Source organism: Sphingomonas pseudosanguinis (assembly GCF_052056765.1).
Classification (GTDB): Bacteria; Pseudomonadota; Alphaproteobacteria; order Sphingomonadales; family Sphingomonadaceae; genus Sphingomonas; species Sphingomonas pseudosanguinis.
The window spans coordinates 332501-388879 of the sequence record NZ_CP189888.1 but is presented as its reverse complement, the minus strand read 5'-3'; the positions used below and the strand labels follow the sequence as shown (position 1 = coordinate 388879).

The 56379-nt window shown below is 66.7% G+C and carries 48 protein-coding genes, 1 tRNA gene, 2 rRNA genes and 1 other RNA gene (2 of these 52 only partly in view); 29 read left to right on the top strand and 23 right to left on the bottom strand.

Features of this window, described 5'->3' with window-relative positions:
• The 4 genes from ACQHGV_RS01725 to ACQHGV_RS01710 all read right to left on the bottom strand — a co-directional run.
• On the bottom strand, positions 1–673 hold the 5' end (the start) of the coding sequence (locus ACQHGV_RS01725; RefSeq protein ID WP_440979201.1) for an acyl-CoA carboxylase subunit beta. It extends 854 nt beyond the left edge of the window; only the first 673 of its 1527 coding nucleotides appear in the window; it begins with the start codon at positions 671–673; its stop codon lies off the left edge, out of view.
• A 287-nt stretch (positions 674–960) separates the two neighbouring features.
• Positions 961–1893, bottom strand: coding sequence for a 50S ribosomal protein L11 methyltransferase (locus ACQHGV_RS01720; RefSeq protein ID WP_440979200.1), 933 nt, complete (start codon positions 1891–1893; stop codon positions 961–963).
• Entirely contained in the window at positions 1883–2578 is a 696-nt protein-coding gene (locus ACQHGV_RS01715) for an SDR family NAD(P)-dependent oxidoreductase (protein ID WP_440979199.1), read from the bottom strand. The genes ACQHGV_RS01720 and ACQHGV_RS01715 overlap by 11 nt, the downstream gene beginning before the upstream one ends.
• Positions 2579–2750: 172 nt before the next feature.
• Positions 2751–4109 (bottom strand): methyl-accepting chemotaxis protein, encoded by a 1359-nt coding sequence (locus ACQHGV_RS01710; RefSeq protein WP_240455959.1) that lies wholly within the window; start codon positions 4107–4109, stop codon positions 2751–2753.
• Between the two features lie 241 nt (positions 4110–4350).
• Between ACQHGV_RS01710 and sdhC the strand changes: the two genes are divergently transcribed.
• From sdhC to ACQHGV_RS01680, 6 genes are all read left to right on the top strand, one after another.
• Positions 4351–4761, top strand: a complete 411-nt coding sequence (gene sdhC, locus ACQHGV_RS01705) for a succinate dehydrogenase, cytochrome b556 subunit (RefSeq protein WP_440979198.1) — start codon at positions 4351–4353, stop codon at positions 4759–4761.
• Positions 4761–5144 carry a succinate dehydrogenase, hydrophobic membrane anchor protein gene (gene sdhD, locus ACQHGV_RS01700; protein ID WP_183953154.1) on the top strand — a complete coding sequence of 128 codons (384 nt, stop codon included), beginning with the start codon at positions 4761–4763 and terminating at the stop codon, positions 5142–5144. Before sdhC ends, sdhD begins: the two co-directional genes overlap by 1 nt.
• Positions 5144–6952, top strand: a complete 1809-nt coding sequence (gene sdhA / locus ACQHGV_RS01695; RefSeq protein WP_440979197.1) for a succinate dehydrogenase flavoprotein subunit — start codon at positions 5144–5146, stop codon at positions 6950–6952. The genes sdhD and sdhA overlap by 1 nt, the downstream gene beginning before the upstream one ends.
• 502 nt (positions 6953–7454) lie before the next feature.
• Positions 7455–8228 (top strand): trehalose-phosphatase, encoded by a 774-nt coding sequence (otsB, locus tag ACQHGV_RS01690; protein ID WP_440979196.1) that lies wholly within the window; start codon positions 7455–7457, stop codon positions 8226–8228.
• An 11-nt stretch (positions 8229–8239) separates the two neighbouring features.
• Positions 8240–10006, top strand: a complete 1767-nt coding sequence (locus ACQHGV_RS01685) for a glycoside hydrolase family 15 protein (RefSeq protein WP_440979195.1) — start codon at positions 8240–8242, stop codon at positions 10004–10006.
• A complete protein-coding gene (locus tag ACQHGV_RS01680; RefSeq protein ID WP_440979194.1) occupies positions 10003–11418 on the top strand; it encodes an alpha,alpha-trehalose-phosphate synthase (UDP-forming) in 1416 nt (471 codons plus the stop codon). The genes ACQHGV_RS01685 and ACQHGV_RS01680 overlap by 4 nt, the downstream gene beginning before the upstream one ends.
• A 206-nt stretch (positions 11419–11624) precedes the next feature.
• Here ACQHGV_RS01680 and ACQHGV_RS01675 read toward each other — a convergent pair whose 3' ends face one another.
• A complete protein-coding gene (locus tag ACQHGV_RS01675; protein WP_440979193.1) occupies positions 11625–12737 on the bottom strand; it encodes a mechanosensitive ion channel family protein in 1113 nt (370 codons plus the stop codon).
• 216 nt (positions 12738–12953) lie between these two features.
• Complete coding sequence (locus ACQHGV_RS01670) at positions 12954–13649, bottom strand: hypothetical protein (protein WP_440979192.1); 696 nt, start codon at positions 13647–13649, stop codon at positions 12954–12956.
• A 135-nt stretch (positions 13650–13784) separates the two neighbouring features.
• Here ACQHGV_RS01670 and ACQHGV_RS01665 point away from each other — a divergent pair, with 135 nt between their 5' ends.
• The 4 genes from ACQHGV_RS01665 to ACQHGV_RS01650 all read left to right on the top strand — a co-directional run bounded on the left by ACQHGV_RS01665 (position 13785) and on the right by ACQHGV_RS01650 (position 18926).
• Positions 13785–14453 carry a response regulator transcription factor gene (locus ACQHGV_RS01665; protein WP_440979191.1) on the top strand — a complete coding sequence of 223 codons (669 nt, stop codon included), beginning with the start codon at positions 13785–13787 and terminating at the stop codon, positions 14451–14453.
• Positions 14450–15820: a sensor histidine kinase gene (locus ACQHGV_RS01660; RefSeq protein ID WP_440979190.1), complete on the top strand. Its 1371-nt coding sequence runs from the start codon at positions 14450–14452 to the stop codon at positions 15818–15820. Before ACQHGV_RS01665 ends, ACQHGV_RS01660 begins: the two co-directional genes overlap by 4 nt.
• Positions 15821–15839: 19 nt before the next feature.
• Positions 15840–17423, top strand: a complete 1584-nt coding sequence (gene treF / locus ACQHGV_RS01655) for an alpha,alpha-trehalase TreF (RefSeq protein WP_440979189.1) — start codon at positions 15840–15842, stop codon at positions 17421–17423.
• A gap of 219 nt (positions 17424–17642) precedes the next feature.
• Positions 17643–18926 carry an Hsp70 family protein gene (locus tag ACQHGV_RS01650; protein WP_440979188.1) on the top strand — a complete coding sequence of 428 codons (1284 nt, stop codon included), beginning with the start codon at positions 17643–17645 and terminating at the stop codon, positions 18924–18926.
• A 207-nt stretch (positions 18927–19133) separates the two neighbouring features.
• Here ACQHGV_RS01650 and ACQHGV_RS01645 read toward each other — a convergent pair whose 3' ends face one another.
• Positions 19134–21530 carry a TonB-dependent receptor gene (locus ACQHGV_RS01645; RefSeq protein WP_440979187.1) on the bottom strand — a complete coding sequence of 799 codons (2397 nt, stop codon included), beginning with the start codon at positions 21528–21530 and terminating at the stop codon, positions 19134–19136.
• A gap of 612 nt (positions 21531–22142) precedes the next feature.
• Between ACQHGV_RS01645 and ACQHGV_RS01640 the strand changes: the two genes are divergently transcribed.
• The gene (locus ACQHGV_RS01640; RefSeq protein ID WP_440979186.1) at positions 22143–22370 is read left to right on the top strand and encodes a hypothetical protein; all 228 of its coding nucleotides are present in this window, start codon (positions 22143–22145) and stop codon (positions 22368–22370) included.
• Between the two features lie 267 nt (positions 22371–22637).
• A complete protein-coding gene (locus ACQHGV_RS01635; RefSeq protein ID WP_440979185.1) occupies positions 22638–22892 on the top strand; it encodes a hypothetical protein in 255 nt (84 codons plus the stop codon).
• A gap of 49 nt (positions 22893–22941) precedes the next feature.
• Here the strand turns inward: ACQHGV_RS01635 and ACQHGV_RS01630 are convergent, their stop codons facing one another.
• Positions 22942–25200 (bottom strand): NADP-dependent malic enzyme, encoded by a 2259-nt coding sequence (locus ACQHGV_RS01630; protein ID WP_440979184.1) that lies wholly within the window; start codon positions 25198–25200, stop codon positions 22942–22944.
• A 132-nt stretch (positions 25201–25332) separates the two neighbouring features.
• Here ACQHGV_RS01630 and ACQHGV_RS01625 point away from each other — a divergent pair, with 132 nt between their 5' ends.
• From ACQHGV_RS01625 to mutS, 3 genes are read left to right on the top strand one after another with little or no spacing between them, the layout of a single operon-like run.
• Complete coding sequence (locus tag ACQHGV_RS01625; RefSeq protein ID WP_183952893.1) at positions 25333–25512, top strand: antitoxin; 180 nt, start codon at positions 25333–25335, stop codon at positions 25510–25512.
• Positions 25500–25775 carry a type II toxin-antitoxin system RelE/ParE family toxin gene (locus ACQHGV_RS01620; RefSeq protein ID WP_183952894.1) on the top strand — a complete coding sequence of 92 codons (276 nt, stop codon included), beginning with the start codon at positions 25500–25502 and terminating at the stop codon, positions 25773–25775. The genes ACQHGV_RS01625 and ACQHGV_RS01620 overlap by 13 nt, the downstream gene beginning before the upstream one ends.
• A gap of 28 nt (positions 25776–25803) precedes the next feature.
• A complete protein-coding gene (gene mutS / locus ACQHGV_RS01615; protein WP_440980105.1) occupies positions 25804–28374 on the top strand; it encodes a DNA mismatch repair protein MutS in 2571 nt (856 codons plus the stop codon).
• Positions 28375–28692: 318 nt separating this feature from the next.
• Here mutS and ssrA read toward each other — a convergent pair.
• Positions 28693–29041, bottom strand: a transfer-messenger RNA (tmRNA) gene (gene ssrA / locus ACQHGV_RS01610).
• 37 nt (positions 29042–29078) lie between these two features.
• On the opposite strand from ssrA, the gene ACQHGV_RS01605 reads away from it, so the two are divergent.
• Positions 29079–29510, top strand: a complete 432-nt coding sequence (locus tag ACQHGV_RS01605) for an RrF2 family transcriptional regulator (protein ID WP_409789350.1) — start codon at positions 29079–29081, stop codon at positions 29508–29510.
• A 162-nt stretch (positions 29511–29672) separates the two neighbouring features.
• Here the strand turns inward: ACQHGV_RS01605 and mscL are convergent, their stop codons facing one another.
• Positions 29673–30125 (bottom strand): large conductance mechanosensitive channel protein MscL, encoded by a 453-nt coding sequence (mscL, locus tag ACQHGV_RS01600; protein WP_440979183.1) that lies wholly within the window; start codon positions 30123–30125, stop codon positions 29673–29675.
• 108 nt (positions 30126–30233) lie between these two features.
• On the opposite strand from mscL, the gene ACQHGV_RS01595 reads away from it, so the two are divergent.
• The 4 genes from ACQHGV_RS01595 to ACQHGV_RS01580 are packed head-to-tail and all read left to right on the top strand — an operon-like array spanning position 30234 to position 32931.
• Positions 30234–30827: a LemA family protein gene (locus tag ACQHGV_RS01595; protein ID WP_440979182.1), complete on the top strand. Its 594-nt coding sequence runs from the start codon at positions 30234–30236 to the stop codon at positions 30825–30827.
• Positions 30828–30837: 10 nt separating this feature from the next.
• On the top strand, positions 30838–31734 hold the full coding sequence (locus ACQHGV_RS01590) for a TPM domain-containing protein (protein WP_440979181.1): 897 nt from the start codon (positions 30838–30840) through the stop codon (positions 31732–31734).
• A gap of 1 nt (position 31735) precedes the next feature.
• A complete protein-coding gene (locus tag ACQHGV_RS01585) occupies positions 31736–32401 on the top strand; it encodes a TPM domain-containing protein (protein ID WP_440979180.1) in 666 nt (221 codons plus the stop codon).
• Entirely contained in the window at positions 32398–32931 is a 534-nt protein-coding gene (locus ACQHGV_RS01580; RefSeq protein ID WP_440979179.1) for an NUDIX hydrolase, read from the top strand. The genes ACQHGV_RS01585 and ACQHGV_RS01580 overlap by 4 nt, the downstream gene beginning before the upstream one ends.
• A gap of 442 nt (positions 32932–33373) precedes the next feature.
• Here ACQHGV_RS01580 and ACQHGV_RS01575 read toward each other — a convergent pair whose 3' ends face one another.
• The 3 genes from ACQHGV_RS01575 to ACQHGV_RS01565 all read right to left on the bottom strand — a co-directional run bounded on the left by ACQHGV_RS01575 (position 33374) and on the right by ACQHGV_RS01565 (position 37490).
• Positions 33374–33655 (bottom strand): ETC complex I subunit, encoded by a 282-nt coding sequence (locus tag ACQHGV_RS01575; protein WP_440979178.1) that lies wholly within the window; start codon positions 33653–33655, stop codon positions 33374–33376.
• Between the two features lie 12 nt (positions 33656–33667).
• Positions 33668–36118, bottom strand: a complete 2451-nt coding sequence (gene hrpB, locus ACQHGV_RS01570; protein ID WP_440979177.1) for an ATP-dependent helicase HrpB — start codon at positions 36116–36118, stop codon at positions 33668–33670.
• Positions 36119–36479: 361 nt separating this feature from the next.
• Positions 36480–37490: a polyprenyl synthetase family protein gene (locus ACQHGV_RS01565; protein ID WP_183952902.1), complete on the bottom strand. Its 1011-nt coding sequence runs from the start codon at positions 37488–37490 to the stop codon at positions 36480–36482.
• Between the two features lie 109 nt (positions 37491–37599).
• Here ACQHGV_RS01565 and ACQHGV_RS01560 point away from each other — a divergent pair, with 109 nt between their 5' ends.
• Both ACQHGV_RS01560 and ACQHGV_RS01555 read left to right on the top strand, forming a co-directional pair.
• On the top strand, positions 37600–37878 hold the full coding sequence (locus ACQHGV_RS01560; protein WP_183952903.1) for a chorismate mutase: 279 nt from the start codon (positions 37600–37602) through the stop codon (positions 37876–37878).
• Positions 37878–38549, top strand: a complete 672-nt coding sequence (locus tag ACQHGV_RS01555) for a thymidylate kinase (RefSeq protein WP_440979176.1) — start codon at positions 37878–37880, stop codon at positions 38547–38549. Before ACQHGV_RS01560 ends, ACQHGV_RS01555 begins: the two co-directional genes overlap by 1 nt.
• Before the next feature lie 420 nt (positions 38550–38969).
• Here the strand turns inward: ACQHGV_RS01555 and ACQHGV_RS01550 are convergent, their stop codons facing one another.
• From ACQHGV_RS01550 to ACQHGV_RS01540, 3 genes are read right to left on the bottom strand one after another with little or no spacing between them, the layout of a single operon-like run.
• Entirely contained in the window at positions 38970–39563 is a 594-nt protein-coding gene (locus ACQHGV_RS01550) for an NADPH-dependent FMN reductase (protein WP_440979175.1), read from the bottom strand.
• A 54-nt stretch (positions 39564–39617) separates the two neighbouring features.
• Positions 39618–41669 (bottom strand): putative bifunctional diguanylate cyclase/phosphodiesterase, encoded by a 2052-nt coding sequence (locus ACQHGV_RS01545; RefSeq protein ID WP_440979174.1) that lies wholly within the window; start codon positions 41667–41669, stop codon positions 39618–39620.
• A complete protein-coding gene (locus ACQHGV_RS01540) occupies positions 41666–42178 on the bottom strand; it encodes a GAF domain-containing protein (RefSeq protein ID WP_440979173.1) in 513 nt (170 codons plus the stop codon). The genes ACQHGV_RS01545 and ACQHGV_RS01540 overlap by 4 nt, the downstream gene beginning before the upstream one ends.
• 234 nt (positions 42179–42412) lie before the next feature.
• On the opposite strand from ACQHGV_RS01540, the gene ACQHGV_RS01535 reads away from it, so the two are divergent.
• From ACQHGV_RS01535 to nusG, 4 genes are all read left to right on the top strand, one after another.
• Positions 42413–44458, top strand: coding sequence for a carbon starvation CstA family protein (locus ACQHGV_RS01535; RefSeq protein WP_440979172.1), 2046 nt, complete (start codon positions 42413–42415; stop codon positions 44456–44458).
• 10 nt (positions 44459–44468) lie between these two features.
• Positions 44469–44651, top strand: a complete 183-nt coding sequence (locus ACQHGV_RS01530) for a YbdD/YjiX family protein (protein ID WP_183952909.1) — start codon at positions 44469–44471, stop codon at positions 44649–44651.
• Positions 44652–45189: 538 nt separating this feature from the next.
• Positions 45190–45387 carry a preprotein translocase subunit SecE gene (gene secE / locus ACQHGV_RS01525; protein ID WP_007407051.1) on the top strand — a complete coding sequence of 66 codons (198 nt, stop codon included), beginning with the start codon at positions 45190–45192 and terminating at the stop codon, positions 45385–45387.
• Positions 45388–45397: 10 nt separating this feature from the next.
• Positions 45398–45934, top strand: coding sequence for a transcription termination/antitermination protein NusG (gene nusG, locus ACQHGV_RS01520; RefSeq protein ID WP_007407052.1), 537 nt, complete (start codon positions 45398–45400; stop codon positions 45932–45934).
• A 402-nt stretch (positions 45935–46336) separates the two neighbouring features.
• Here nusG and ACQHGV_RS01515 read toward each other — a convergent pair whose 3' ends face one another.
• The 3 genes from ACQHGV_RS01515 to ACQHGV_RS01505 are packed head-to-tail and all read right to left on the bottom strand — an operon-like array spanning position 46337 to position 48866.
• Positions 46337–46924 carry a hypothetical protein gene (locus tag ACQHGV_RS01515; RefSeq protein ID WP_440979171.1) on the bottom strand — a complete coding sequence of 196 codons (588 nt, stop codon included), beginning with the start codon at positions 46922–46924 and terminating at the stop codon, positions 46337–46339.
• Positions 46921–48084, bottom strand: coding sequence for a M48 family metalloprotease (locus ACQHGV_RS01510; protein WP_440979170.1), 1164 nt, complete (start codon positions 48082–48084; stop codon positions 46921–46923). Before ACQHGV_RS01510 ends, ACQHGV_RS01515 begins: the two co-directional genes overlap by 4 nt.
• Before the next feature lie 11 nt (positions 48085–48095).
• On the bottom strand, positions 48096–48866 hold the full coding sequence (locus ACQHGV_RS01505) for a hypothetical protein (protein ID WP_440979169.1): 771 nt from the start codon (positions 48864–48866) through the stop codon (positions 48096–48098).
• A 242-nt stretch (positions 48867–49108) separates the two neighbouring features.
• Here ACQHGV_RS01505 and rplK point away from each other — a divergent pair, with 242 nt between their 5' ends.
• The 3 genes from rplK (at position 49109) to ACQHGV_RS01490 (ending at position 51155) form a co-directional block, all read left to right on the top strand.
• The gene (gene rplK, locus ACQHGV_RS01500; RefSeq protein WP_007407063.1) at positions 49109–49540 is read left to right on the top strand and encodes a 50S ribosomal protein L11; all 432 of its coding nucleotides are present in this window, start codon (positions 49109–49111) and stop codon (positions 49538–49540) included.
• Positions 49541–49544: 4 nt separating this feature from the next.
• Positions 49545–50237, top strand: a complete 693-nt coding sequence (gene rplA, locus ACQHGV_RS01495) for a 50S ribosomal protein L1 (RefSeq protein ID WP_056433483.1) — start codon at positions 49545–49547, stop codon at positions 50235–50237.
• A 177-nt stretch (positions 50238–50414) separates the two neighbouring features.
• Positions 50415–51155, top strand: coding sequence for a FadR/GntR family transcriptional regulator (locus ACQHGV_RS01490; RefSeq protein ID WP_183952912.1), 741 nt, complete (start codon positions 50415–50417; stop codon positions 51153–51155).
• A 238-nt stretch (positions 51156–51393) separates the two neighbouring features.
• Here ACQHGV_RS01490 and katG read toward each other — a convergent pair whose 3' ends face one another.
• From katG to ACQHGV_RS01470, 4 genes are all read right to left on the bottom strand, one after another.
• Positions 51394–53619: a catalase/peroxidase HPI gene (gene katG, locus ACQHGV_RS01485; protein ID WP_440979168.1), complete on the bottom strand. Its 2226-nt coding sequence runs from the start codon at positions 53617–53619 to the stop codon at positions 51394–51396.
• Between the two features lie 691 nt (positions 53620–54310).
• Positions 54311–54387: transfer RNA gene (locus ACQHGV_RS01480), tRNA-Met, on the bottom strand.
• Positions 54388–54502: 115 nt separating this feature from the next.
• A 5S ribosomal RNA gene (rrf, locus tag ACQHGV_RS01475) occupies positions 54503–54617 on the bottom strand.
• A 141-nt stretch (positions 54618–54758) separates the two neighbouring features.
• Positions 54759–56379 (bottom strand): 23S ribosomal RNA (locus tag ACQHGV_RS01470); it runs 1171 nt beyond the window's last position.

Sequence of the window (56379 nt, the reverse complement as noted above, 5' to 3'; positions counted from 1 at the left end):
CGGCGACGCCGGTCCTGGTGGTGTGCGTCACCGCACCGCCCAGCGCTTCCTGGGTCACGACTTCGTTGGTCACCGTCTTCACCACATCCGGGCCGGTGACGAACATATAGCTCGAATCCTTCACCATGAAGATGAAGTCGGTCATGGCGGGCGAATAGACCGCACCGCCCGCACACGGCCCCATGATGAGGCTGAGCTGCGGCACCACGCCCGACGCCAGCACGTTGCGCTGGAACACCTCGGCATAGCCGCCCAGGCTGGCCACGCCCTCCTGGATGCGCGCACCGCCGCTATCGTTCAGGCCGATGACGGGCGCACCGACCTTCATCGCCATGTCCATGATCTTGCAGATCTTCTGCGCGTGTCGTTCGGACAGCGAGCCGCCGAAGACGGTGAAGTCCTGGCTGAAGACGAACACCAGCCGCCCGTTGATCGTGCCCGAGCCGGTCACCACGCCGTCACCGGGGACGACCTGTTCGGTCATGCCGAAGTCGGTGCAGTTATGCTCGACGAACATGTCGAGCTCCTCGAAACTACCCTCGTCGAGCAGCACGTCGAGCCGCTCGCGTGCGGTCAGCTTGCCCTTGGCATGCTGCGCGGCGACACGCTTCTCGCCCCCACCGGCGCGCGCGGCGGCGCGGCGGCGTTCCAGTTCGACCATCGTCGATGCCATGACCTCTCCTTCAATCTTTGCCGGGGCTTATGCCCGAGAGGTCGGGGGGATGGCAATCGCGGGGATTTCCGCTTTCGTAAGGGGAAGGGGCAGACGCGTGCCCAGCACGCTCCCCCTCCCGCAGGCGGGAGGGGGTCGGGGGGAGGGCTAGGAGTCTCACCGAGACCACCGCCTGTGGCCCTGCCCTCCCCCAACCCAGTTTCAGGTAAACGATGCCCCGCATCGTTTAGGTCATGCCGGGAGCATGACCGACCTGAAACTCGCCTGCGGGAGGGGAGTAAAGAAGGTCAGATGTCCAACGCCCAGCCGTCGCGGCCCTTGGGATCGAACGGCGCATTCGGCACGAACCGCTCCGCCCCCGCCCGCAGCCGCAACACGCTCCAATCGCCGCGCCGGTCGACCGTCTCCAGCACGCAGCCGCACGCCTCATACGCCGCGACCACATCGGCGCGCTGCGTTTCCAGCAACCCTGCCAGCACCAAGGTCGCCTCCGGCCCCGCGATCGCGGCCAGTTCGGGCGCCATCGAGATCAGCGGCCCGGCCAGGATATTGGCGATCACCAGATCATAAGGTGCCGCCGCCATGATCGGATCGGCGAGCGCCCCGTCGGCGACGATCAGTTCGACCCCGTCGACGCCATTGATCACGGCATTCTCGGCGGTCACATCGATCGCGATCGGATCGATGTCGGTCGCGACGACCTTCGCCTCCGGCCAGAGATGCCGCGCGGCAAAGGCGAGCAGGCCGGTGCCCGTGCCCACGTCGATCGCGTTCTTGACGCTCTCCCCGGCCATCGCATCGAGCATGGCGAGACAACCGCTGGTCGTCTCGTGATGCCCGGTGCCGAACGCCCGGCCCGCCGGGATATGGAAACCGCGCAAGCCCTCCGGCACCGCCTCGTCGCCCGTGTGGACGAAGAAGCGCCCGACCGAGAGGGGCTCCAGCCCCGCCTGGCTCATCGTCACCCAGTCCTGCGCCGCCAGATGCTCGACCGTAGCGGGATGGTCGCCCGCGCTCGGCGCCAGCGCGCGGATCGCCGCGATCGTCGCGGCATCCGGCTCGGCCTCGAAATAGGCGTCGAGCCGCCAATGCTCGCGGTCGTCCTCCACCTCTTCGGTGGTCATGATGACCGCGTCGATCGCCAGATCGTCGGCGGCGTCGATCGCCTCCGCCTCGTCGCGGGTGCAGGGTAGGGTCAGCTTCCAGCTGTCAGCGGACATAGCTGGCTCCGTTCACGTCGAGGACCGCGCCGGTCATCGAAGGGGGCGCGTCGGTGCACAGGAAACGGACGGTCGCGGCGACCTCCTCGGGGCTGGCGACGCGGCCCAGCGGAATGTCGGCGAGCAGCTTCTCGCCGCCACGGCTGGCCAGATAATCGTCGGCCATGCCGGTCATGGTGAAGCCGGGGCAGACGGCGAAGGCCAGGATGCCTTGCGCAGCATAGCCCCGCGCGATCGTCTTGGTCATCGCGACCATGCCGCCCTTGGACGCGGCATAATGCCAGTGGGCAGGGCTGTCGCCCCGGTACGCCGCGCGGCTGGCGATGTTGACGATGCGGCCGCCGACCCCACGCGCCTGCCAGTGCAGAACGGCGAGGCGGCAGAGTTCGGCCGAGGCGGTCAGATTGACCTGCATCGTGCGCGCCCAGCTGTCCGACCAGTCGTCGGCGTCGAGCGGGCTGGCTTCAAAGATACCGGCATTGTTGACGAGCACGTCGATCGCGCCGCCGGCCTGTTCCAGCGCCTCGACCCAGAGCCGCGCGGGCGCGTCCGCCTGCGACAGGTCGGCGGCGATACCGCTGCGCGTGCCATGGCCCAAGACCCGCGTGTCGGGCAGTTCGCCCAAGGTCGATGCGATGGCCGCGCCGATGCCTCGGCTGCTGCCCGTTACCAATATCGTCGTCATGCCCCCGCCGTGCCGGGGGATCGCCGAAGCGTCAACCGGCACCTGGAATTCCTCCCCTGCAAGGGGAGGTGGCAGGGCGAAGCCCTGACGGAGGGGTGTCACCCTCTCGATAGCGGGACACCCCTCCGACGCGCTACGCGCGCCACCTCCCCTTGCAGGGGAGGAATTTGCGTCACGCCGCGACGCGGGCGACGAACTGGGTGGCGCTGGTCTTCAATTCGCCCAGCTGGGTGTCGAGGCTTTCGAAGCCGCGCCCAACCTGATCGATCTCCTGCGCGACATTCTCGGTATCGGCGCGGATCGCGGCGATGGTGTGCGACATCGAGTCGGCGGCGAGCGCGGTTTCGTCGACGGCCGCCGTAATCGCGGTCACCGTCTGCGCCTGCGCCTCCATGGCATAGCGGATATGCTCGGCCGAGGCCTGCAGCTCGTTGACGGTCGCCTTGATCGAGGCGTTGGTGTCGACCGTCGACTTGGTCGCGGCCTGAATCGCGGCGATCTTGGTCGCGATGTCGTCGGTGGCACGCGCGGTCTGGCTGGCGAGGCTCTTCACCTCCTGCGCGACGACGGCAAAGCCCCGGCCGGCATCGCCGGCGCGCGCGGCCTCGATCGTGGCGTTCAGCGCCAGCAGATTGGTCTGCCCGGCGATGTCGCGGATCAGGCCCAGGATCGATTCGATCGACTTGGCGTGGTCCGACAGCATCTCCGACATGCCGACCGCCTGGCCGGCCTGCGCGGCGGCGCGGTTGGCGACATCGGCGGCCTGGTCGACCTCGGCGCGGGCATCCTCGATCGCGCGGATGAGGCCTGCGGCGGTCTGCGCCGCCTCGCGCATCGCGACCGCCGACTGTTCGGCGGCGGCGGCGACCTCGCTCGACTTGCCCAGCATGCCGCGCGTCGACAGCGACGCCTCCTGTGCCTGACGACGCAGGTCGCGACCCTCGATCGTCGCATTCTCGACCACGGTCGCGATGCCGTTGCGGAAATCCCCCGCCAGCCGCTCGCGCTGCCGCTCGGCGGTCCAGCGCTCATAGCCGGCGAACAATTCGACGGTTAGTTCGGTCTCCATCCCGAACAACCGCATCAGCGTATCGATCAGCGCGGTGCGGCGCGGGTCTTCCTCCGGGATGACGTCGAGCAGCACCTTGAGCGCCGCCCGGTCGCTGGCGCAGGACATGGCCAGCACCTCCATGGGCGGCACGCCCGCGCCATAGGCGGCGGAAACCGAACGCCCGAGCGACTCGACCCAGTCGCGCCCCGCCAGATTGCAGAATCGGTTGCGCAGATAGGCGCGCCCCGCCGTCCGCTGCCGGTCGCGGTCGAGCGGCGACCATTCGGGCTGGTGCGGATTGGCCGTGCGCCAATGCTGCCAATAGGCGTCGATCACCTCGTCGGCGCGCGGATCGATCAGCGGCCAGAGCTCCGACGCCAGCCGGACAAGCGAGCCGTCGCCCCCGTCAAAGGCGCGAATCCGCGTGTCGAGGTCGATCTCGGCGGTGATGATCGTGGACGATGGCAGGTCGGACTTCAAAACGCGGCTCCCTTGGTGTCGGGCACACTGGCACGCGCCGGGCCCATGGGAACCCGACGCCTGCGACTCTGACCCGGAAAGCGTTAAGGGCGCGTTAGCCGCGTTGCGGAGGGGCCGGCGGCATGCGAAACATCCGCCCCAGGCTTGCGCAAATGCGCCTCGCGACTTGCATCCTGACGGCGTCTTCACCATAGGCGTATCCGCAAACCAGCCCGACCTTAGACTGTTCGAGGATCTGCCCTTGGCCGCCCGCAACACCGCACGCCCGCTTTCCCCGCACCTCCAGATCTGGAAATGGGGCCCCAACATGCTGGTCTCCATCCTGCACCGCGCCACCGGCACGGGCATGGCGACCGTGGGCACGGCGTTGCTCGTGTGGTTCCTGGCGGCGGTTGCCGCCGGCCCCGAAAGCTATGCGACCTTCCGCGACGTCTTCACCGTCCAGTCGGGTCGTCTCAACATCATCGGCTATATCGTCGGCATCGGCCTGACCGCCTGCCTGTTCCAGCACATGGCCAACGGCATCCGCCACCTGTTCATGGATGTGGGCGCAGGCTTCGAGCTGAAGTCGAACAAGCGTCAGGCGCAAGCCACCATCGTCTTCGCCGTCGTGATGACGGTGGCCTTCTGGCTCTATCTGGGGATCAAGTGATGCGTTCCGGAACCGCGATCGGCCGCGTACGCGGCCTGGGCTCGGCCAAGTCGGGCACCCATCACTGGCTCAACCAGCGCCTGACGGCGGGGTCGAACTTCCTGCTGGTCGTCTGGCTGCTGATCTCGATCCTGCGCCAGCCGTCCTATGACTATGCCGCGATGCGGCTGTGGCTGGCCAATCCCTGGGCCGCCATCCCGATGGTGATGCTGGTCGCGTCGATCTTCTATCACATGCGCCTGGGCCTCCAGGTCGTGATCGAGGATTATGAGCAGGACCAGAACCGGGTCGCGCTGCTCGTCGTCATGAACCTGTTCGTCTTCACGACCGCCGCCATCGCCATCTTCTCGATCCTCAAGATCGCCTTCGGAGCCGCTGCATAATGTCTGCTGCCGCCTACAAGATCATCGACCACACCTATGACGCCGTCGTCGTGGGCGCGGGCGGTTCGGGCCTGCGCGCCACCATGGGTATCGCCGAGGCCGGCCTGAAGACCGCCTGCATCACCAAGGTGTTCCCGACGCGCAGCCACACCGTCGCGGCCCAAGGCGGCATCGCCGCCTCGCTCGGCAATATGGGTCCCGACCACTGGACCTGGCATATGTACGACACCGTCAAGGGGTCGGACTGGCTGGGCGACCAGGACGCGATCGAATATCTGTGCCGCGAGGCGCCCGCCGCCGTCTACGAGCTGGAGCACGCCGGCGTGCCGTTCAGCCGTACCGAAGAGGGCAAGATCTATCAGCGCCCCTTCGGCGGCATGATGCAGAATATGGGCGAAGGCCCGCCTGCGCAGCGCACCTGCGCCGCCGCCGACCGTACCGGCCACGCCATGCTGCACGCGCTGTACCAGCAGTCGTTGAAGTATGACGCGGACTTCTTCATCGAATATTTCGCGCTCGACCTGATCATGGACGATCAGGGCAATTGCCGCGGCGTGATCGCCTTGTGCATGGAAGACGGTTCGATCCACCGGTTCCGCGCCCACAATGTCGTGCTGGCGACCGGCGGCTATGGCCGCTGCTATTTCTCGGCCACCTCGGCGCACACCTGCACGGGTGACGGCGGCGGCATGGTGCTGCGCGCCGGCCTGCCGCTCCAGGACATGGAATTCGTGCAGTTCCACCCGACCGGCATCTACGGCGCGGGTGTCCTCATCACCGAGGGTGCGCGCGGCGAAGGCGGCTATCTGACCAACTCCGAGGGCGAGCGCTTCATGGAGCGGTACGCGCCGTCGGCCAAGGACCTCGCCAGCCGCGACGTCGTGTCGCGTTCGATGGCGATGGAAATTCGCGAAGGGCGGGGCGTCGGCAAGGAGGGGGATCATATCTACCTCCATCTCGACCATATCGACCCGAAGGTCTTGGCCGAGCGCCTGCCCGGCATCACCGAGACCGGCAAGATCTTCGCCGGTGTCGACCTGACCCGCCAGCCGCTGCCCGTCACGCCGACCGTCCACTATAATATGGGCGGCATTCCGACCAACTATCACGGCGAAGTCGTCCGCCTGAAGGACGGCAACCCGGACTCGGTCGTCCCCGGCCTGTTCGCGGTCGGCGAAGCGGCCTGCGTGTCGGTGCACGGCGCGAACCGCCTCGGCTCCAACTCGCTGATCGACTTGGTCGTGTTCGGCCGTGCAACCGGCCTGCGCATCAAGGACACGCTGAAGCCCGGCACGCCGCACGCACCGCTGCCCAAGGGCTCGGAAGAGCTGGCGCTCAGCCGTCTGGATCACTTCCGCAACGCCGCTGGCAGCGCGACCACCGCGTCGGTGCGCAGCGAGATGCAGAAGACGATGCAGCGCCACTGCGCCGTGTTCCGCACCGACGAGCTGCTGACCGAAGGTCGCCAGATGATCCGCGCCACCTATGACCGGATGAAGGACATCGGCATCAAGGATCGCTCGCTGATCTGGAACACCGATCTGGTCGAGACGCTGGAGCTCGACAACCTGATCAGCCAAGCCATCGTGACGATGGAATCGGCGCTGAACCGCAAGGAAAGCCGCGGCGCGCACGTGAACGAGGACTTCCCCGATCGCGACGACGCCAACTGGATGAAGCACACCGTCGCGACCTTCGACGGCTGGGGTGGTCAGGGCGGCGGGGTCGAGATCGACTATCGCCCGGTGCACGACTACACGCTGACCGACGATATCGAGTATATCAAGCCGAAGAAGCGGGTGTACTAACGGCCCGGTTTTACGGTTCGTAATGAAGGGGCTGGCGAGCGATCGCCGGCCCTTTTTTCGTTTTGGCGGACGCGAATGCCCCCTCTTCTTCTCCCCTCCCGCAGGCGGGAGGGGCCGGGGGAGGGAAGGCCACAAGCGACGTCGCCCGTGGAAGGAGCCCTCCCCCATCCCCCTCCCGCTTGCGGGAGGGGGCGTGCCCAGCTCAGACGATCAGCGCAGACAAGAACCGCTCCCCTTCTTGCTCCCCTCCCGCAGGCGGGAGGGGCTGGGGGAAGGAAAGCCACAGGCGACGTCGCTCGTGGAGAGAGCCCTCCCCCATCCCCAGTTTCAGGTAAACGATGCCCCGCATCGTTCAGGTCATACCGGGGGCATGACCCACCTAAAACTCGCCTGCGGGAGGGGGCGAGCCCAGCCGCACGCCATGGAGCCCCTCAACCGCCCCCTTCCGTAATCATTTCGGCAGCGCAGCGGAACGCCAGCGGCGGGGATGGGTTCACTCGGCATGTCCGCATCCGCTATGCTTTCGCCCATGCTGGCCGACCTTGCCCCGCCCCCGCCCCGCCTGTCCGCGACGGACAGCCTGTTCCTCGACTTCGACGGCACGCTGGTCGACCTCGCCGACAATCCCGAAGGGGTGCACGTCAGCCGCGACCTCGCCGACCGGCTGGACGCGCTGGCCGCCCATATGCCCGGCCGCCTCGCCATCGTCAGCGGCCGCTCGATCGCGCAACTCGACGCGCTGTTCGGCCCGCAGGCCGAGCACTTCACGCTGGCGGGTAGCCACGGCGCCGAACGCCGCAGCCCCGAGGACGGCCACGACCAGCCCGAAAAGCCCGCCCATCTCGCCACCGCGACCGACGAAATGCGCGCGGTGGCCGAGGCCAACGACCTGTATTTCGAAACCAAGAGCTTCGGCGCCGGGCTCCACTACCGCCGCAACCCTGATGCGGAGCCGCTCGCCCTGCGTGAAGCCACCGCCATCGCCGAGCGCCACGGCCTGACCCTGCAACCCGGCAAGATGATGGTCGAGGTCCGCCTGCCCGGCGACAAGGGTCAGGCGATCGAGACGCTGATGCAGGCACCGGCCATGCGAGGGACGGTCCCAATCTTCTTCGGCGACGACGTGACCGATGAGGACGGCTTCGAAGCCGCCGCCCGGCTTGGCGGCGCGGGTGTGCTGATCGGCCCGATGCGCGAGACCGCCGCCCGTTACCGCCTGCCCGATGTCGCCGCCGTCCATTCATGGCTCGCCCAAGCGCTGGAGAATGCCGAATAATGCAACAGGACATGAACCTCTGGCCGATCGGCAATTGCCAGGTGTCGGCGCTGATCGACTCGACCGGGCGTTTCGTCTGGGGCTGCGTGCCGCGCGTCGATGGCGATCCGGCATTCTGCGCGCTGTTGGGCGATGGCGAGCCGGAGACGGGGTACTGGTCGATCGACCTAGAGGACCGGGTCTCGACCACCCAGGGCTATCTGCGCAACACCCCGATCCTGGTCACCACCCATATGGACGACCGGGGCAACGGCATCGAGATCACCGATTTCTGCCCGCGCTTCTCACGCGAGGGCCGCGTCTATCGCCCGACCAGCTATGTGCGGATCGTCCGGCCGATCGGCTCCCCCCGCATCCGCATCGCGCTGCGGGTCGCGACCGATTGGGGCACGCCCACCGAGCGTACCCAAGGGTCCAACCATATCCGCTATCTGATGACGCAGCAGACGCTGCGCCTCACGACGGACGCGCCGGTCGGCCATATCGCCGCCGAACAATGGTTCCGGCTGGAACGCCCGATCCACATGTTCCTCGGCCCCGATGAGAGCTTTGCGGGCGTGCTGAGCGAGGCGAGCCGCGCCATGCTGGAGCGCACCACGCACGAATGGCATCACTGGGTGCGCGGCCTGGCGACCCCGGTCGAGTGGCAGGCGGTCGTCATCCGCGCCGCGATCACGCTGAAACTGTGCCAGCATGAGGAAACGGGCGCGATCGTCGCGGCGCTGACCACGTCGCTGCCCGAACATGCCAATTCGGGGCGCAACTGGGATTATCGCTACTGCTGGATCAGGGACGCCTATTACACGGTGCAGGCGCTCAACCGGCTGGGCGCACTCGACGTGCTGGAAGGGTATCTCGAATATCTGCGCAACATTGTCGATGCGGCCAAGGGCGGGCATATCCAGCCGCTCTACGGCGTTGGAGGCGAGCCCACGCTGGTCGAACGGATCGAGACCAAGCTGCCCGGCTACCGCGCCATGGGGCCGGTACGTGTCGGCAATCAGGCCTATGAGCAGATCCAGCACGATGCCTACGGCCAGATCGTGCTGTCCGACGTGCAGGCCTTTTTCGACACCCGCCTGTTCCGCATGTCCGGCGTCGAGGATTTCCACTCGCTGGAACGCGTCGGCGAGCGCGCCTGGGCCAAGTACGACCAGCCCGATGCGGGCCTGTGGGAGCTGCGCACCAAGAGCCATGTCCACACCTACTCGGCCGCGATGTGCTGGGCGGCGTGCGACCGGCTCGCCAATGCCGCACAGGCGCTGGGTCTCGAGGAGCGCCGTGCCTTCTGGCAGGAGCGCGCCGACCTGATGCGCGAGACGATCGAGCAGGCCGCGTGGCGCCCCGAGACGCAGCGCATGTCGGCGACCTTTGGCGGCGACGACCTCGACGCCAGCATCATCCAGCTGCTCGACCTGCGCTTCCTGTCGCCCGACGATCCCCGCTTCCGCTCGACGCTGGACGCGGTGGAAAAGGGCCTGCGCCGGGGCAGCCACATGCTGCGCTATGCGACCGAGGATGACTTCGGCCTGCCGCATACCGCCTTCAATGTCTGCACTTTTTGGCTGATCGAAGCGTTGTATGTCACCGGGCGTCATGACGACGCCCGCGCGCTGTTCGAGGAGATGGTGGCGCGCTGCACCCCCGCCGGGCTGCTGTCCGAGGATATCGACCCGAATACGGGCGAGCTGTGGGGGAATTATCCGCAAACCTATTCGCTGGTCGGCCTGATCAACTGCGCCGTCCTGCTGAGTAAACCATGGAGTGCCGTGCGATGAGTCGCCTGATCGTCATCTCGAACCGGGTCCAGCCGCCCACCACCGGGCCGGGCGGAAATCAGGGCGGGCTGGCGGTCGCACTCCTCGCCGCGCTGCGCGAACAAGGCGGTATCTGGTTCGGCTGGTCGGGGGAGACCACCGAGGAATTCAGCGGCCATATCAACTTCCAGCAGGGCGGCGGCGTCACCACCGCGACCATCGACCTGGAAGAGCAGGATATCGACGAATATTATAACGGCTATGCCAACCGGACGCTGTGGCCGCTCTTCCACTATCGCATCGACCTGACCGAGTTCGAGCGCGACTTTGATTCCGGCTATGCCCGCGTCAACGAGCGCTTCGCCGATACCGTCCAGCCGCTGATCGAGCCCGACGATCTGGTCTGGGTCCATGACTATCACCTGATCCCGCTGGGCCGCGATCTGCGCAAGCGGGGGTTCAAGAACCGGATCGGCTTTTTCCTCCACATACCCTGGCCGCCCGTGCGGCTGCTGATGTCGCTGCCCAGCCATCGCAAGCTGGTGGAATCGCTCTTCGCCTATGACGTCGTCGGCTTCCATACCGAGGATTGGCTGGACAGCTTCCGCGACTATGTGACCAAGGAGCTGGGCGGGACGCTTGGTGACAATGGCGAAGTGACGTGGAACGGCCGCACCATCCAGGCGATCCGCGCGCCGATCGGTATTGAGACCAAGGAGTTCGAGGCGGCCGCCAATGGCCATGACGCCCGCTTCGCGCGCGAACGCATGTATATGTCGGCGACCGGCCGTAGCCTGATCGTCGGGGTCGACCGGCTGGATTACTCCAAGGGGCTGGCCGAGCGCTTCCTAGGCTATGAGCGTTTCCTGCAAAGCAATCCGGAGCGGCGCGCGCTGGTCTATATGCTCCAGATCGCGCCGCCCAGCCGCGAGAAGGTGAACACCTATCAGGAGATTCGCGCCAATCTCGACTCGCTGTCGGGGCGGATCAACGGCGAATATGCGGATATCGACTGGGTGCCGATCCGCTATGTAAACAAGGGGTTTCCGCGCCCGGTGCTGGCGGGCATCTATCGCGCGGCGCGGATCGGGCTGGTCACGCCGTTGCGCGACGGGATGAATCTGGTCGCCAAGGAATATGTCGCGGCGCAGGACCCCGATGACCCCGGCGTGCTGATCCTGTCGCGCTTCGCGGGTGCGGCCGAGCAGCTGAAGGACGCGGTTCTCATCAACCCCTATAGCGCGGAGGAAATGTCCGACGCGATCGTCCAGGCACTGACCATGCCGCGCGACGAGCGCATCCGGCGTTGGGAAAGCCTGATCGACAATGTCCGGCGCGAGGATGTGTTCTGGTGGTGCGAGCTGTTCCTGACGGCGCTGCGCGGGGACGGGGTGAAGGCCGAAGCCAAGGCGATCGAGGCGGCGACCCACTGATCCTCCCCGGCACGGGGAGGTGGGCCAGCCGCAGGCTGGTGGAGGGGGCGTGCCCCTAGAGCGGAATAACGTCAGTTTGACCCAAGCCGTCATTGCGAGCGTAGCGAAGCAATCCAGAGCGTCTTGCCTGGACACTGGATTGCTTCGCTACGCTCGCAATGACGAAGCCACCTCATGTCATCCTTCTCTAGGTATGCCCTACGCGGCTACCCCCCCTCCTCCACCGCTTCGCGGCGGTCCCCCTCCCCGTGCCGGGGAGGAATGGAATGCTCCAACCGCCGCCTCGGCAGCGCCTCGGGCATTTCCTGCCGGATATATTCCAGCAACCCCTCGCGAATCTCGCAGCGCAAGTCGAACGCGGTCGAGGCATCGCGCGCGGTCATCAACCCGCGCACCTCGATCGAATCGGGCTTCACGTCGGTCACCTGCATATTGAAAAACCGCCGGTCCCAGCGTGTGCTCGCCTCGACCAGTTCGCCCATCTTCGCGCGCAACCGGGGAATGTCCGCCGCCGGGTCGAGATACCAGAAGACCGATCCCAGCAACTGGCTGGTCTCGCGTGTCCAGTTCTGGAAGCTGTTCTCCAGGAACTTGGCGACCGGCACCACCAGCCGCCGCTCGTCCCAGATGCGCACCACCACGAAGGTCAGGTGGATCTGCTCGATCCGCCCCCATTCATTGTCGATGATGACCACGTCGTCGAGGCGGATCGGCTCGGTAAAGGCCATCTGCACGCCCGCGATCAGGTTCTTGAGCGCGGGCTGCGCGGCGGCACCGACGACGAGGCCGGCGATACCCGCCGAGGCCATCAGTGTGACGCCGATCGTGCGGATGCCGGGCACGCTGAGCAGCATCAGGCAGACGGTCAGAAACACGATCAGGAAGATGCCGATCCGCCCCAATATCTGCGCTCGCGTCCGCTTGCGCCGGGCACGGAGATTATCCTCGACGCTGATATCGGCACGCAGATAGACGACGCCCTGCAGCGCGCGCAGCGCCGCTACCGCCAGCCAGCCGAGCAACGCCGGCACGCAGAAGCCCAGCGCCTGCCGCCAGATCTCACGCCCGTCGCTCGACATCGGCACCAGCCGCATCGCGAAGCTGACCGCGATGGCGATCGCGACCCAGCGGAGCGGCTGGCGGATATGTTCGAGGACCAGATCGTCGCTCTGGCTGGCGGTGCGCCGCGCGGCATGGCCCGCGACGCGCATGGCGACCGCATGGACCAGCACCGCAATCAGCACCGCCGCCGCGATGATGAGGACATGTTGCAGCCACAGCCATTCGGCCGGAATGTCGAGCGATCGAAGCCAGCGCATGGGGGGCTAAAGGGTCAGCGAGGCGAATGTTCCCATTTCGGTGAGGGATTCCTGTGGCCTTCAACTTCGCTCAGGCTGAACGGGTTTCAGTACCAACCTCCGTTCAGCCTGAGCGTAGTCGAAGGCCACGCCCCACCCCCGCCCAGTACAAACCCAACCCCGCCTAACGCAAAAACGCCCCCCGACCAAAGCCGGAGGGCGTCTTCAACGAACGGATCACCGCGCCGGGCGAACCGCGCCCGTGGGGGCCGGGACCGGAGCCCCGGCAGGCGGCGGGGGCGGCGCCACGGGGGCGCTCTGCGGTGCGGCACCGTTGGCCGGCGGCGGGGGCGGGGGCATCATGCCCGAACCGCCGGCGCCACCCGGTGCGCAGCCACCCGGCGGGGGCGGGGGCGGCGCGCCCGGACCACCCGGCGCCCCGGGTCCGCCCGGACCGCCGGGGGGCGGAGGCGGCGGCGGGCCGTCACCGCGCGGACCACCAGGACCGCCCGGACCACGCGGCCCACCCGGCGGGGGCGGGGGCGGACCGACCGGGGTCACCGTCCCCTGCGGATTGACCAGATACTGGGCATGCATCACGCCGTCGTCATAGCGGCCTTGCACCATCACGTTGCTGCCGACCGCCGGCATGGCATCGCGATTGCTGGCGACCATCGCGCGGCCGGTGGCGTCCTGCACCACGAAGCGGTCGCCGAAGACTTCGGCCACCCGCCCCTTGGCGGTGACGACGCCGCCGGTCGAGGCCAGCTTGGCGATCGGCGTCGGCGTGGTCGGCGCCATGGTGACGGTCGGCCGGGTCATCGAGACGGCGGCGGCGCCACCGCCGGCGCCCAGCGCGATCAGGACGGTCGCGGCGGCGGCCAGCGGCGCCTTGCCCTGAAGGCGGAGATTCGAAACATTCCATCGAGACATGGTCTGAGGCTCCTTGGTTGATGCGCCCCTTTTAAGTGATTCGCCGCGATGCCCGCTGAACCACGCGGTTCAGATTGGGTTTAGCCTTTGGCGGGATAGCCCGGCATCGGGGGCAAAGGGGAAGACAAGCACGTCATGCGTATCCTGTTGGTCGAGGATGATCCGGATCTGGGCCCCGCCATCGCCCGTGCGCTGCGTGCCGAGCATTGCGCGGTCGACCTGTTCGACAGCGGCATCGATGCGGGCCATGCCGGCGATACCGAAATCTATGACGCTGCCGTCCTCGACCTCGGCCTGCCCGATGGCGACGGCATGACGCTGTTGAAGGCGTGGCGCGATGCCGGCCGCGCCCTGCCCGTGCTGATCCTGACCGCGCGCGACGGCTGGTCGGACAAGGTGGCGGGTTTCAAGGCGGGAGCGGACGACTATCTGACCAAGCCCTTCCGCGTCGAGGAACTGGTCATGCGACTGCGCGCGCTCGTCCGCCGCGCGGCGGGGCATGCGCAACCGCGCCTGACCTGTGGCCCCCTCTCCTTCGACAGCCAGACCGGACAGTTCGAGCTGGACGGCCTGCCACTGAAGCTCACCGCGTTCGAATGGCGGGTCCTATCCGCGCTGATGCTGCGCAAGGAGGCCGTCATTCCCCGGCTCGAACTGCTCGAACGCGTCTATGAGGGCGATGCCGATGTCGATTCCAACAGCCTGGAGGTGATCGTCGGGCGGCTGCGCAAGAAGATCGGGCCCGAGCTGATCGAGACGGTGCGCGGGTTGGGCTATCGTCTGACCGGCGGGGATGCGGGATGAGGCCGCGTTCGATCCGGGGGCGGATGATCCTGATCGCGGCGCTGGCGATCCTGGCGTCGCTGCTGATCGCCGGCTGGGCGCTGGCCGGCGCGCTGGAGGGCTTCGTCACGCGCGGTCTGGACCAGCGGCTCGATTCGCAGATCACGCTGCTGGCGAGCGCGGTCGATGACCGCGGCACGGTGGATCGCGCCCGCATCGCGCGGGTGCGCGGCATGCTGGAGGGCGAACCCGGCTGGCGCTGGCGGATCAGCGGCCCCGATGGCACGCTGGGCTCGGCTGACTTTCCGCCGCTGGCGATGCTGCATCCCCCGGGACCGCCCCCCGCCGGCGAGGCCGGCCCCGCCGCGCCGCCGCCCGGTCCGCTGCCGCCAGACGCCGCCCCCGACCGGCCCAGCCCCGCCGAGGGGCGGACCGAACAGGGCGTCCGCGTCCATGCCCGCCAAGTCCGCCTGCCCAGCCCGCGCGGCCCCGTGACGATCAGCGCCGCCGCGCCGCGCGCGGTGGTCGCGCGTCCGATCCGCGCCGCGCTGCTGCCCCTGCTCGCCATGCTGGCCGGCCTCGGCATCCTGCTCGCGGTCGCCAGCCTGATCCAGCTGCGGCTGGCGCTGCGCCCCTTGCGCCGGTTGCGCGACGATGTCGCGGCGATCCGGGCGGGCGAGCGCGCGCGGGTCGGCGAGGACCAACCCGCCGAGTTGCAGCCGCTCGCCACCGAGCTCAACGCACTGGCCGCCGACAGCGAGCGCGCGCTCGCCACCGCGCGGACCTCGGCGGCGAATCTGGCCCATGCGCTCAAGACGCCGGTCGCGACCTTGGCGCTCGATCTGGCGGGCGATCCGGCGCGCGCGGCGCAGGTCGCGCGGATCGATGAGACCATCCGCCATCATCTCGCCCGCGCACGGGTTCAGGCAAGCGCCACCCGCGCGACGACAATGCTCGCGCCCGCCCTGGACGATCTGGCGACCGCCATCGGCCGCCTCCACGCCGATCGTGGCCTGACGCTCTCGGTACAGGTGCCCGGCGACCTGGCGGTGGCGCTGGATGCGCAGGATCTGGACGAGGTGGCGGGCAATCTGGTCGACAATGCGGCGCGCCATGCCCGGTCGGCGGTGACCGTCACCGCCGTAGCGGAAGGCCGCCAGATCCGGCTGACCGTCATCGACGACGGCCCCGGCATCCCCGAGGCCGATCGCCTCCGTGCGACGCAGGCCGGCGCACGGCTGGACGAGCGGGGCGATGGGCATGGCTTCGGCCTCGCCATCGCGCGCGAATTGGCCGAACTACACGGCGGACGGCTAATCCTCGACGAAGCCCCGGGCGGCGGGCTGTCCGCCACGGTGCTGCTGCCCCGCGCCGCCGGAACCGATTGAACAGGAGAGACGCGATCCCATGACGCCCCCGCCCCATCGCCACCGGTTCCGCCATCTGGCGCTGCTGCCCGCGCTCGCCTTGCTATTGCAGGCGCAGACGACGCCACCCTCGCCCGCCGACATTTACGGGCCGCTCTTCGCCGCGGTGCAGGAAGCGCGCGTCTTTCCCGACGGCAAGACCTTCGCCGATGCGGTCCCGCGCGAGGACCCGCAGGCGATCCTCGCCGCCTATCGCCGCGAGGGACCGCGCGACAAGGCCGCGCTTGCCGCCTTTGTCCGCCGGCATTTCGCGGTCCGGGGCGAGGATACACAGGCCAAGCCGCCCTTGCGCGCGCGCATCCGCGAACTGTGGCCGGTGCTGGGCCGCGCGCCCTTCGCCGCGACGCCGGGATCGTCGGCGCTGGGGCTGGACAGCGGCTATGTCGTGCCCGGCGACCGGTTCCAGGAGATGTATTACTGGGACAGCTATTTCACCATGCTGGGGCTGAAGGCCGATGGGCAGGCGCCGCTGGTCGAGGCGATGATCGCCAATTTCGTCGATCTGATCGAACGCTATGGCCATATCCCCAACGGCACGCGCAGCTATTATCTCAGCCGGTCGCAGCCGCCCTTCTTCGCGCTGATGCTGGACCTGTCGGACGATCGCGACCCCGCCCTCGCCAAGCGGCGGCTGGCGGCGCTGATCCGCGAGCATCATTATTGGATGGCGGGGGCGACGTGCCTCGATGCCGGCGGCGCGTGCCAGCATGTCGTGCGCATGCCCGACGGCAGCCTGCTCAACCGTTATTGGGATGCGCGCGACACGCCCCGCGACGAAAGCTGGCGCGAGGATCGTGAGACGGCGGCCAAGGCCGCGCCCCGGGCGGCCACCATCGTCCAGCGCGACCTGCGCGCGGCGGCGGAATCGGGTTGGGACTTCAGCTCGCGCTGGCTGGCCGATCCGATGCGGCTGGAGACGATCCACACCACCGACATCGTGCCGATCGATCTCAACAGCCTGTTGTGGATCACCGAAAACCGCATCGCCACCCGCGCCCGCGCGCTGGGCGATACCGCCACCGCCGACCGGTTTGAGGGGCTGGCCGCCCGGCGCAAGGCGGCGATCGACCGCTATCTGTGGGTGGCGGGCGAACGGCGCTTCGGCGATTGGGACCGGATGACGCGCCGCGCGACGCCGTCGCGAAGCGCCGCCGAACTGTTCCCGCTCTTCGCCGGCCATGCCAGCCGCGAACAGGCGCGTGCCGTCGCGGCGACCACCCGCGTGACCCTGCTCGGCGAGGGCGGCCTGCGCACCACCGGCATCCGCAGCGGCCAGCAATGGGATTCGCCCAATGGCTGGGCGCCGCTGCAATGGATCGCGGTCGAGGGACTGGGTCGCTACGGCGAACAGGCGCTGACCAGGGACATCGCCCGCCGCTGGGTCGCCACCGTCGCGCGCACCTATGCCGAGACGGGCAAGCTGCTGGAGAAATATGACGTCGAGGAACGCAAGCCCGGCGGCGGCGGCGAGTATCCGACGCAGGACGGCTTTGGCTGGACCAACGGCGTGACGGCGGCGATGCTCGAGCGCTGGCCGGATTTGACGCCTGAGAAGGCTCGCTAGTCTTCTGCTCCCCCTCCCGTAAACGGGAGGGGGTCGGGGGGAGGGCCGGGAGTCTCATAGGGACCATCGCCTGTGGCCCTGCCCTCCCCCGACCCCTCCCGCCTGCGGGAGGGGAGAAGAAAAGGGAGGCGCCCGCCAGCCCCTCCCGTTTACGGGAGGGGAGTAAGAAGGTCAGAAAACCCCCTCCCCCGCCCCGCCACATCGTGTAGCGGACGCCGCATGATCGACACCCCGCACGCCATCCTTGGCATCGACTTCGGCACCACCAACTCGGTGATCGCCCGCGCCGAGGGGGGAGAGTCGCATCTCGTCTCCCTCAAGGCTCCGAAGGGCGAGGACCCGGTCTTCCGTTCGGCGCTGTGCTTCTGGGAGGATGACGGGATCGAGGTCGAGGCGGGTCCCTGGGCGATCGCCGAATATCTCGACTTTCCCGGCGGCAGCCGCTTCATCCAGTCGTTCAAATCGGTCGCCGCCTCGCCGGTGTTCGAGCATGCGACCGTCTTCGACAAACGCTATCGCTTTGAGGAGCTGGGCCGCGCCTTTCTCGATCGGATGGCGGCGCGCAGCGGCGGGACGCTGGATGGCCGCGCGGCGCGGATCGTCGTCGGGCGCCCGGTCGAATATGCCGGCCATCGGCCCGACGAGGCACTGGCCCGCCAACGCTATGACGCGATGTTCGCGCGGCTGGGGGCGGAGATCCATTATGTCTATGAACCGCTCGGCGCGGCGTTCAGCTATGCCTCGCGCATTACCGAGCCCGCGACCGTACTGGTCGCCGATTTCGGCGGCGGCACCAGCGACTTTTCGGTGGTCCGCATCGCCGCGCCCGGCGCGCCCCGCCGCTGCGAGCCGCTCGGCCATGCCGGCGTCGGCATCGCGGGCGACCGGTTCGACCAGCGGCTGATCGATCACCTCGTCCTGCCGCTGCTGGGCGCGGGCGGGAAATATCGCTCGTTCGACAAGGCGCTGGAGATACCGCGCGGCTATTTCGCCGATTTCGGCGACTGGTCGCGGCTCGCCCTGATGCGCAACCGCAAAACGCTGGCCGAACTGGAAAAGCTGCGCCGTGCCGCGCTCGACCCGGACGCCATCGCGCGGATGATCGCGATCATCGAGGAGGAGCAGGGATACCGGCTCTATGACGCGGTCGGGCGGGTGAAGCGCGACCTGTCGGCCATGGAAGAAGCGAAGTTCCGGTTCGAGGGCGGCGGCCTGTCGATCGAGGCGGATGTGGCGCGCCGGGACTTCGAACGCTGGATCGCCCCCGATCTGGCGCGGATCGAACAGGCGGTCGACCGCGCACTGACCGCCGCCGAAACTGAGGCGGACGCGATCGACCGGGTGTTCCTGACCGGCGGCACCTCGCTGATGCCCGCGATCCGGCGGATGTTCGAAGCGCGGTTCGGGGGTGAGAAGATCGCGACCGGGGGTGAACTGACCTCGATCGCGCATGGCCTGGCGCTGATTGGGGAACAGGCGGATATTGGCGCCTGGGCGGTGTAATCCGTCCCTTATGTAAGCCCCTCCCGCAAGCGAGTTTCAGGTCGGTCATGCCCCCGGCATGACCTAAGCGATGCGGGGCATCGTTTACCTGAAACTGGGTTTGGGGAGGGCAAGGCCGCGAGCGGTGGTCTCGGTGAGACTTCCTTCCCTCCCCCATCCCCTCCCGCCTGCGGGAGGGGAGCGGCTAGAGGTTAGCGTAGGACGCTATCAGAACCCCTTCTTCAGCGTCACGAACCACTGGCGCGGTGCGCCCGCGAGCAGCGTCTGCGCGGTGCCATTGGGATCGCTCGCGGTGAACCCGCCGCTGCCGATGGTCGAGATATAGCGCTTGTCGGTCAGGTTGGTCACGCTGCCCTCGATCGCAAAGCCACCCCAGGCTTCGGGGAAGCGATAGCCGATGCTCGCATCGACGAGCACGCGCCCCGCCACCGACTGATCGTTCAGATAGGTGAAGTAGCGCTTCGACATATAGTCCGCGCCGACCCGGCCGAAGAACCGGCTGTCGTCATAGACCAGCTCGCCCTTGACCATGTTCTGCGGCGTGTCGACGACGTAGCGGCCCTTCTCGGCGAGCAGATTGCCCGATCCGTCGCGCACCGTCTGCTGATAGGTGGCATGGTTGTAGGAATAGCTGGCCAGTGCCGAGAAGGCCGGGGTCAGGCGGTAGAAGGCCGAGACCTCCGCGCCATAGCTTTCCACACCGCCGACATTGTTCAGCGTCGGCGGCAGACCCTGGATCGCGGTGCCGATCGAATAGGTCAGCAGCCGGTCGGAGAAATCGATATAATAGCCGACCGCCGACAGCTGCAGCCCGCCGGTGCGATAGCGCACGCCGCCTTCGGCCGTCTTCGACTTTTCGGGGCGCACGGTATTCGCGACCGCGTTGAACGCCGCCTGGCTGATCGAGAAGGGCGGCGCGGTCGCGGCGGCGATGAAGGCGCGCATATTCTCGGTATAGCTGGCGAAGACCTCGGCCTGGTTGCCCAGATGCAGGACCGCGCCGACCTGCGGCAGGAACCAGTCCTGGCTCTGGATCTTGCCCCGCGCCAGCGTGCCGGCTAGCAGATTGGCCTGGTTGCGCACCCGCATCCCCTTCCAGCCGCCATTGATGGTCAGCTGACCGATGTCGAGCGTGTCGCCGACCGAATATTGCAGCGTCTCGGTGTCGTACTTGCCGTTCCAGGCGGTCGACATCGGATTCCTCTGGAAATCGCGCGCATCGCGGTTGGGCGTTGCGGTGTCGGTCATGCCATAGAGGCGACGCGCCTGGTGCAGCGTATTGCTCTCATACCAGCCGGTCAGCTCCAGCCTGTTGGCGCCCGTGGTCAGGCCCAACTTCGCGATCGTCCCCGCACGGTCGAGGCTGTACTCGGTGGTGCGGAACGACAAGGGCGTGGGGTTGGTGATCGGCGTCCCATCGGCATTGGGCGCGCCCAACATGGTCGGGCTATAGGGCGTGATCCACGACCCCTGCCCCTTATTGTGGTGGTAATAGCTGGTCGAGGTCAGCGACAGGCTGTCGGTCAGCTTGGCATCGAAGATGATCCCGCCCAGATAATCGCGGCGAAGGCCGGCGGCGTCGTAATAGCCGTCGTCCAGCGTGACGTTCTGCGGATAGGACAGGCCGACGCCCGCATAGGGTGCGGAGAAGCCGTTCAGCGATCCGTTGGCGCGCTGATAGACAGCGGCCGCCGCCTGGTTGTTGGCGATCTTGGCGAGCCGGACCGCCAGCGGATAGTCGTTGGTGATGTTGTCGTTGTACAGGCCACGGCGACGGATGATGTCGTAGCTCAAATCCTGATAGTCATTCTCGCGACGGTCGGAGAAATTGACGAATCCGGTGATCGAGCCGCGATCGCCGAAATCCTTCACCAGCTTGGCATTGGCCTGATGCTGGCGCTGGCTGCCGAACCCCTTCCACTTGTCGGTGGTCAGATAGGCATAGCTGATAGTGCCCTTCAGCCCGCCGCCCAGATCGCCGCTATCGGCGCGGACGAAGGCCCGGATCGTGTCGTTGCTGCCATAGGTGCCCGACGCGGCGAGGCCGGCGACGTCCGAGGGCGCGCGGCTGGTGAACTGGATCGTGCCACCCAGATTGCTGGTCGACGCGGTGCCGAGCGCGCCGGCGCCCTGCGCCACGCTGGTCGCGGCGAGATTTTCGGAGATGATCGCGCGGCTGATATGCAGGCCGTTGGTCGGGCCATAGCTCATATCGCCCAGCGGCACGCCGTCGAGCGTGAAGCCCAGCTGGTTCTGATTGAACCCGCGCAAGGAGATGCGTGTCGACCATTCATAGGCGCCGAACGGGTCGGACGCCTGGAAATTGACGCCGGGCAGCTTCGAGATGGCCTTGAGCGGCGAGGTGCCGGGCGTCAGCCGGCCGAGATCGGCGGCGGTGATCGTCTGCACCTGCCGGCTCTGACCGAAGCCGAGTACGACGACATCGCCCGAAGCACTGGTCTGCTCCCCATCGACCGGCGTGGGATCGGCGGCGACCGGATCGGTCGCGACGCCCGCGACCACGGCCTGCGCGGGCAGCGTCTGCGCCGACGCGCCCGATGCGATCAGCGCCAGCGGCGCGACACCGATCAGAAACTTCACCATGAACTTTGGCCCCCAAATGGCTCGTTAACCCAATGGGCCGGGCGCATGGGGCCGGGGCATGACAGGCCCAAGACAGGCAAATGACCGGTTTGTGACTATTTACGAACCGTTACTCAAAAGCAACGGGCCGCGGCTTGCCTGTTGGATGACAATTCCTCGCCGATACTTGGACTTGCTTGGCACTACAGGTTTGTTCACCCTTCTCCGGCCACCCAATGGCGAGAGTCAATGATCATGGGCACGATAACGGCATCGGCAGGGCTGGGGCGGTAGTTACCGAAGCGCCAATCGGAAAGACGCGATGCATTTTGAATGTGGCTTGGCGCTGGTCAGGAGTTTTTCACTATGATGAACCAAACGATCGGGTTCGCCGCACTGCTGGCCATAGGGGGAATGACATCGCCCGCCTCACCGCCAAAGCCGCGTCATACGACATCTTTTCCCACCGCCTGCCGTGCTTCCGTTCCTGCTCGCTTCTCGGGTCAGCCGTCCCAATGGCTGGGCGCCTGTGTCGCAGGAAAGGCGCAAGGGCTGGGCGTCCTGCGCATCGGTGCGCGGCAACCTTTCGCTTTCCTGGTAGGGCGCATGAAGGAGGGCCGCCCAGCACGCGGCTTGGTCTTCAATACTGACAAATCCTATGCCGCGGCACGGGGCTTCGATGCCCATGGCAGGATATTGGTGGCCGATGGCTATCATCTCAAGGAACAGGACGCCGTCTGGGCCGACGCCGTCCTCGCCGCACGCAGCGTTGGCGACCGGTTCGCGAAGGCCGGCAATGCCGGATCGGCGGCCTATTATCGCCGCTTCGCCTCGGAAATCGAGAATGGTCGCCCCGAATAACAGTTTGTCTTGAGTAAAGGAAACCCAGCCGTGATCTGGAGAATAGGCATTCCGATCGGTTTGCTGGTCTTCACGGCGGCAATTCCAGCCGCGACGCGAAAGTCTGACCGAGCTGTCCGATTTCCAACAACCTGCGCAGCTATTGCGCCGACCGATATTGCCCTCCGCCCAGCGATATGGCTTGGCGATTGTGTCTTAGGCAAGGCTGACGGCCTTGGCATTCTCCGCATGGGTGGGCGGCCACTCCATGCATTTTTCGCAGGGCGAATGAAGGCCGGGCGGCCGGCCAGTGGCCTATTGTTCGACGTGGACAAATCCTATTGGACAGCCCGCGGGTTCGACGCCAAGGGCCATGTGCTTATCGCCGATGGCAATTATCTGAAAGAACAGGACCAGGCGTGGGCCGACGCCGTCCTCGCCGCACGCAGCGTTGGCGACCGGTTCGCGAAGGCCGGCAATGCGGGGTCCGCTGCCTATTATCGCCGCTTCGCCTCGGAAATCGAAAATGGTCGCCCCGAATAACCCCTAGGGCGGTGAAAGGGGCGCCCCACTCGGGAGCGCCCCTTGATCGTCAGCGCGCGATACCGCCCGCCGCCAGCACTGCCAGCGTCACCAGATCGCCGGCGGTCGAGGTCATCGGTGCGATCTGCACCGGCTTTTCCATGCCGATCAGCATCGGGCCGATCATGGAGTCGCCGCCCAGTTCGCGGAGCAGCTTGGCCGAGATATTGGCCGACTGAAGACCCGGCATGATGAGGACGTTCGCCGGACCCGACAGGCGCGAGAAGGGGAAGTTCGCCATCTGCTTGGGGTTCAGCGCGACGTCGGGCGACATATCGCCCTCATATTCGAAACCGACCTGGCGCTTGTCGAGCGCGGCCACGCCGTCGCGGACATTGTCGATCCACTGGCCTTCGGGATTGCCGAAGGTCGAATAGGACAGGAACGCCACGCGCGGCTCATGCCCCATGCGGCGCGCAACCGCGGCGGTGCGCTCGGCGATGTCGGCCAGTTCCTCGCCCGAGGGACGCTCGTTGACCGTGGTGTCGGCGATGAAGACGGTGTGGCTCTGCCCGACGAGCAGATGGATGCCGAACGGCACCTTGCCGTCGACCGGATCGATGACCCGGCGAATCTCGCGGAAGCTCTGCGCATAGGTGCGGGTGATGCCGGTGATCATCGCATCGGCCTGGCCCAGTTGCAGCATCACCGAGCCGAAGATGTTGCGGTCCTGGTTGATGAGCCGCTCGGCATCGCGCTTCAAATAGCCGCGACGCTGGAGCCGCTCGTACAGGAAGTCGACCATCTGCGGCACCATCTCCGAGGTGCGGCTGTTATGGACTTCATATTCCTGCGGGTTGGTGACGCCCAGCGCCGCCAGTCGATCATACACGTCGTCGCGACCGACCAGGACGGGCGTGCCGTAACCACCTTCCTTGAAGGCGATGGCGGCGCGCAGCACGACTTCCTCTTCGCCCTCGGCGAACAGCACGCGCTTGGGATGCGCGCGGGCGCCCTCATAGGCGAGCGTCAGCACCGAGGTGGTCGGGTTCAGGCGCGCGCGCAGCTTCTGGCGATAGGCGTCCATGTCCAGGATCGGCCGCGTCGCCACGCCCGAGTCCATCGCCGCCTTCGCCACCGCCGAGGGAACCAGCTCCATCAGGCGCGGGTCGAACGGCGCGGGGATGATATATTCGGGACCGAAGCTGTGCTGCGTACCGTAGGCCAGCGCGACTTCCTCGGGCACGCGCTGACGCGCCAGTTCGGCGATCGCGTTGGCGGCGGCGATCTTCATCTCGTCATTGATGCCGGTCGCGCGCACGTCGAGCGCGCCGCGGAAGATGAAGGGGAAGCCGATGACGTTGTTGACCTGGTTCGGATAGTCCGAACGGCCGGTCGCCACGATCGCGTCGGGGCGCGCGGCCTTGGCGAGTTCGGGACGGATTTCCGGCTCGGGATTGGCCATCGCGAAGATGATCGGCGACGGCGCCATGTCCTTGACCATCTCGGGCTTCAGCGCACCCGCCGCCGACAGGCCCAGGAAGACGTCCGCCCCGTGCAGCGCCTCGGTCAGGGTGCGGCGGTCGGTGACGGCGGCATGCGCCGACTGCCACTGATTGATGTCGTCGCGGCCCTGATAGATCACGCCGGTGCGGTCGCACATGATGACATTGTCGTGGCGGACGCCCATCGCCTTCATCAGCTCGGTACAGGCGATCGCCGCCGCGCCCGCGCCGTTGACGACGACCTTGATCTCGTCGAGCCGCCGCTTGGTCAGCAGACAGGCGTTGATGAGACCCGCCGCGCAGATGATTGCGGTGCCGTGCTGGTCGTCATGGAAGACCGGGATGTTCATCCGCTCGCGCAGCGTCTGCTCGATGATGAAGCATTCGGGGGCCTTGATGTCTTCCAGGTTGATGCCGCCGAAGCTCGGCTCCATCAACTCGATCGCATCGATGATCCGGTCGACATCCTCGGTCTTCAGCTCGATATCGATCGAGTCGACATCGGCGAAGCGCTTGAAGAGGACGGCCTTGCCCTCCATCACCGGCTTGGACGCCAGCGCGCCGAGATTGCCTAAGCCCAGGATCGCGGTACCGTTGGAGATGACCGCGACCAGATTACCCTTGGCGGTGTAATCATAGGCGGTGGCGGGATCGTCGGCGATGGCCAGCACCGGCACCGCGACGCCGGGCGAATAGGCCAGCGCCAGATCGCGCTGCGTCGCCATCGGCTTGGACGCGATGATCTCGATCTTGCCGGGGCGCCCCTCGGAATGGAACAGCAGGGCCTCGCGCTCGGAGAACTGGTCGGTGGGTTCGTCGGACATGCGCGCGGCCTTCGATGCTGTGGATACAAGGACGCTACGGCTCTTGAAGCTTTCGGACGTGGCTGACAACCCTGTCACGCGGGAGTTTTGCCGCCCTAGGCAAGACGAGCCATCAGCCGTATAAGTTGATCTATGGAGCATGAGCCCGGCATTTTCGAGCAGCGTGACGAGGCGGCGGAGCTGGCCGCCGACGAACGTGCGCTGTCGGATTTCCGGGCGGGCCGTTTCGTGCCGCACGAGAAGATGGCCGAATGGCTGAAGACCTGGGGGACGCCCGATCGCAAGCCCCTGCCCCGCGAATGGCTCGAATAAGCTGGTCGGTCCAGGCCTCGCTGCAACTCGCCGCGATCGTCGATTATCTCGAAGAATTCGATCCCGCCGCAGCCCGACGATTGGGCGTGCGATTGCTGGAACTCGCCGATTCACTAAAGGATTTTCCCGATCGCGGCCGACCGATCGCACAGGGCCGTCGCGAGATGGTGACGGTTCGCCCCTATATTCTACGCTATGTCCATGAGGGCGATACGGTGGTGATCCTCGGTATCCGCCACGCCGCCCAGCTCGCCGAAGATTGAAGATATCTCCATGACCACCCCCACCCCGATGATGGCGCAGTATCTGACGCTGAAGGCCGAGGCCGAGGATTGCCTGCTCTTCTACCGGATGGGCGATTTCTTCGAGCTGTTCTTCGACGATGCGCGCATCGCATCGGGGGTGCTCGACATCGCGCTGACCTCGCGCGGGGAGCATGGCGGCGAGAAAATCCCGATGTGCGGCGTGCCGGTCCATGCCGCGACCGCCTATCTGCAGCGGCTGATCAAGGCCGGGCACCGCGTCGCCATCGCCGAGCAGACCGAGACGCCCGCCGAAGCCAAGGCGCGCGGCGGCTCCAAGGCGCTGGTGTCGCGCGGGATCGTGCGGGTGGTGACGGCGGGCACGCTGACCGAGGAGGCGCTGCTCGACGCCAAATCCGACAACTGGTGCGTCGCGATCGGCGAGGCGGGCGGCGCGGTGGCCTTGGCCGCCGCCGACATCTCGACCGGGCGGTTCGTGGTGATCGATGTGAAGGCCGATGCGCTGGGGGCCGAACTCGCGCGCCTGGCCGCCGCCGAGGTAGTCGCGGCCGAAAATGCCGCGCACGCCGATGCCGCGACGACGCTGCGCCCCTCGGCGACCTTCGACAGCGGCAGCGGCGAAGATCGGTTGAAGCGGCTTTACGGCGTCGCGACGCTGGACGGGTTCGGGCAGTTCACCCGCGCCGGGCTATCGGCGGCCGGCGGGCTGGTCGCCTATCTCGACCACACCGCCAAGGGCGCCCTGCCCTTCCTGCGCCCACCGGTCCTGAGCCAGGCGGCAGGCGCCATGGCGATCGACGCGGCGACGCGCGAAAGCCTGGAGCTGACCCAGACCGCCAATGGCCAGCGGAAAGGCTCGCTGCTCGACGCGGTGGATCGCACGGTGACGGGCGCAGGTGCCCGCGCGCTGGCGGGCGATATCGGCGCGCCATTGATGGACCGCGATGCGATCGAGGCACGGCTCGATCTGGTGCAGCATTTCCATGACGATGCGGCCTTGCGCGAACGGCTGCGTGCGGCGCTGCGGGCATTGCCCGACATCGGCCGCGCCATCGGGCGGATCGCGGCGGGGCGAGGCTCCCCACGCGATCTGGGGCAATTGCGCGACGGGCTCGACGGCGCCTGGGCGCTGTCGGAACAATTGAGCGACGGCCCGCCGCTGCTGCGCGAGACGACACCGCGCCTGCGCGGGCATGGCGCGCTGATCGACCTCCTCCGCCGCGCGCTTGTCCCCTCGCCGCCGATCGAGGCGAGCGAGGGCGGCTATATCGCGGCGGGCTATGACGTGGCGCTCGACGATCTTCGCGATGCGGGCGCGGGCGGACGCCGCGCGATCGCCGCGCTGGAGGCCGAGTTCCGCCAGAAGACCGGCATCACGGCACTCAAGATCCGCCATAACGGCGTGCTCGGCTATCATGTCGAGGTGCCCGCACGCTCGGCCGACGCGCTGATGAAGCCGGAGTCGGGCTTCACCCATCGCCAGACACTGGCGGGCGTGGTCCGCTTCAACACCCCCGAACTACACGAGGTCGCGAGTAAGGTCGCGCAGGCGGGCGCGCATGCGCTCGCCGCCGAAGCCGCGCATCTGGAAGAACTGACCGCCGCCGCGCTGGCCTCGCGGGAGGGGATCGCGGCAACGGCGGATGCGCTCGCCCGACTCGACGTGGCGAGCGGTCTGGCGGAACGCGCGGTCGAAGGCGGCTGGGTGCGACCCGAGCTGGTCGATCACGCCTGTTTCGATGTCACGGGCGGTCGTCACCCGGTCGTCGAGGCGGCGGTGGCACGCTCCGGCGAGCGGTTCGTCGCCAATGATTGTTCGCTGTCGGAGGCGTCACGGCTGTGGCTGGTGACGGGGCCGAACATGGGCGGTAAGTCGACCTTCCTCCGCCAGAACGCGTTGATCGCGGTGCTGGCGCAGGCGGGGTCCTATGTCCCCGCGACCCACGCGAAGATCGGGCTGGTCGACCGGCTCTTCAGCCGGGTCGGCGCCTCGGACAATCTCGCACGCGGCCGCTCGACCTTCATGGTCGAGATGGTCGAGACCGCCGCGATCCTGGCGCAGGCGACGCCGCGCAGCTTCGTCATCCTCGATGAAGTGGGGCGCGGGACCTCGACCTATGACGGCCTTGCCATCGCCTGGGCCGTGGTCGAGGCGATCCATGAGGATAATCGCTGCCGCTGCCTGTTCGCGACCCATTACCATGAACTGACCCGGCTGGCCGAGCGATGCGAGGCGTTGTCGCTCCACCATGTCCGCGCGCGTGAGTGGAAAGGTGAGTTGGTCCTGCTGCACGAGGTGTCGGAGGGTCCGGCGGATCGCTCCTACGGTCTGGCGGTGGCGCGGCTGGCGGGGATGCCGCCCGCGACGGTGGCACGGGCAAAGGCGGTGCTGGCCAAGCTGGAGGCCGGTCGCGCCAAGACCGGCGGGCTGGCGGCAGGGCTCGACGACCTGCCCCTGTTCGCCGCCGCCGCGCAGATCGAAGAGGAACAGTGCGACGCGATTCGGACGGAGGTGGAGAAGCTCGACGTCGATGCCCTGTCGCCGCGCGAGGCACTGGATGCGCTGTACAAGCTGAAGGCGTTGGCGCGGGAGGGGTAAGCTACCCCGTCATTGCGAGCGCAGCGAAGCAATCCAGGGCGTCCTGATCCGGCTCTAGATTGCTTCGCTGCGCTCGCAATGACGCTCGCCCCGATCAGCCTGAGCGAAGTCGAAGGCCACGCCCGATCGCCCCGCCTCAAACGTAGTCCGTGCACTTCGACTTCGGCGCTATGCGCCGAAGTTTATCCTGAGCGGCTGGCCTGCCAGCCAGTCGAAGGGCTCAGTGCGAACGGAGGGTAGGATCAACCCCATCCTCAACATAACTATCAAATCCGGGAAAGTGGGGAGCTTCTGTTGCCCGGTGCTCCCCGTACCGCTGGAGTCCCCTTCTGTTGCCCGGTGGGGTCCGACCGCGCTATTTTGGTGTAATGTCAGGCCGTGAGGCCCTCAATTACGCCGCAATCGCGAGTGCTTCGTTATCGTTGGCACTTGTGTGTATGGGCCGTTGCGGTGGTCCCATTCCGAACGAAAACAGCGCTTTTCAACACACGTCGATCCTGGTTCGGCCCCGTCAGAAACGGTGTCCAAGTACACCACCTTTTATGGTGGAGCCGCCGGGTACTGCCCCCGGGTCCGCTGCGTCTATTACTCGCCGCAGTTTATCGTCATAGCCGGGTGAAACCCGGCAAGAACGGATATAGGAAGCTGGGCGGCATTACGCAAATGCCTTTCGCTCGCCCCATTTTGGGTCCATGGAGGCGCCCATGTTGACCCAGCGGTCCCGTTATGCGCTGCGCGCGATGCTGTTCCTTGCCGAAATGCCGGTCGAAGGGCCGCCGACCTCGATGACCCGCATCGCGGCCGAGGCGAATGTGCCGCGCAAGTTCCTGGAGCTGATCCTCGCCGACCTGAAGGGCGCGAACCTGCTCGACAGCCAGCGCGGCAAGATGGGCGGTTATCGCCTGGCCCGCGCGGCGCACCTGATCTCGCTGGGCGACATCATCCGTACGATCGAGGGGCCGCTGGCGCTGGTACCCTGCGTCAGCCGCACGGCCTATCGCCCGTGCAACGACTGCAAGAGCGAGGCCGACTGCGCCATCCGCCATGCGATGATGCGCGTGCGTGACGAGACGGCGCGGATTCTCGACGGCACCAGCCTGGCCGATGCCACGGCCAGGAAGCTGGCGGCGGCGTAACGGAGCCTATTCCTCCCCTGCAAGGGGAGGTGGCAGGGCGGAGCCCTGACGGAGGGGTGTCGCCCTCTCGATAGCGGGACACCCCTCCACCAGCTTTGCTGGTCCCCCTCCCCTTACAGGGGAGGAATTTCACATATTGCGTCTTACGCCAGAGATAGGATTTTAAGAACGCCGCGCGCGCAGTTCGTCGCGGATTTCGCGGAGCAGCGCGACATCGGCGGGCTCCGCCTTGGGCTCGGCGGCGGCGACCGCCTTTTCCTTCTCGAACATCGTCGTCGCGCGGTTCACGGTGCGGACTAGCAGGAAGATGATGAAGGCGACGATCACGAAATTGACCGCCTGCGTCACGAACGCGCCATAGCCCAGCAACGGCACGCCCGCCTTTTTCAGCGCGGCATAATCGGTCAGTGAGCCGGTATAGCTGGCCGGAATCGGCCCCATGCGGAGGAAATAGCTGGAAAAATCCAGCCCGCCGAAAATCTTGCCGATTACCGGCATCAGCACATCGTCGGTCAGCGAGGTCACGATCTTGCTGAACGCCGCCCCGATGATCACCGCCACCGCCAGGTCGAGCACATTGCCCCGCGCGATGAAGGCGCGAAATTCCTTGAGCATCGCCAAATCCCTCTATTTCTCTGATGCAAAGGGTATCGTCGCTTTTGCCCTTCGCCAAGGGACGCGCGCGTCTTATATAGACCAGACAGTTGACGGAGGAATATTCGAATGCGTCGTCCCGTTCTTGCCCTGACCCCGGTCGTGATGGCTGTCGCTCTGTCCGGCTGCGGCATGAACAGCGTGCCCACGGCGGAGGAAAATGTGAACGCGAAATGGGCCGATGTTCAGGCCGCCTATCAGCGTCGCGCTGACTTGATCCCCAATCTAGAAGCGACCGTGAAGGGTGCAGCCGCCTCGGAAAAGTCGATCCTGACCGAGGTGGTCAACGCGCGCGCCAAGGCGACCTCGGTCCAGGTGACGGGTGCTGACCTGTCCGACCCCGCCAAGATGCAGCAATTCGCGGCAGCGCAGGGACAGCTCAGCGGCTCGCTCGGCCGCCTGCTCGCCAATGTTGAGGCTTATCCAAACCTGAAGAGCCAGGACAATTTCCAGACCTTCATGAGCCAGCTGGAGGGCACCCAGAACCGGATCACCGTGGCAATCCGCGACTATAACAAGGCGGTGCAAGATTATAACACGCGCATCCGCACGTTCCCCGACGCGATCGGTGCGAAGGTTTTCTACGGCGCCAAGCCCAAGACGCCCTATCAGGCGACCACGCTGGGTGCCGAGAACGCGCCCAAGGTGAATTTCGGCAGCTGATCGCTCGCTGATGACCCGGTTCACCCGGCTACTCCGCCCGGTCCTCGGGCTTTGGCTGATCCTCTGCGCCGTCCCCGTGATGGCGCAGAGCTTTCCCAAGTTCGACGGACTGGTCGTCGACGCGGCGAACAAGATCGATCCCGCCACCAAGGCGCAATTGGAGGCGAAGCTGGAGGCGCTGCAAAAGGATACCGGCCGCCAGTTGGTGGTCGCGACCATCCCGGACCTGCAGGGCTATCCGATCGAGGATTATGGCTATCGGCTGGGCCGGGCCTGGGGCGTCGGCCTGAAGGACGTAAACAATGGCGCGATCCTGTTCGTCGCGCCCAATGAAGGCAAGGGCCAACGCGGCCCCCGACTGGAGGTCGGGCGCGGGCTGGAGCCGATCCTGACCGACGCCTGGTCGTCGCAGATGATCCGCACGCTGATGATCCCACGCCTGCGCGAGTCGAGCGACATATCCGGCGCGCTGAACGCAGGCGCGGATGCGGTGATCGCGCAGCTCCGTGCCTCGCCCGAGGAGGCCAAGGCCAAGGTGGCCGAGGCCGCCAAGCAGTTCGACCGCCAGCATCGGCGCAGTGGCGGCGATTCGGACGGCTTTCCGATCCTGATCGTTCTGGTCCTTTTCATCGGCGGCTTCGTCGTGCTGACGATCCTGCGCCGCAAACAGGGCCAGCGATTCCACGACGATGACGATGATGATCGCGGCGGCGGTGGTGGGCGTCGCGGCGGGGGCGGCTGGCCGATCATCCTCTGGGGCCCCGGCTGGGGCAGCGGCGGCGGATCGGGTGGCGGCTGGAGCTCGGGCGGATCGTCCGGCGGCAGCGACGGGTCGTGGTTCGGCGGCGGCTTTACCGGCGGCGGCGGGGGCGATTTCGGCGGCGGCGGCGCATCGGGGGATTGGTGAGATGTTGAGCGAAGCCGATAGCGATCTGGTCACCGCCGCCGTCGCGCGCGCCGAAGCGACCACGGATGCCGAGATCGTCACCATCGTCGCGCCCCGATCGGACGAATATCGCGACGTCGTCTTGTGGTTCGCCGTGCCGGCCATGCTGCTGGTGCCAATGTTCGCGGCGCTCTTCCCCGATCTAGGGCTGAAGCTGCTCGCGCTGGTTCATGACGCATGGAGTGCGCCGGGCGAGGACCTGATCCTGGGCGCGCTGATGATCGCGCAAATCCTGGTCTTCGGCCTGGTCTACGCGCTGCTCGCCCCCGTATCGCGGCGGATCGCGCTCGTACCCAAGAGCATCCGCCATGCCCGCGTCCGGGCGCGCGCCGTCCTGCTGTTCCGCGTCTCGGCCGAGCGGCGGACCGACAGCCGCTACGGCGTGCTGCTCTATCTGTCCGAGGACGAGCATATGGCCGAGATCGTCGCCGACTCCGGGCTGACCGGCAAGGTGGGCCCCGAAACCTGGGGCCGGGCGATGGCGGTGATGCTGCCGCACGTCGCGAAGGGGAATGTCGGCGAAGGGCTGAGCGCGGCGGTCGAACGCATCGGGCTTGTGCTTGCTGAGCATTTCCCCAAGACGGCGGCCGATACCAACGAACTGCCGGACAGACCCATCTCGCTATGACCGATCCCCGTATGGACGCCCCGCTCGAAACCCTGGCCGAGGGGCGGTTCCTGGCGCTGCACAAGCGCGGCACCTGGGAATATGCCGACCGCCCGCGCGACATCCGCGCCGCCGTGATCCTGGCGGTGGAGGACGACCACATCCTGCTGGTCGAGCAATTCCGCATCCCCGTCGGCGCCCCCTGCCTGGAAATGCCCGCCGGCCTGATCGGTGACGAGACCGAGGGCGAAGCGGTGCTCGACGGTGCCGCGCGCGAACTGGAGGAGGAAACCGGCTATCGCCCCTCGCGGATCGAGGCGCTGGGGGAATTCTGTTCCTCACCGGGCATGACCTCGGAGCGGTTCACCTTGGTCCGCGCGACCGGCCTAGTGAAGGTCGGCGAAGGCGGCGGCGATTCGGACGAGCAGATCGTCGTGCACCGGGTGAAGCTGTCCGAGGTTCCGACTTTCATCGCAGAGCGCCGTGCGGCGGGCGTGGTGATGGATGCCAAGCTCCTACTGTTGCTGGGGGGCGGCATCCTGGGCCTTTGAGCTCACGCGAAGCCGCGAAGGCGTGAAGACGATTTATCGCGCGGAGGCGCGGAGGCGCGGAGAGGTCGTATTCGCGGCAGCGAAATATCTCTTACAGCGGCCGTTTGTAGTACGCGTCCGACGCCACCGGACACGCCACCTCCGCGTTCTCTGCGCCTCTGCGCGAACCAATTCTGAAAATCTTCGCGTCATCGCGGCTTCGCGAGAACACATCACGATACGTCGGAACTGACGGGGAGGGGCGAATAGAGTTTGTTCGCGCAGAGGCGCAGAGGACGCAGAGAGAATGAGGTCGCGCAAGCGACACACCGCTCCAACAGGCCGGTGATGATGCGATCCGGATGCGCCGGGCGCGACACCTCCGCGTCTCCGCGCGAACAGACCTTGCTAGGCGCGGCGCGCGAAAGAAAAGCGCCCCGGTTTCAACCGGAGCGCTCGAAGCTCAGCGGAAATTGTCGGCGTAGCTTTGCAGCTTCAGCGTCTTTTGCGGCGTCGGCACGACATGATGGTCGAGGCCTTCGCGCTGGCAATAGGCGATCGCCTCTTCCAGCGTCGCGAAGGTCAGGCGCACCTGCTCCCGCGTATCGCCGCTGCCGGCCCAGCCGGTCAGGGGATCGGGCTTTTTCGCCTCGGTCGGTTCGAATTCGAGTTGCCAGCGATCGGTCCGGTACTTGCCGGATTGCATCGCGTTCTTGGGGCGCTGGAAGATGCGAGCAGTGGCCATAATTCTTGTCCCTTATCGCGAACCGGCGGCTCTTGCATCCGCCTTTTTCGTGCGCAGCGTCGCGGAGGCCGCCGCGGGGTCGTCGGGCCAGGGATGGCGGGGGTAGCGGCCGCGCATTTCCTTGGCCACCGCGCTCCAGCTTCCCGCCCAGAAACCGGGTAGGTCGCGCGTCGTCTGGATCGGACGACCGGCGGGCGAAGTGAGGCTGAGGACCAAAGGCACCCGCTCCGTCCCGATCACCGGATGCTCGGCGAGGCCGAACAGCGCCTGGACACGCAGCTCGACGCGCGGGCCGCCTTCGGCCGCATAATCAATCGCATGACTGCTGCCCGCCGGACTGGTAAAGTGCGACGGCGCCATCGAATCGATCCGCCGCTGATCGTTCCAGTCGACCAGATTGCGGATCGCCTCGGTCAGCGCACCGGGCGCGATGGAATCCAGCCGCCTTTTCCCCGCCACCAGCGCGGGCAGCCAACCGTCCAGCCGTTCGATCAGCGTTTCGTCGTCCAGCGCCACCCCGGCATAGGCGGCGCGCGCGCGGTAGGCCCCTGCCCCCTCGCTCCACGGCAGCAGCGACAGGCCCTGCGCCCGCACGCCCTCTACCAGCGCCTCGGCGATCGCTTCGGGCGAGGTCCCCGAATCGGGACCGCTCGACAGGCGAAGCGCACCCAGTCGCCGTTCGCGCAACGCCTCGACGCCACCGGCCGCGGGGTTGAAAGTGACGGTGCGCCGCGTCTCGATCCGATCGGCGAACAGTGCCTCGACGGTGGCGAGGTCGAGCGGCGCGGCGGACAGGATGCGCGCGCCCGAGGCGGCGCCCTGGGTCTCACCCACCGCCAGCCACTCCGAACTCGCCAGCCCCGAGGCCGGATCGAGCCGGAAGCCACGGCCGCCGACGCTTGCCCAATTCTCGCCCGTGCCGTCGCGCCGCCGCGCCACCCGGTCGGGATAGGCGAGCGCGAGGCAAACGCCCGCCGGGTGATCCCATCCCTCCTGCTCGACCGGCTTGGGGGCGAGGCCCGTCCAGCGCTTCGCCATCTGGCGCGCGGCTTCGGCCTTGGGGCCCCGCTCGGTTCGCCAGCGACGCAGGCGCTGTTCGACATCGACATCCTGCCCGCCAATACCCCGCTCGCCGAGCAGCACCGCAACCTCGGCAGCGGTGGACGCCAATCCCCGTTCGCCGCTCCGGATCAGCATATGCGCCAGGCGCGGCGGCATGGGCAGTTTCGCGATCGCCTTGCCATGCGCGGTCGGGCGGCCGCTATCGTCCAGCGCCTCCAGTACGGTGAGCCGCGCACGGGCCTCGGCGACGGCGGCCTCGGGTGGCGGGTCGAGCCAGGGCAGCGCGCGCGGATCGCTCACGCCCCAGAGCGCGGTGCCGAGCAGCAGCGCCGACAGGTCCGCCTCCAGGATTTCGGGCGGATCGAAGCGCGGCAGGCCCGCCGTCGCGGCCTCTTCCCACAGGCGATAGGCGACGCCCGGCGACTGGCGCGCGGCGCGACCCGCGCGCTGGACGACGGCGGCCTGGCTGGCGCGTTCGGTGACGAGCCGGGTCATGCCCGCCGCACGGTCGTAACGCGGGCGGCGCGCCAGCCCCAAATCGACCACGATCCGCACCCCGTCGAGCGTCAGGCTGGTCTCCGCGATCGAGGTCGCCAGTACGACCCGCCGCCGCCCCTCCGGATCACGCCGGATCGCCGCGCGCTGCGCCGCCGGGTCGAGCGAGCCGTGGAGTTCGTGGATGGCGATGGCGGAGGGCAGGTTCGCCAGCCGCTCGGCGGTGCGGGCGATCTCGGCGGTGCCGGGCAGGAAGGCGAGGATGTCGCCATCCGCCTCGTCTTGCAGCGCGCGGCGGATGGCGGCGGCGACCGAGTCCTCGATTCGCGCCTCCGCCGCGCGGCCGAGATGGCGCAGGGTCAGGGGATAGCTGCGCCCCTCGCTCTCGATCACGGGTGCGTCGCCCATCAGGCTGGAGAAGCGGCGGCCGTCGAGCGTCGCGGACATGGCGACCAGCCGCAGGTCGGGACGGAGGCCCGCTTGTGCGTCCAACGCCAGCGCCAGGCCGAAATCGCCATCGAGGCTGCGTTCGTGCACTTCGTCGAACAGCACCGCCGACACGTCCGCCAGTTCGGGATCGGCCTGGATGCGCGCGACGAAGATGCCTTCGGTGACGACGGTCACGCGGGTCGCGGCGCTGACCTTCGTATCCATGCGCGTGGCATAGCCGAAGGTGCGGCCGACCGGCTCTTCGGAGAGTGCGGCCATGCGCTCGGCGGCGGCACGCGCGGCGAGGCGGCGGGGGGATAGAAGCAGGACTTCGCCGGTGCACCAGGGCTGGTCGAGCAATGCAGGCGCGACGGCGGTGGTCTTGCCCGCACCGGGGGGTGCGACGAGGACGGCGTTGGGGGCGTCGGCGAGCGCGGTCAGCAGGTCGGGCAGAACGGCGGTGACGGGCAGGGTCATCGGGGTGCGATACGGGGTTTGGCGGGCGGGGTGAAGACCGGCACCACACCCCCGCTCAGCCCCCGACGTCCGTTCAACTCCCAATCTCCGTTCAGCCTGAGCGTAGTCGAAGGCCACGGGAAAGCGTGTCCGATTGGCGAATGTTGGGGCGTAGGCTTCGACTTCGCTCAGCCTGAACGGAGGTTGGGGTTATAGCCCTGCCGGGCGTACCGCCCCGGCGAAGGCCGGGGCCCAGCTTCCACCACGTCGGTGGCGCGCGATGCGAAGCGGGGGAGTCAACCGCGTCGCGCCTTCGATCATTCACGACAACTGGACCCCGGCCTTCGCCGGGGTGTTGCGGGATTTGGGGCTGCGGGAAAGCTTAATATGCCCGCGCGACGGCGAACTCGACGGCTTCGATCATCGCGCTCTTCGCCGGACCATCCGCGAAACCCCGGATCGCCTCGATCGCCAGGCCGCCATAATGCCGCGCGCGCGCCATCGTGTCGTCGACCGCGCGGCTCTTGCGAACCAGCGCGATGGCGTGGGCGAAGTCCTCGTCCGACGTCCGGCGCCCCTCGACCGCGTCCTTCCAGAACTGGCGCTCCTCGTCGTTCGCGCGGGCATAGGCCAGGATCACCGGCAGGGTCATCTTGCCTTCGCGGAAATCGTCGCCCGCATCCTTGCCCATCGTCCCTGCGTCCGAGACATAGTCGATCGCATCGTCGATCAGCTGGAACGCGATGCCCAAATTCCGGCCATAGGCCTCCAGCGCCAGTTCCTCCGCCTCGGGCCGCTCGGCGACGACCGCCGCGATGCGGCAGGCGGCGGCGAAGAGTGCTGCGGTCTTGGCGTCGATGATCGAGAGATAGCGTTCCTCAGGGAGCCCCACCTGCCGCACGGCGGTCAGCTGGTTCACCTCGCCCTCGGCGATGACCGCTGACGCACCCGACAGGATGTTCAGCACCTTCAGGCTGCCCGCATCGACCATCAGTTGGAACGAGCGGCTGAACAGGAAGTCGCCGACCAGGACGCTCGCCGGATTGCCCCAGATGATGTTGGCGGTGCGACGCCCACGCCGCAGGTCCGATCCGTCGACGACATCGTCGTGCAGCAGCGTGGCGGTGTGGATGAACTCGACCGCCGCCGCCAGCACATGGTGACTGGTGCCCTGGTATCCGAGCAGCTGGGCGCTGGCGAGCGTCAGCATCGGACGCATCCGCTTGCCGCCGCCCGAGATTAGATGCCCGGCCAGCTGCGGGATCAACGGGATCTCCGAGCGCATCCGGTCGATGATCACCTGGTTCACGGCGTTCATGTCGTCGGCCACCAGCCGGATCATCGGGTCCAGCGAGGGCGCGGGCTTGGCGAGGCGGGTGGCGGTTACGGTCATGGGCAGGTAAGAGCCTCTGGCGACAACGCTTGCCGAACGCAAGCCTAAGCGCGAAAGGGCGGGCGCGAAATCGCGTCCATCCGTCCGCGCCAGAGGAGATACGCCCATCATGTCCGACACCGTGCTGACCGGTTATCGCCAGTCGATCGACAATATCGATGCCGCGCTGGTCTTCATGCTGGCCGAGCGGTTCAAGATCACCCAGGCGGTCGGGCGCTATAAGGCGGAGAACGAACTGCCCCCCGCCGATCCCGGCCGCGAGGAGACGCAGATCGCGCGCCTGCGCCAGCTGGCGAGCGATGCGCAGCTCGACCCTGAATTTTCCGAGAAATTCCTGCGCTTCATCATCGACGAAGTGATCCGCCACCACGAAGGCTTTCGCGGCTGATGGCGTTTCTGCTCGCGATCGAGGGGGCGGACGGCGCCGGCAAGGCGACCGCGACGGCGGCCGTCACCGAGCGGCTGAACGCCGCCGGGCTGTCGGCGGCGGCCTTGTCCTTTCCGCGCTATGCCGAGACGGTGGGCGGTTGGGCGCTGGGCGAGTATCTGGCGGGCCGCCTGCCCCATGCCGCCGCGCCCGAGACGGCGGCGACGCTCTATGCGCTCGACCGATTCGAATCGCGCCCACATCTGGTTGAACTGGCGGAGGCGCATGACGTCATCGTCTTCGATCGCTATATCGCGTCGAACATGGCCTATCAGGCAGCCCAAGTGCCGCCCGACCGGGCGGAAGCGCTGCTGCAATGGATCGAGCAGCTGGAGACGGTGCAGTTCCGCCTGCCGGCACCGCATCTGTCGGTCTATCTCGACACGCCGCTGGACATCGCGCGCGACCTGATCGCCCGCAAGCGCAAGCGGAGTTACACCGACGACACCTATGACGCCTATGAGGCGGACCTGGGGCTTCAGGCGCGGGTGCGGGCGAACTATGCCGCGATGGCGGACGGCGCGATGCTGGGCGAATGGGTGACGGTATCGACCGTGGCCGGCGGGAATTTACGTGATCCGGCGGAAATCGCGGACGAGATTACCGAGCTCGTGACGCGGCGTCTACGCTGACCGTTCCCCGGTAGCTTGCTGTTCCCCGGCGAAGGCCGGGGTCCAGTTTCTTGGCGCCATCGAGGGCGCGAGGTAGTTGCCGCTCATGCTACCTTTTGGCGCACCACCAGCCGAGAAGGAACTGGGCCCCAGCCTTCGCTGGGGAACGGATATATTGGGCTCGCGGGCTTCCTCCCTCGGCCGGGCGATCATCGATCTCACGCGAAGTCGCGATGCCGCGAAGAGAAGAAGATTGGTTCGCGCGGAGGCGCGGAGGACGCGGAGGTGCCGCACTCGCGGCTCTTGCCGCCCTTCTTCCTCAAGCCAATCAAAGTAGAGAACTGCGCGCCGTCGCGCGCGATACATCTCTGCGCCTCCGCGCGAAATCAAAATCTTCGCGACATCGCGGCTTCGCGTGAACCAGAATCCGAGCGACGTTCCTCAGTTCGAAGCGCGGATCGTCCCCGCCAGCGGTGCGAAGCGGGCAACCTGCTGGCCGACCAGCCGCAGCTGCCCCTCGACCGTCGCGTCGCCGATGCGCCCTTCCGCGTCGAAGCGCGTCTGCTGTGTGTTGACCGCCGCCGCGAACGGCGTCGGCCAGCCGCGCAACGCATGGACGATCGAGCGCAGCGCCGCGATGGTCGAGCCCGTCGCCTGCCAGCCATAAGCGGTGGCGATCAGCCCCACCGGCAGGTCGGCGAAATAGGGCCGGTCGTCCTTCGCCGTTTCCTCCAGCAGGTCGAGCGCGTTCTTTACGAGCCCTGAGATGCTGCCATGATAGCCGGGGCTGGCGATGATGATCGCCGAGGCCTGGCGCACGGTCTCGACGAACAGCCGCTCGTCCTCGGTCCGCGTCGCGGCCCGCGGGTTGTAGAGCGGCAGCTGCGCCAGATCCTCGCCGCCGAAGACATGGGTGCGAAACCCCTCATCGGCCGCAGCCGTCATCGCGATGCGCAGCGCCCGCTCGGTCGAGGAGACGCTGCCGATCGTTCCGCCGATGCCGACGACGAGCGGGGAAGAGGAGGAACTGGCCATTCCATGCCTTTCACCCCGGACAGGCCGCCGGGCAAGGGATAAGTTGGCAGTGGCTCAGCTGACCGCCAGTTCCTCCAGCGCGTGCGGGCGCAGCGACATGGTCTGCCGCACCTGCTCGGCATCGGCCAGCGCACGCGACGGGTGGCCGATCAGATAGCCCTGCACCGCCGAGCAGCCCTCACGCGACACGATGGACAATTGCGCCGCCTGCTCGACCCCCTCGGCCAGCACCGGGATGTTGAGCGTGGTGCCCAGCGCCGCGACCGAGCGCAGGATCGACACGGCCTGCTCGTCATGCTCGATCTCGGCGACGAAAGACGCGTCCAGCTTTATCCGGTCGAACGGGAAGGAGCGCAGCACGTCGAGCGAGGAATAGCCGACGCCGAAATCGTCGAGCGCGATCGCGATCCCCATCGCCTTCAACGCGCGCAGCTGTTCGAGCGCGAAGCGGCGGTCATGGATGATCGCGCTTTCGGTCAGCTCCAGCGTCAGCCGCTCGGGCGCCAGACCGCTGTCCGCCAGCGCCGAGCGCACCGTCTCGACCAGCCGCGGATCGGCCAGATGCACCGGCGACAGGTTCACCGAGATGATGTGCCGGTTCGGCCACAGCGCCGCCTCGAAACAGGCCTGGCGGATGACCCAGATGCTCAGCGGGACGATGTCGCCGCTCTTCTCGGCTAGCGGGATGAAGATCGAGGGCGGGATCAGCCCCTGCGTCGGATGCCGCCACCGGATCAGCGCCTCGTACCCCGAAATCTCGCCCGAGGGGATCGCCGCCTGGACCTGATAATGCAGCTCGAACGCCTCGGCCTCCAGCGCGGTGCGCAGGTCGGCGATCAGCTCGCGCCGGGCCTTCAGCGCATCGTCCATCTGGCTGTCATAGAAGCACGGCTCGTTGGAATGGGCCGACTTGGCGCGGTACATCGCCAGATCGGCCTTGGCGAGCAGCGCGTCGGCGTCGCCGCCATCGACCTGCGCCAGCGCGATGCCGATATTGGCGCCGATCGCGGCGGTGAACCGCTCGAAGACGAAGGGCGCGTCGAACGCCGCCGTCACCCGGCCGAGAAAATCGAGCAGTTCGGCACGGTCGCGATAGGAGACCAACGCCGAGAACTCGTCCCCACCCAGCCGCGCGACATATTCGCCCGGCCGCAGCATCGCCGCCAGCCGCGCCGCCAGCGCGACCAGCAACTGGTCGCCCGCCTGATGGCCATAGGTGTCGTTGACGACCTTGAAGCGCGACAGGTCCATCATGATCACCGCCATGCACGGATAGCCGCCCCGGATCTGGAAACGCTGTTCGATCTCCTGGATGAAGCTGGTGCGGTTGGGCAGATCGGTCAGGCCGTCATGCATCGCCATCTGGCGCAGGCGGCGATAGGATTCGCTCTGGGTATGCCCGTCGATCAGCGCGCTGATCGCAGCGCAGCCGACGATGATGCAGGTCGCCACCGTCGTGGTGACCGCCAGCGCGACCATGGTCAGGCTCGACAGCCCCTCGCCCATCTTCAGGACGGCGATGTCCATCGCCGCCATGCCGGTGAAGTGCAGCGAGGCGACCGCCACGCTGAGCAATCCGACCGCCCCTAGGCTGCGCCACCGGCTCCGGCCACGCAGGACGTGGAAAGCCGCCGCGCCGAACCCGGCGGCCAGCACCACCGATGCCACGACGTAGCGCTGCTCCCAGGTGACGATCCCGTCGACGCGGTAGGCGACCATGCCGATGTAATGCATCACCGACACGCCGATGCCGACGACCGCGCCGCCGATCGCGGGCGCATGCCGGCGATCGCTGGCCGCCAGGGCGAGCCCCGGTACGGCCAGCAGGATGACCGCGAGCAGCGATACCAGCGTCAGGATCGGGTCGAGCACCACCGGCGCGGTCGCGCGAAACGCCATCATCGCGACGAAATGCGTGGCCCAGACCATGGTCCCGGTCGCCACCGCCGCCAGGACGATCCACCCCGTCCGGCTCAGTCCCGCCGCCGCGCGGACGCGGTGGAACAGCTGCACCGTCGCCGCCGATCCGATCACGCAGATCAGGACCGCCAGCAGCACCAGCCGCAGGTCATGCTGCTGCGTCAGGCATGAGAGAACGCGCATCATGCCGCCGGCCTCCGCACCAGACGATCGAGCCGTGCCTCCAGCGCCATCGAGGCCTGACGCGCCAGCCCGATCAGATAGGCCGCCTGATCGGGCGAGGCGGCCTGCCGCCGTCGGATGTCGACGACGCACAGCGCGCCGACATGCACGCCGTTCAGCCGGCTCAGCGGAGCCCCGATGTAATAGCGGACATGGGGGGCGCCGGTGACGCCGGGCAGCGCGGCGAAGCGCGGGTCGCCCAGCGGATCGGTGCACTCCATCACCCCCGCCCGGTCGAGCGTATGGGTGCAAAAGCTGTCGCGGCGCGGATAATCCTCCAGGATGATGCCGTGGCTGGCCTTGATCCACTGCCGCTCGCGATAAATCAGCGACATCAGCGCGATCGGCGCGTCAAAGGCCGCCGCCGCGGCCGATACCAGCCCATCGAACACCGGTTCGGGGCCGGAGGCCAGAACCCTCAGCCCCCGCACCGCCCGGCTTCGCCGCCTTTCCGCGAACAGGCTTTGCATCATCGCTCATCTCGCCATTACGTAAACGAGCGATCCCATGCGTCACAAAGTTTAACGAACCATGTTCTGTCCGTAGGGCTGCCTTCTGTTTGATATTCAGATATAAATGCTGCTGCGTCCGTGACATTACTTTGCCGTTACGATCATGACCGCGCCGTCCCGCCCGAGGATGGGGGTGGCACAACCGCCCCGGCCGGTTAGAAGGGGCGTCAATCAGAACGGGAGGAGCCGGAAGGCATGACAAGACACCTGCCATGGATCGCATTGGCGATCGTCGGTGCGGGCGCATTGGGCGTGGTCGCCACGGTGCGCGGCGAGCCGATCAACGCGCTCTGGATCATCGCGGCGGCGGTGTCGGTCTATCTGATCGCCTACCGCTATTATGCGCTGTTCATCGCGCGGGTGATCGGCATCGATCCCAGCCGCCCCACCCCCGCCATCCGCCGCGCCGATGGCCTGGACTATGTCGCGACCGACCGCACCGTGCTGTTCGGCCACCACTTCGCCGCGATCGCCGGGGCTGGCCCCTTGGTCGGTCCGGTGCTGGCGGCTCAGATGGGCTATCTGCCCGGGACCTTGTGGATTCTGGCGGGCGTCGTGCTGGCGGGTGCGGTGCAGGATTTCCTGGTGCTGTTCCTGTCGATGCGCCGCGACGGGCGGTCGCTGGGCGAGCTGATCCGCATGGAGATGGGCCCCGTGGCGGGCACCATCGCGCTGTTCGGTGCCTTCATGATCATGGTCATCATCCTGGCGGTGCTGGCGCTGATCGTCGTGCGCGCGCTGGCCGAAAGCCCCTGGGGGCTGTTCACCGTGGCGGCGACCGTACCGCTCGCCATGCTGATGGGCGGCTATACCCGCTGGGTCCGGCCGGGTAAGATCGGCGAGGTGTCGATCATCGGCTTCATCGGCCTGATCCTGGCGATCGTCTATGGCCAGTCGATCGCGCAGTCGGCGGTGCTCGCGCCGCTGTTCACCTTTACGCCGGTGCAACTCTGCTTCCTGCTGATCGGCTATGGCGCGGTCGCCTCGGTCCTGCCGGTGTGGCTGCTGCTCGCGCCGCGTGACTATCTGTCGACCTTCCTCAAGATCGGCGCGATCGTGGCGCTGGCCATCGGCATCGTCGTGATGGCGCCGCCGCTGAAGATGCCCGCGCTGACCAAATTCATCGACGGCAGCGGCCCGGTCTGGGCGGGACCGCTCTTCCCCTTCCTGTTCATCACCATCGCGTGCGGCGCGGTGTCGGGCTTCCACGCCCTGATCGCCAGCGGCACCACGCCCAAGCTGATCGCCAGCGAGAAGGACGCACCCTTCATTGGTTACGGCGCGATGCTGATGGAAAGCGCGGTCGCGATCATGGCGCTGGTCGCCGCCTCGATCCTCGATCCGGGCGTCTATTTCGCGATGAACGCGCCCGCCGCCGTGCTGGGCACCGATCCCGCCAGCGCCGCCGCCGCGGTCACCGCAATGGGCTTCCCCATCTCCGCCGACACGCTGGCGCAGGTGGCCAAGGATGTCGGCGAGCATACGATCATCTCCCGCGCGGGCGGCGCGCCGACGCTGGCGGTGGCGATGGCGGAGATCTTCAGCCACCTGTTCGGCGGACAGGCGATGAAGGCCTTCTGGTATCACTTCGCCATTTTGTTCGAGGCACTGTTCATCCTGACCGCCGTGGACGCCGGCACCCGCGCCGGCCGCTTCATGCTGCAGGATCTGATCGGGCTGGTCGTTCCCAGCTTCCGAGGATCGTCGCAGGTGGCGCCGGGCCTGATCGCGACCGGGCTTTGCGTCGCGGCCTGGGGCTTCTTCCTCTATCAGGGCGTCACCGATCCGCTGGGCGGGGTGAACACGCTGTGGCCGCTGTTCGGCATCTCCAACCAGATGCTGGCGGCCGTGGCGCTGATGCTGGCAACGGTCGTGCTGTTCCGCATGAAGAAGGACCGTTACGCCTGGATCACGGTGGTGCCGACCGTCTGGCTGCTGGCCTGCACGCTGACCGCCGGGTGGCTGAAGATCTTTTCCGCCGATCCGCGCGTCGGCTTCCTCGCCCATGCCGACAAGTTCGCCGGCGCGGCGTCGGAGGGCAAGGTCCTAGCCCCTGCCAAGACCATGGCGGAGATGGGGCGGATCGTCTTCAACGACCGGATCGACGCGGGGCTGTGCGCGATCTTCCTGGGCGTGGTGCTGGCGATCCTGGTCTATGCGGTGCGCACCTGCCTGATCGCACGTCGTATCCACCGGCCGAGCGTCACCGAAATCCCGCCCGAGATGGTGGCGGCCGAATGAGCTGGGCCCAATGAGTTGGCTCAGCCGCCTGCGCCAGATCGGCAATGCGATGGTCGGGATGCCTAGCTATGACGCCTATGTGGCGCACATGGCGGCCAAGCATCCCGACCGGGAGCCGATGGACGAGGTGACCTTCTTCCGTGAGCGCCAACAGGCGCGATATGGCGGGAAGAATGGCGGGCGCTGCTGTTGATTCACGCGAAGCCGCAAGGACGCGAAGAAGGCTGGTTTACGCGGAGGCGCGGAGACGCGGAGGGGAAGAGTAGAGCATCACCCCGCCCTCCGTTCAGCCTGAGCGTAGTCGAAGGCCACGGGATAACACCCGCCACGCGGGCGGGACGCTCCAGCGTTCAGGGAGCCTGCGGCTCGAAGACCTTTGCGGCGGTGCTTGCCCTTGGCCTTCGACTGCGCTCAGGCTGAACGGATGGAGGGGATCGGGAAGCAGGATCAGCACAAGCCTCTCTTTGCGTCCTCCGCGCCTCTGCGCGAACCCAAAAAATCTCCGCGTCTCCGCGTCTCCGCGCGAACCAAAACCCTTCGCGCCATCGCGGCGTCGCGGAAACAGAAAACCCCCGCCCCGCCCCACCCTTGCCTTTTGGCCACACCACGGCTACATCGCGTTCCCATCCGAACAGCGCGGACGGACCTTTCGTCGCAGGACCCCCGGGTCAGGCGACGGCGGACCCATGCCCCGCTGACAGAATTTCAACGCAGGTGCGGGAACGGCACGAGTGGCGAAGACGACCCCCATCGAATTCTTCAATCAGGTCAAGACCGAGACCAAGAAGGTCGTCTGGCCGACGCGGCGCGAGACGGTGATGACCGGTGTGATGGTGGTCGTGATGACCACGATCCTGGCCATCTTCTTCCTGGCGGTCGACTCGTTCTTCGAGACGCTGGTCCGCACCCTGCTGTCGCTCGCGAAGTAAAAGGGTTCCCATGGCGCGCTGGTACATCATCCACGCTTATTCCGGTTTCGAGGGCAAGGTCCGCGACTCGATCATGGCCGAGGCGACCCGTCTGGGCCTCGACCATCTCGTCGCGCAGATCGAGGTGCCGACCGAGACCGTGACCGAGGCCCGCCGCGGCAAGAAGATCGCGGTCGAGCGCAAGTTCATGCCCGGTTACGTGCTCGCCAAGCTCGACATGAACGATCAGGTCTATCACCTCGTCAAGAACACGCCGAAGGTGACCGGCTTCCTGGGCGCGATGGGCAAGCCGCAGGCGATCAGCGAAAGCGAAGCCACGCGGATGCTGAACTCCAAGGAAGAGGCCGCCGCCGCCCCGAAGCACAAGGTCAAGGTCGATTACGAGATCGGCGACGCGGTCAAGGTGCTGGAAGGCCCCTTCGCCAGCTTCAACGGCGTGGTCGAGGAACTGGATTTCGACAAGTCCAAGGTCAAGGTGTCGGTGTCGATCTTCGGCCGCGCGACCCCGGTGGAACTGGATTTCGAGCAGGTAGAACGCTCGAAGTAAGTTCGGACCATCCGACGAAACAGGGGCCGGGGCGGCAACGCCACCGGCCCTTTTTCGTATCTGGAGCGAAGCCCCCTCCGTTTGGGCCGAGCGCAGCCGAAGCCCACGCCTCGGCCTGCCGCACGCGCATCCCGTGCACTTCGACTTCGCTCAGTGCGAACGGAGGGTGGGGACAAGTGGCGAAAAGGTTTCACCAGAGTGAGGATTCGGGAGGAGGACAGACTCCCGCCACGCCTCCCCCCTCGCCGGCCAAACGAACCAAACTCCCCCGATCCGGCTACCCCCGCCCCCGTTCAGGCTGAGCGAAGTCGAAGCCCACGCCCCGCCCCCGCCGCACGCGCATACCCTGCACTTCGACTTCGCTCAGTGCGAACAGCGGGTGGGATCGAAGAAGCCCCCCCCTCACAATTTGGCGCTGTCCGCCACCTGCCGAAACGCGGTCACCCCGGCGTCGAAATAGTGCAGACGCGGCGCTTCGAAGGTGATCAGGTACAGCTTGCCGCCGATGATCGCCCCGCGTCCTTCGCCCTTGCGCGGCAGATCCTCGTCCGGCCGGGTGAAATTATAGGTGAAGCGGATGCCCGGCTTACCGGCAAAGGCCATCGGCTCCATCCCCTCGACGGTGAACAATGGCGTGTCGAGCGCGATGCGATAGCTGTTCTCTACCAGCGTCGGAATGTCGGTCACCAGCATCGTCGCCTTGACGCGGGGCAGCGGCTTGTTGCGCTTGCTGACCTCGCGGAACAGCGTCTGTTCAGGCTCGATCCCGCCATAGAAGGTCAGGTCGTTCAGCGCATCGCCGTCGAACGTCCAGGTCTCCGAATTGCGCCCCGGTCGCGCGCCCAGCTTGTTCCATTCGACCGACGGGGTCACCGTCAGCACCGACTTGGCGACCGCGACCGGCTGCCCGGCCGCAATCAGGCGGTTGCCCGCCGCCACCGGTGCCGCGATGAGTGCCAGTCCGATCACCGCGATTCTGAAACCCTTCATTGCACGCCCCCTTCCCCGATCAACATCGCCATGGCCGCGCGGTCGCTCGCCGCCGGGGCCTTTTCCAGATAGGTCTTCAGCGCCGCACGCCCCGCCGCGACCTGCTGCCCGCGCAAGAGCGACAGGCCCAGCCCGCGCCAGGCGACCGGGTCGGTGCAGCCCTGGTCGATCGCCTGCTGATAGAATTGCGCCGCGCTCACCAGATCGCGGGGATTGCCGCGTTCGCGGTACAGCTCGCCGCGCGTCAGCAGCAGCTCGGGCGTCCATGCGCCATTCGCCAGTTCGGCGAGCAGATATTCGGACCCGCCGAAATCGTTGAGCTTGATCTGGTCGGCCAGAAAGCCCGCGCGCCATGGGCGCATCGCCGTCTGGAACGCATCCAGCGCATCGTCGCCGCGATCCCCCTCGCTCCCGGCCGCCGCGCGCAGATCGATCGCCCGGCTGAGATGGGTCGGATGGTCGGCGAAGAACCCCGCCGCATAGCGATGGGTGACGTGTCGCTTGCGCCCCAGCGCGGTCGCATCCTGCTCCGCCATCAACCGCTCCCAGATGTGCGAGGCCGCGAACGGCCGATAGCCCGCCGCCGTCAGATAGCGCAGGCCCATCATGTCGGCCTCGCTTTCCTGCGCCCGGTCATAGGCGAAGTGCAGCTGGATCAGGCTGGCCGGCAAGGTGCTGTAGGGCGAGATCATGCTCGTCCAGGCGATGATGTCGCCGATCGTCCGCCCCCGGCGAAAACTGGCCAGGGTGTGGCGCTGTTCGAAATGGCCGAACTCATGGCCGAGCACCGCCGCCAGCTCCGCCTCGTCGCGCAGCCGCAGCAGCGCGCCGGTATAGACGACCATCATGCCGTTGGGCATCATCGAGGCGTTGAAGACCGGCGCGCGCACCACATAGATGCGCACCCCGCGACAGCGATCCTCCCCGACCGACCGGCAGAGCACCTTTGCCATATAGGCGTTCAGCGCCGCGTCGCGCACGACGACCGGCGAGTCGCGCAGGTCGCGCTCCGCCTCGTCCGCCTGCTGCCACAGCCCGCGCTCGTCGACCGTCGTCGGCGTATAGGCCGCACCATAAGGCGGCAGCGGCGCCGGCCTGTCCGGCACGCCGGCCCCCAGCGCCGCGCCGGTCAGCGCAGCGGCGATCATCCATCCCGCCATGATCGCCGTCCTCAGCGCGATGCGGTCTTGGCGGCGGCCGAAGGCGCCGGCGCGGGCGCCTCGACCGGCTTGCCCGGAAAGCCCTTCAGCAACTGCGCGACGCGCTTGGCCGCGCCTTCGGGCGTGCGCACATCGCCGCCCATCGCCTGATCGGCGTTCAGCCAGACCAGATCGCCGCTCTTCAGGTCGATCAGCCCGGCATAGCCCTTGTGCATGCCCGAGGTGACGCCGACCCCGACCGCCGCTGCGGCGAAGACCTGAAGCAGCTTGCGCCCGGTCGAGCCGTAATGATCCTCGGTCGTCACGAACAGCGCATAGTCGGCCCCCTGCATGCCCGGCAGGCTGGCGACCTCCGGCCCGATCGACCACAGGAAGCTGTCCTCGCGCTTCTTGGTGGGCAGGCGGTTGCCCGGAAAGAACTGATAGGTGATGACCGAGTCGGCCAAAGTGGTGAACAGCGCGCGATATTCATGCGCGGTCGCCGCGCCCTGCCCCACCGGCTCGACGAAATTCACGACGCGATTGCCCAGCCTGCCCTGCGCCTCGGCCAGCGCCTTGCCCAGATTCTCGCGCGCCTGATCGGTCCAGTCGGCATTGGGTTCATAGGCGCCGCCGGTCGATTGCGCGCCGACCTGGATTTCGGGCCGCATCAGGACGATGTTGGCCGTCCCCGGCGCCAGCGTGAAGCCGGGCCGGTTGCCGGTCTTCTCCTGCGCCGCCAGCGGCGCGGCCGCCATCGTCAACGCCGCCGCCAGTGCCAGCGCGTTCCATCCCCTCCGCATCAATCGAACCCCCGTTCGCGATGGCGGAGCCGGCTATCTCCCCCGGCCGACTCGTCCATCACGAACGCAGCATGACATGGCCGGATCGGCCACGCCAAGCGGATTCCCCGCCTTGCCATTCCCCCGGTTTTCGGGTAATGGCGCACGCTTCCCAAGCATCATGCGACGGAACCCTTGCGGGAGGGTGCGCTGGCCTATGCCTTCGCGCCCGTCACGACCGCTAGACTCGAAAAGAGAGTGACATGGCAAAGAAGATTACCGGCTATATCAAGCTGCAGGTCCCTGCAGGCGCCGCCAACCCCTCGCCGCCGATCGGCCCGGCGCTGGGTCAGCGCGGTGTGAACATCATGGAATTCTGCAAGGCGTTCAACGCGCAGACCGGCGAAGTCGAGAAGGGCACCCCGCTGCCCACCGTCATCACCGTCTATGCCGACCGTTCGTTCTCGTTCGAGACGAAGACCGCGCCTGCGACCTACCTAATCAAGAAGGCGGCCAACCTGAAGTCGGGCTCGAAGGAGCCGGGCAAGGTGTCGGCGGGCAAGATCGCGCGCTCGAAGCTCGCGGAAATCGCCCAGGTCAAGATGAAGGACCTGAACGCCAACGATATCGAGGCTGCGACCAAGATCATCGAAGGCTCCGCCCGCGCGATGGGCCTCGAAGTGGTGGAGGGCTAAGATCATGGCGAAGCTGACCAAGAAGCAGAAGGCCGTCCAGATCGACGCCGAGAAGCTGCACGGCATCGACGAAGCGATCACGCTGGCGCGCACCAACGCGACCTCGAAGTTCGACGAGACGATCGAAGTCGCCGTCAACCTGGGCGTTGACCCGCGCCACGCCGACCAGATGGTCCGCGGCGTCGTCACCCTGCCCAAGGGCACCGGCAAGACCGTTCGCGTCGGCGTGTTCGCCAAGGGCGCGAAGGCCGACGAGGCACGCGCCGCTGGCGCCGACGTCGTGGGCGCCGAGGACCTGATGGAAACCATCCAGGGCGGCACCATCGACTTCGATCGCTGCATCGCGACCCCGGACATGATGGGCGTCGTCGGTCGCCTCGGTAAGGTGCTGGGCCCCAAGGGCCTGATGCCGAACCCGAAGCTGGGCACCGTGACCATGAACGTCGCCGAAGCCGTCAAGGCGGCCAAGGGCGGCCAGGTCGAGTACCGCGTCGAGAAGGCCGGCATCATCCACTCGGGCATCGGCAAGGCGTCGTTCCCGGCGGAAGACCTGCGCGCCAACTTCGACGCGCTGGTCGACGCTCTGATCAAGGCCAAGCCGTCGGGCGCGAAGGGCAAGTATGTCCGCAAGGTCGCCGTCTCTTCGACGATGGGGCGCGGCATCAAGGTGAACGTCTCGGAAATCCCGGGCGCGTAATCCTTAGCCCAGCGCATGCTGACAGATCAGGGGGTCGGGACTGCGGTTCCGGCCCCCTTTTCCTTTGAGCGGTCACGCGGTGATGACGGCCGGCCCGGCCAAGGACCCTCATGCTAGCGTTCAAGCCACGCCTCAGACCAGCTTGAACCAACTGGTAAGGCCGCATAGGGTGGCGTCATGGCCGAAAAGAGCGAAAATGGCCGCCTGTACGAGCAGGTGGCGCGTGCGATCAGCGCAGATATTCTCTCCGGTAGCTATGTGGTCGGCCAGCGCCTGCCATCCGAGCGCGACCTGGCGCAGGCGCACTCGGTATCGCGCCCCACGGTGCGGGAGGCGATCATCGCGCTCGAACTCGACGGCTTGGTCGAGGTGCGGATGGGATCGGGCGTCTATGTGATCGCCTCGGCCCCCAATAACGGCCGGGCCGGCGAAACCGATATCGGCCCCTTCGAACTGCTCGAGGCCCGGCGCGCGATCGAGAGCGAGGTGTGCGCTTTGGCGGCAACCCGCATCGACGACGCGACGCTGGGCGAATTGCGTAGCCTGGTCGACATGCTGGAAAGCGCGGATGTCGCCCTCGCCGAAGAGGCCGACCAGCGCTTCCACGAAACCATCGCCCGCGCGACGCAGAACAGCGCCATGGTCGCCAGCGTCGAAATGCTCTGGAAGGCCCGTGCCCGCTCGCCGCAGTATCGGCTGCTCAGCGACAAGGCGCATGGTGCGGGCGTCGTACCCCGGCTGGAAGACCATCTGACGATCTATGAGGCGCTGGCCGCGCGCAATCCCGACAGCGCCCGCGCAGCGATGCGCCAGCATCTGACGAACGTGCTGGAAGCGATCCTCGCCGCCACCGAGGTGCAGGAACTGGAAGAAGCCCGCGCCCGTATCGCCGCGCACCGCCAGCGCTACGCGGTATGATGGCTTTCCCCTGACCGGCGAAGGTCGAGATGATGTCCTTGGCCGGCCGCACGCCAGCGGCCATGCCAGTGGACCAAGCCCCTCCCCATCCGGCGTATAGGCCCGTCAATCGCCCCATGCCGGTCGGACATCCGACACGATAGCATCATCCGGTAAGACCGCACGAGACGCGAAAAAGGGGGCGCGGCACCCCGGACCCATGTCCGAAGCACCATGCCCCCGATTTTCACCAGCCGGCTTAGCTGGCCTGGTTGGCCGACACCGGCTTGGCGGTCACGTCGAAGCGATCGGCGTTCATCACCTTCACCCACGCGCGCACGAAATCGCGTACGAACTTTTCCTCATTGCCGTTCTCGGCATACACCTCGGCGGTCGCGCGCAGCTGCGAGTTGGAGCCGAAGATCAGGTCGGTCCGCGTCGCCCGCCACTTTTCCTGACGGCCACCACGATCATAACCGATGAACTTCTCGTCGCTCGACGCATCCACCAGATCCCAGAAGGTGTCGTTGTCGAGCAGGTTGACGAAGAAGTCATTGGTCAGCTGACCCGGACGATCGGTCAGCACGCCCTCGGGCGCATCGCCGACATTGGCACCCAGCACGCGCAGGCCACCGACCAGCACGGTCATCTCCGGCGCGGACAGGCCGAGCAGCGCCGCCCGGTCGAGCAGCAATTCCTCGGTCTTCACCGGGTTGCGGGTCTTCAGATAATTGCGGAAACCATCGGCCTGCGGCTCCATCCACTTGAAGCTCTCGACATCGGTCCATTCCTGCGTCGCGTCGCCGCGACCGCCCAGGAAGGGCACGCTGACGTCGAACCCGGCGTCACGCGCCGCCTTCTCGACCGCTGCCGATCCGGCGAGCACGATCGCATCGGCGAGCGAGATGTCGCCGCGCAACTCGTTCAGCTTGGCCAGCACCTGCTGCAGCTGCTCGGGCTCGTTGACCGCCCAGTCCTTCTGCGGTGCCAGTGCGATGCGCGCGCCATTGGCACCACCGCGATGATCCGACCGGCGATAGGTCGATGCCGAAGCCCAGGCGGTCTTGACCAGCTGTGCGACGGTCAGTCCGCTGGCAAGCACCGCCTCCTTGAATGCGGTTACGGCGGCATCCGACGGCGCCGTGCCTTCGGGCACCGGGTCCTGCCAGATCAGCGTCTCTTCGGGCGCTTCCGGCCCGAGATAGCGGATCTTCGGCCCCATATCGCGGTGGGTCAGCTTGAACCAGGCGCGAGCGAAGGCATCGTCGAGCGCCGCCTGATCGTCACGGAAGCGCAGCGCGATCTCGCGGAACTCGGGGTCCATTTTCAGCGCCATGTCGGCGGTGGTCATCATGGTCGGCACGCGTTTGTTCGGGTCGCGCGCGTCGGGGGCCATATCCTCCGGCTCCGGATTGACCGGGGTCCACTGCTTGGCGCCCGCCGGGCTCTGCGTCAGCTCGTAGTCATACTTGAACAGCAGGCGCAGATAGTCGCCGGTCCACTTGGTCGGATTGTTCGACCAAGCGCCCTCGATGCCCGAGGTCGTGATATGTCCCTGGCCGATCTCCTCGCTATCGGTCAGCCAGCCCAGACCCTGCTGGTGGATCGCTTCGGACGCGGGATTCTTGAAGCCCGTGGGCGGCTTGGCACCATGCGCCTTGCCGAAGGCATGGCCACCGGCGGTCAGCGCCACGGTCTCTTCCGAGTTCATCGCCATCCGCTGGAACGTCGCTTTCATGTCGCGCGCGGATTTCAGTGCATCGGGCTCACCGCCCGGGCCTTCGGGATTGACGTAGATGAGGCCCATCTGGATCGCGGCAAGCGGTCCTTCGAGCTCGGGCAGTTCCTCGGTGATGCGCGTCTGCGCGCCTTCATCGACCCACAGCTCCTCGGCACCCCAAAAGGTGTCGCCTTCCGATGCATAGACGTCCTTGCGGCCACCCGCGAAGCCGAAGGTCGGCCCGCCCATGCTCTCGATCGCGACATTGCCTGCCAGAATGAACAGGTCGGCCCAGCTGATGTGCTTGCCGTATTTCTGCTTGATCGGCCACAACAGGCGCCGCGCCTTGTCGAGATTGCCATTGTCCGGCCAGGAGTTGAGCGGCTCGAAACGCTGCTGCCCCGACGACGACCCGCCGCGCCCATCGGTCACGCGATAGGTGCCGGCGGCGTGCCAGGCCATGCGGATCATGAACGGACCATAATGGCCGTAGTCGGCGGGCCACCAAGACTTGCTGTCGGTCATCAGCGCCAGCAGGTCGGCCTTGAGCGCGGCATAGTCGAGCGTGTTGAACGCCTCGGCATAGTCGAAGTCTTCGCCCATGGGGTCGGGCGAAACGCCATGCTGGTGGAGCATATCGACCGGCAGCGCATCGGGCCACCAATCCTTGTTGGTCCGCCCCAGCAGCGACCGCGCCTTGAGCTCGCCGCCACCCTTGCCACCCATCGGGCAACCGCCGCTCTTGGGCTGTTCGTAATCGGCCATCTCGGTGTCCTCTTCCAACCGGTGTTACCTTGATGTCTAAAGGTGCCGTATCCGGGTAAAATCTGTCCAACCGATTTTTCGGGCGGGATAGATTTTGATAATCGATCACGACCGGCACCGCGACTTCAGGATGAATGCCTGTCAGGGGAACCGGTTGCAGGGTGGTGTAGCGAAACGTCGGTAGAGCGCACGCGTCATGCGCCTGCCCGATTGATCGAGGGCTTCATACCATCGGAGAACTCTCTGCCTTGTCAGTATGAATGCCGCTGGACTGCATAGACCGACTGGCATCCTATCCCGCCAGCCCATCGACGCAGATGGCATGGTGGCAGCTACAATCCGGCAGCTATGCTTGAGCGTAAGCTGCACCCCGTCGTGGTGGCTTTCACCGCCCGCAGACCTGAGGAGCAACCTCCCAGGCTGGGAATTGTCGTGTTCGACAGCGACAAGGGCAGCCAGCAGCAGGCATCACAAGCGCGCGAACGACATTCAGGGGAAACCTGTGTCATTCGGGGGCCCATGCGGAGCATGGTGGATGAGTGTCGCCTGCTGCGAGGCAAGGCTAATCTTTCTCACTGGAGACGCCCTGTGGCTGGCCTGTGGCCTGCTCCCTCGCCTAATGGGGGAGGGACAGAACGCAAGAAAGCCCCGGAGCGGTGTCGCTACGGGGCTGTGGCTGCGTGTATGGGTATGGTTGCGGGGGCAGGATTTGAACCTGCGGCCTTCAGGTTATGAGCCTGACGAGCTACCGGGCTGCTCCACCCCGCGTTAGCTGAGCCGCACGGCGGCACGCTTCACGCGTGGTGTCGTGGGGCTTAGCGCTCCGGGCTGAGACGCCCGAGGAGACGATGTGAATGGGTTTTGTGTGTTCGCGGACTGTAATGCCTGGCGACGCCCTACTCTTCCACTGCTTGAGCAGTAGTACCATTGGCGCAGTCGGGTTTCACGGCCGAGTTCGGGATGGGATCGGGTGGGACACCGACGCTATGGCCACCAGGCAATAGAGTCCGCGAATACTGATCCCCATCAGGTGGTACCTGGTGGGGAAATGGGGGTTAAAATCGATGCGTGCACTGGCTGGATTTGCTGACCAGACCCTCAGTCTATCAGCCCAGGGCTGATGGTGGGGGTGTGGAGCTCTCAAGCGCGAATAGGACAATTAGTATCGGTTAGCTCCATGCGTTACCGCACTTCCACATCCGATCTATCGAGGTCGTGGTCTTCGACCGTCCTGAGAAATCTTATCTTGAGGGAGGCTTCCCGCTTAGATGCTTTCAGCGGTTATCCCGTCCGTACATAGCTACCCTGCTGCGCCGTTGGCACGACGACAGGTACACCAGAGGTACGTTCAACCCGGTCCTCTCGTACTAGGGTCAACTCCTCTCAAATTTCGACGCCCACGGCAGATAGGGACCAAACTGTCTCGCGACGTTCTGAACCCAGCTCACGTACCACTTTAATTGGCGAACAGCCAAACCCTTGGGACCTGCTCCAGCCCCAGGATGTGATGAGCCGACATCGAGGTGCCAAACAACCCCGTCGATATGAGCTCTTGGGGGTTATCAGCCTGTTATCCCCGGCGTACCTTTTATCCGTTGAGCGATGGCCCTTCCACGAGGGACCACCGGATCACTATGACCGACTTTCGTCTCTGCTCGACTTGTCAGTCTCGCAGTCAGGCTGGCTTATGCCATTGCACTCTAACAGACGGTTTCCAACCGTCCTGAGCCAACCTTCGCGCGCCTCCGTTACTCTTTAGGAGGCGACCGCCCCAGTCAAACTACCCGCCACAGAGGGTCCCTGTACCGGTTTCACGGTACGAGGTTAGACATTAAACAACAACAGGGTGGTATTTCACCTATGGCTCCACATCGGCTGGCGCCAATGCTTCAAAGCCTCCCACCTATGCTACACAGTTCTTGTCCAATGCCACTCTGAAGCTGCAGTAAAGGTGCACGGGGTCTTTCCGTCTAACCGCGGGTACTCCGCATCTTCACGGAGAATTCAATTTCGCTGAGCATGTCCTGGAGACAGTGGGGAAGTCGTTACGCCATTCGTGCAGGTCGGAACTTACCCGACAAGGAATTTCGCTACCTTAGGACCGTTATAGTTACGGCCGCCGTTTACCTGGGCTTCATTTCAGAGCTTGCACTCCTCCACTTAACCTTCAGGCACCGGGCAGGCGTCAGGCCCTATACGTCGTCTTGAAGCCGACTTAGCAGAGCCCTGTGTTTTTGCTAAACAGTCGCTACCCCCTGGCCTGTGCCCCCCATAAGTGCTTGCGCATATATGGGGCCTCCTTCTTCCGAAGGTACGGAGGCAATTTGCCGAGTTCCTTCAGGACACTTCTCTCAAGCGCCTTGGTATACTCTACCTGACCACCTGTGTCGGTTTCGGGTACGGTCTATACGGTGGGGCTATTTCCCGGGACCTCTTCGAGGCACGTCCAATCCGATAAGGACGTACAACACACGAGATCCGTCACACACCACCAGGCCCACGAATATTAACGTGGTTCCCATCGACTACCCCCTTCGGGCTCGTCTTAGGGGCCGGCTCACCCTGCGCGGATTAGCCTTGCGCAGGAACCCTTGGTCTTTCGGCGAGAGGGCATCTCACCCTCTTTATCGCTACTCATGTCTGCATTCGCACTTCCGATACCTCCACGACCCATTACCAGATCGCTTCGCAGGCTTACGGAACGCTCCGCTACCGCGTGCACTAATGTGCACACCCTAAGCTTCGGTGCGTGTCTTGAGC

What these genes read in the sequence shown, in the direction of transcription:
- ACQHGV_RS01720 (WP_440979200.1), bottom strand. Translation starts at nt 1,893, where the DNA reads ATGTCCGCTGACAGCTGGAAGCTGACCCTACCCTGCACCCGCGACGAG.
- ACQHGV_RS01715 (WP_440979199.1), bottom strand. Translation starts at nt 2,578, where the DNA reads ATGACGACGATATTGGTAACGGGCAGCAGCCGAGGCATCGGCGCGGCC.
- sdhD (WP_183953154.1), top strand. Translation starts at nt 4,761, where the DNA reads ATGCGTTCCGGAACCGCGATCGGCCGCGTACGCGGCCTGGGCTCGGCC.
- sdhA (WP_440979197.1), top strand. Translation starts at nt 5,144, where the DNA reads ATGTCTGCTGCCGCCTACAAGATCATCGACCACACCTATGACGCCGTC.
- otsB (WP_440979196.1), top strand. Translation starts at nt 7,455, where the DNA reads ATGTCCGCATCCGCTATGCTTTCGCCCATGCTGGCCGACCTTGCCCCG.
- ACQHGV_RS01685 (WP_440979195.1), top strand. Translation starts at nt 8,240, where the DNA reads ATGAACCTCTGGCCGATCGGCAATTGCCAGGTGTCGGCGCTGATCGAC.
- ACQHGV_RS01680 (WP_440979194.1), top strand. Translation starts at nt 10,003, where the DNA reads ATGAGTCGCCTGATCGTCATCTCGAACCGGGTCCAGCCGCCCACCACC.
- ACQHGV_RS01675 (WP_440979193.1), bottom strand. Translation starts at nt 12,737, where the DNA reads ATGCGCTGGCTTCGATCGCTCGACATTCCGGCCGAATGGCTGTGGCTG.
- ACQHGV_RS01670 (WP_440979192.1), bottom strand. Translation starts at nt 13,649, where the DNA reads ATGTCTCGATGGAATGTTTCGAATCTCCGCCTTCAGGGCAAGGCGCCG.
- ACQHGV_RS01665 (WP_440979191.1), top strand. Translation starts at nt 13,785, where the DNA reads ATGCGTATCCTGTTGGTCGAGGATGATCCGGATCTGGGCCCCGCCATC.
- ACQHGV_RS01660 (WP_440979190.1), top strand. Translation starts at nt 14,450, where the DNA reads ATGAGGCCGCGTTCGATCCGGGGGCGGATGATCCTGATCGCGGCGCTG.
- treF (WP_440979189.1), top strand. Translation starts at nt 15,840, where the DNA reads ATGACGCCCCCGCCCCATCGCCACCGGTTCCGCCATCTGGCGCTGCTG.
- ACQHGV_RS01650 (WP_440979188.1), top strand. Translation starts at nt 17,643, where the DNA reads ATGATCGACACCCCGCACGCCATCCTTGGCATCGACTTCGGCACCACC.
- ACQHGV_RS01645 (WP_440979187.1), bottom strand. Translation starts at nt 21,530, where the DNA reads ATGGTGAAGTTTCTGATCGGTGTCGCGCCGCTGGCGCTGATCGCATCG.
- ACQHGV_RS01635 (WP_440979185.1), top strand. Translation starts at nt 22,638, where the DNA reads ATGAAGGCCGGGCGGCCGGCCAGTGGCCTATTGTTCGACGTGGACAAA.
- ACQHGV_RS01630 (WP_440979184.1), bottom strand. Translation starts at nt 25,200, where the DNA reads ATGTCCGACGAACCCACCGACCAGTTCTCCGAGCGCGAGGCCCTGCTG.
- ACQHGV_RS01625 (WP_183952893.1), top strand. Translation starts at nt 25,333, where the DNA reads ATGGAGCATGAGCCCGGCATTTTCGAGCAGCGTGACGAGGCGGCGGAG.
- ACQHGV_RS01620 (WP_183952894.1), top strand. Translation starts at nt 25,500, where the DNA reads ATGGCTCGAATAAGCTGGTCGGTCCAGGCCTCGCTGCAACTCGCCGCG.
- mutS (WP_440980105.1), top strand. Translation starts at nt 25,804, where the DNA reads ATGATGGCGCAGTATCTGACGCTGAAGGCCGAGGCCGAGGATTGCCTG.
- ACQHGV_RS01605 (WP_409789350.1), top strand. Translation starts at nt 29,079, where the DNA reads ATGTTGACCCAGCGGTCCCGTTATGCGCTGCGCGCGATGCTGTTCCTT.
- mscL (WP_440979183.1), bottom strand. Translation starts at nt 30,125, where the DNA reads ATGCTCAAGGAATTTCGCGCCTTCATCGCGCGGGGCAATGTGCTCGAC.
- ACQHGV_RS01595 (WP_440979182.1), top strand. Translation starts at nt 30,234, where the DNA reads ATGCGTCGTCCCGTTCTTGCCCTGACCCCGGTCGTGATGGCTGTCGCT.
- ACQHGV_RS01590 (WP_440979181.1), top strand. Translation starts at nt 30,838, where the DNA reads ATGACCCGGTTCACCCGGCTACTCCGCCCGGTCCTCGGGCTTTGGCTG.
- ACQHGV_RS01585 (WP_440979180.1), top strand. Translation starts at nt 31,736, where the DNA reads ATGTTGAGCGAAGCCGATAGCGATCTGGTCACCGCCGCCGTCGCGCGC.
- ACQHGV_RS01580 (WP_440979179.1), top strand. Translation starts at nt 32,398, where the DNA reads ATGACCGATCCCCGTATGGACGCCCCGCTCGAAACCCTGGCCGAGGGG.
- ACQHGV_RS01575 (WP_440979178.1), bottom strand. Translation starts at nt 33,655, where the DNA reads ATGGCCACTGCTCGCATCTTCCAGCGCCCCAAGAACGCGATGCAATCC.
- hrpB (WP_440979177.1), bottom strand. Translation starts at nt 36,118, where the DNA reads ATGACCCTGCCCGTCACCGCCGTTCTGCCCGACCTGCTGACCGCGCTC.
- ACQHGV_RS01565 (WP_183952902.1), bottom strand. Translation starts at nt 37,490, where the DNA reads ATGACCGTAACCGCCACCCGCCTCGCCAAGCCCGCGCCCTCGCTGGAC.
- ACQHGV_RS01560 (WP_183952903.1), top strand. Translation starts at nt 37,600, where the DNA reads ATGTCCGACACCGTGCTGACCGGTTATCGCCAGTCGATCGACAATATC.
- ACQHGV_RS01555 (WP_440979176.1), top strand. Translation starts at nt 37,878, where the DNA reads ATGGCGTTTCTGCTCGCGATCGAGGGGGCGGACGGCGCCGGCAAGGCG.
- ACQHGV_RS01550 (WP_440979175.1), bottom strand. Translation starts at nt 39,563, where the DNA reads ATGGCCAGTTCCTCCTCTTCCCCGCTCGTCGTCGGCATCGGCGGAACG.
- ACQHGV_RS01545 (WP_440979174.1), bottom strand. Translation starts at nt 41,669, where the DNA reads ATGATGCGCGTTCTCTCATGCCTGACGCAGCAGCATGACCTGCGGCTG.
- ACQHGV_RS01540 (WP_440979173.1), bottom strand. Translation starts at nt 42,178, where the DNA reads ATGATGCAAAGCCTGTTCGCGGAAAGGCGGCGAAGCCGGGCGGTGCGG.
- ACQHGV_RS01535 (WP_440979172.1), top strand. Translation starts at nt 42,413, where the DNA reads ATGACAAGACACCTGCCATGGATCGCATTGGCGATCGTCGGTGCGGGC.
- ACQHGV_RS01530 (WP_183952909.1), top strand. Translation starts at nt 44,469, where the DNA reads ATGAGTTGGCTCAGCCGCCTGCGCCAGATCGGCAATGCGATGGTCGGG.
- nusG (WP_007407052.1), top strand. Translation starts at nt 45,398, where the DNA reads ATGGCGCGCTGGTACATCATCCACGCTTATTCCGGTTTCGAGGGCAAG.
- ACQHGV_RS01515 (WP_440979171.1), bottom strand. Translation starts at nt 46,924, where the DNA reads ATGAAGGGTTTCAGAATCGCGGTGATCGGACTGGCACTCATCGCGGCA.
- ACQHGV_RS01510 (WP_440979170.1), bottom strand. Translation starts at nt 48,084, where the DNA reads ATGGCGGGATGGATGATCGCCGCTGCGCTGACCGGCGCGGCGCTGGGG.
- ACQHGV_RS01505 (WP_440979169.1), bottom strand. Translation starts at nt 48,866, where the DNA reads ATGCGGAGGGGATGGAACGCGCTGGCACTGGCGGCGGCGTTGACGATG.
- rplK (WP_007407063.1), top strand. Translation starts at nt 49,109, where the DNA reads ATGGCAAAGAAGATTACCGGCTATATCAAGCTGCAGGTCCCTGCAGGC.
- rplA (WP_056433483.1), top strand. Translation starts at nt 49,545, where the DNA reads ATGGCGAAGCTGACCAAGAAGCAGAAGGCCGTCCAGATCGACGCCGAG.
- ACQHGV_RS01490 (WP_183952912.1), top strand. Translation starts at nt 50,415, where the DNA reads ATGGCCGAAAAGAGCGAAAATGGCCGCCTGTACGAGCAGGTGGCGCGT.
- katG (WP_440979168.1), bottom strand. Translation starts at nt 53,619, where the DNA reads ATGGCCGATTACGAACAGCCCAAGAGCGGCGGTTGCCCGATGGGTGGC.